Origin of the sequence: Kitasatospora sp. NPDC093806, assembly GCF_040683335.1 — a bacterium.
Classification (GTDB): Bacteria; Actinomycetota; Actinomycetes; order Streptomycetales; family Streptomycetaceae; genus Kitasatospora.
Genome location: NZ_JBFBDO010000057.1, coordinates 1 through 54,885 on the forward strand (window position 1 = coordinate 1; position 54,885 = coordinate 54,885).

At 73.0% G+C, this 54,885-nt stretch carries 46 protein-coding genes, 1 tRNA gene and 1 riboswitch; of the genes, 23 read left to right on the forward strand and 24 right to left on the reverse strand.

What is annotated here, in order from left to right:
- Positions 1–57: 57 nt before the first annotated feature.
- The 6 genes from AB0N76_RS24465 to AB0N76_RS24490 form a co-directional block, all read right to left on the reverse strand.
- A complete protein-coding gene (locus AB0N76_RS24465; protein WP_363560292.1) occupies positions 58–1,110 on the reverse strand; it encodes an SIS domain-containing protein in 1,053 nt (350 codons plus the stop codon).
- Between the two features lie 212 nt (positions 1,111–1,322).
- Positions 1,323–2,618 (reverse strand): sugar transporter, encoded by a 1,296-nt coding sequence (locus AB0N76_RS24470; protein ID WP_363560368.1) that lies wholly within the window; start codon positions 2,616–2,618, stop codon positions 1,323–1,325.
- A gap of 443 nt (positions 2,619–3,061) precedes the next feature.
- Positions 3,062–4,615: a glycoside hydrolase family 3 protein gene (locus tag AB0N76_RS24475; protein WP_363560294.1), complete on the reverse strand. Its 1,554-nt coding sequence runs from the start codon at positions 4,613–4,615 to the stop codon at positions 3,062–3,064.
- Between the two features lie 7 nt (positions 4,616–4,622).
- Positions 4,623–5,450: a carbohydrate ABC transporter permease gene (locus AB0N76_RS24480; protein WP_363560296.1), complete on the reverse strand. Its 828-nt coding sequence runs from the start codon at positions 5,448–5,450 to the stop codon at positions 4,623–4,625.
- Positions 5,447–6,475, reverse strand: coding sequence for a sugar ABC transporter permease (locus AB0N76_RS24485; RefSeq protein ID WP_363560298.1), 1,029 nt, complete (start codon positions 6,473–6,475; stop codon positions 5,447–5,449). Before AB0N76_RS24485 ends, AB0N76_RS24480 begins: the two co-directional genes overlap by 4 nt.
- Positions 6,476–6,565: 90 nt before the next feature.
- Complete coding sequence (locus AB0N76_RS24490; protein WP_363560300.1) at positions 6,566–7,864, reverse strand: extracellular solute-binding protein; 1,299 nt, start codon at positions 7,862–7,864, stop codon at positions 6,566–6,568.
- A 337-nt stretch (positions 7,865–8,201) separates the two neighbouring features.
- Here AB0N76_RS24490 and AB0N76_RS24495 point away from each other — a divergent pair, with 337 nt between their 5' ends.
- The 4 genes from AB0N76_RS24495 to AB0N76_RS24510 all read left to right on the forward strand — a co-directional run bounded on the left by AB0N76_RS24495 (position 8,202) and on the right by AB0N76_RS24510 (position 12,157).
- A complete protein-coding gene (locus tag AB0N76_RS24495; protein WP_363560302.1) occupies positions 8,202–9,002 on the forward strand; it encodes a GntR family transcriptional regulator in 801 nt (266 codons plus the stop codon).
- A 302-nt stretch (positions 9,003–9,304) separates the two neighbouring features.
- Positions 9,305–9,589, forward strand: coding sequence for a DUF3311 domain-containing protein (locus tag AB0N76_RS24500; RefSeq protein ID WP_363560304.1), 285 nt, complete (start codon positions 9,305–9,307; stop codon positions 9,587–9,589).
- Positions 9,586–11,199 (forward strand): monocarboxylate uptake permease MctP, encoded by a 1,614-nt coding sequence (mctP, locus tag AB0N76_RS24505; protein WP_363560306.1) that lies wholly within the window; start codon positions 9,586–9,588, stop codon positions 11,197–11,199. Before AB0N76_RS24500 ends, mctP begins: the two co-directional genes overlap by 4 nt.
- 166 nt (positions 11,200–11,365) lie before the next feature.
- Complete coding sequence (locus AB0N76_RS24510) at positions 11,366–12,157, forward strand: histidine phosphatase family protein (RefSeq protein ID WP_363560308.1); 792 nt, start codon at positions 11,366–11,368, stop codon at positions 12,155–12,157.
- A 42-nt stretch (positions 12,158–12,199) separates the two neighbouring features.
- Here the strand turns inward: AB0N76_RS24510 and AB0N76_RS24515 are convergent, their stop codons facing one another.
- Positions 12,200–13,168 (reverse strand): helix-turn-helix domain-containing protein, encoded by a 969-nt coding sequence (locus tag AB0N76_RS24515; RefSeq protein ID WP_363560309.1) that lies wholly within the window; start codon positions 13,166–13,168, stop codon positions 12,200–12,202.
- 94 nt (positions 13,169–13,262) lie between these two features.
- Between AB0N76_RS24515 and AB0N76_RS24520 the strand changes: the two genes are divergently transcribed.
- The 9 genes from AB0N76_RS24520 to AB0N76_RS24560 all read left to right on the forward strand — a co-directional run bounded on the left by AB0N76_RS24520 (position 13,263) and on the right by AB0N76_RS24560 (position 25,253).
- Positions 13,263–13,682 (forward strand): hypothetical protein, encoded by a 420-nt coding sequence (locus tag AB0N76_RS24520; RefSeq protein WP_363560311.1) that lies wholly within the window; start codon positions 13,263–13,265, stop codon positions 13,680–13,682.
- Entirely contained in the window at positions 13,607–14,104 is a 498-nt protein-coding gene (locus AB0N76_RS24525; RefSeq protein WP_363560313.1) for an N-acetyltransferase, read from the forward strand. Before AB0N76_RS24520 ends, AB0N76_RS24525 begins: the two co-directional genes overlap by 76 nt.
- Positions 14,105–14,205: 101 nt before the next feature.
- Positions 14,206–15,237, forward strand: coding sequence for a DUF2510 domain-containing protein (locus AB0N76_RS24530; protein WP_363560315.1), 1,032 nt, complete (start codon positions 14,206–14,208; stop codon positions 15,235–15,237).
- A 158-nt stretch (positions 15,238–15,395) separates the two neighbouring features.
- The gene (locus tag AB0N76_RS24535) at positions 15,396–17,411 is read left to right on the forward strand and encodes a glycosyltransferase family 2 protein (RefSeq protein ID WP_363560317.1); all 2,016 of its coding nucleotides are present in this window, start codon (positions 15,396–15,398) and stop codon (positions 17,409–17,411) included.
- Entirely contained in the window at positions 17,411–18,781 is a 1,371-nt protein-coding gene (locus tag AB0N76_RS24540; RefSeq protein WP_363560319.1) for a glycosyl hydrolase, read from the forward strand. Before AB0N76_RS24535 ends, AB0N76_RS24540 begins: the two co-directional genes overlap by 1 nt.
- Before the next feature lie 52 nt (positions 18,782–18,833).
- Entirely contained in the window at positions 18,834–20,087 is a 1,254-nt protein-coding gene (locus AB0N76_RS24545; RefSeq protein ID WP_363560321.1) for a ricin-type beta-trefoil lectin domain protein, read from the forward strand.
- A gap of 163 nt (positions 20,088–20,250) precedes the next feature.
- Positions 20,251–20,394: riboswitch (cobalamin riboswitch) on the forward strand.
- A gap of 184 nt (positions 20,395–20,578) precedes the next feature.
- The gene (locus tag AB0N76_RS24550; RefSeq protein WP_363560369.1) at positions 20,579–22,987 is read left to right on the forward strand and encodes a ribonucleoside-diphosphate reductase subunit alpha; all 2,409 of its coding nucleotides are present in this window, start codon (positions 20,579–20,581) and stop codon (positions 22,985–22,987) included.
- Entirely contained in the window at positions 22,987–24,003 is a 1,017-nt protein-coding gene (locus AB0N76_RS24555; RefSeq protein WP_363560323.1) for a ribonucleotide-diphosphate reductase subunit beta, read from the forward strand. Before AB0N76_RS24550 ends, AB0N76_RS24555 begins: the two co-directional genes overlap by 1 nt.
- A gap of 182 nt (positions 24,004–24,185) precedes the next feature.
- Positions 24,186–25,253, forward strand: a complete 1,068-nt coding sequence (locus tag AB0N76_RS24560) for a ferritin-like protein (protein ID WP_363560325.1) — start codon at positions 24,186–24,188, stop codon at positions 25,251–25,253.
- Positions 25,254–25,322: 69 nt separating this feature from the next.
- Here AB0N76_RS24560 and def read toward each other — a convergent pair whose 3' ends face one another.
- The 8 genes from def to AB0N76_RS24600 form a co-directional block, all read right to left on the reverse strand.
- Complete coding sequence (gene def / locus AB0N76_RS24565) at positions 25,323–25,970, reverse strand: peptide deformylase (protein ID WP_363560327.1); 648 nt, start codon at positions 25,968–25,970, stop codon at positions 25,323–25,325.
- Between the two features lie 42 nt (positions 25,971–26,012).
- Complete coding sequence (locus AB0N76_RS24570) at positions 26,013–27,002, reverse strand: hypothetical protein (RefSeq protein ID WP_363560329.1); 990 nt, start codon at positions 27,000–27,002, stop codon at positions 26,013–26,015.
- Between the two features lie 253 nt (positions 27,003–27,255).
- Positions 27,256–28,566 (reverse strand): HD domain-containing protein, encoded by a 1,311-nt coding sequence (locus AB0N76_RS24575; RefSeq protein WP_363560370.1) that lies wholly within the window; start codon positions 28,564–28,566, stop codon positions 27,256–27,258.
- 107 nt (positions 28,567–28,673) lie between these two features.
- Positions 28,674–30,287, reverse strand: coding sequence for an HD-GYP domain-containing protein (locus AB0N76_RS24580; RefSeq protein WP_363560331.1), 1,614 nt, complete (start codon positions 30,285–30,287; stop codon positions 28,674–28,676).
- Between the two features lie 180 nt (positions 30,288–30,467).
- Positions 30,468–30,809 carry a mycothiol system anti-sigma-R factor gene (gene rsrA / locus AB0N76_RS24585; RefSeq protein ID WP_363560333.1) on the reverse strand — a complete coding sequence of 114 codons (342 nt, stop codon included), beginning with the start codon at positions 30,807–30,809 and terminating at the stop codon, positions 30,468–30,470.
- On the reverse strand, positions 30,806–31,444 hold the full coding sequence (locus tag AB0N76_RS24590) for a sigma-70 family RNA polymerase sigma factor (RefSeq protein ID WP_030392891.1): 639 nt from the start codon (positions 31,442–31,444) through the stop codon (positions 30,806–30,808). The genes rsrA and AB0N76_RS24590 overlap by 4 nt, the downstream gene beginning before the upstream one ends.
- 367 nt (positions 31,445–31,811) lie before the next feature.
- A complete protein-coding gene (locus AB0N76_RS24595; RefSeq protein WP_363560335.1) occupies positions 31,812–32,447 on the reverse strand; it encodes an alpha/beta family hydrolase in 636 nt (211 codons plus the stop codon).
- A gap of 43 nt (positions 32,448–32,490) precedes the next feature.
- Complete coding sequence (locus tag AB0N76_RS24600) at positions 32,491–33,243, reverse strand: SOS response-associated peptidase (protein WP_363560337.1); 753 nt, start codon at positions 33,241–33,243, stop codon at positions 32,491–32,493.
- A gap of 138 nt (positions 33,244–33,381) precedes the next feature.
- Here AB0N76_RS24600 and AB0N76_RS24605 point away from each other — a divergent pair, with 138 nt between their 5' ends.
- The 5 genes from AB0N76_RS24605 to hisN all read left to right on the forward strand — a co-directional run bounded on the left by AB0N76_RS24605 (position 33,382) and on the right by hisN (position 37,879).
- Positions 33,382–34,098 (forward strand): M50 family metallopeptidase, encoded by a 717-nt coding sequence (locus tag AB0N76_RS24605; protein WP_363560339.1) that lies wholly within the window; start codon positions 33,382–33,384, stop codon positions 34,096–34,098.
- Positions 34,099–34,155: 57 nt separating this feature from the next.
- Positions 34,156–35,487: a 3-phosphoshikimate 1-carboxyvinyltransferase gene (gene aroA / locus AB0N76_RS24610; RefSeq protein ID WP_363560341.1), complete on the forward strand. Its 1,332-nt coding sequence runs from the start codon at positions 34,156–34,158 to the stop codon at positions 35,485–35,487.
- A 16-nt stretch (positions 35,488–35,503) separates the two neighbouring features.
- Positions 35,504–36,559 carry a ribosome small subunit-dependent GTPase A gene (rsgA, locus tag AB0N76_RS24615; RefSeq protein WP_363560343.1) on the forward strand — a complete coding sequence of 352 codons (1,056 nt, stop codon included), beginning with the start codon at positions 35,504–35,506 and terminating at the stop codon, positions 36,557–36,559.
- 154 nt (positions 36,560–36,713) lie between these two features.
- Positions 36,714–37,037 carry a multidrug efflux SMR transporter gene (locus tag AB0N76_RS24620; protein WP_363560345.1) on the forward strand — a complete coding sequence of 108 codons (324 nt, stop codon included), beginning with the start codon at positions 36,714–36,716 and terminating at the stop codon, positions 37,035–37,037.
- Between the two features lie 44 nt (positions 37,038–37,081).
- The gene (hisN, locus tag AB0N76_RS24625; protein ID WP_363560347.1) at positions 37,082–37,879 is read left to right on the forward strand and encodes a histidinol-phosphatase; all 798 of its coding nucleotides are present in this window, start codon (positions 37,082–37,084) and stop codon (positions 37,877–37,879) included.
- Positions 37,880–38,014: 135 nt separating this feature from the next.
- Here the strand turns inward: hisN and AB0N76_RS24630 are convergent, their stop codons facing one another.
- Positions 38,015–39,493, reverse strand: coding sequence for a catalase (locus AB0N76_RS24630; protein ID WP_363560349.1), 1,479 nt, complete (start codon positions 39,491–39,493; stop codon positions 38,015–38,017).
- A 106-nt stretch (positions 39,494–39,599) separates the two neighbouring features.
- Here AB0N76_RS24630 and AB0N76_RS24635 point away from each other — a divergent pair, with 106 nt between their 5' ends.
- The gene (locus tag AB0N76_RS24635; protein WP_363560351.1) at positions 39,600–40,019 is read left to right on the forward strand and encodes a Fur family transcriptional regulator; all 420 of its coding nucleotides are present in this window, start codon (positions 39,600–39,602) and stop codon (positions 40,017–40,019) included.
- 50 nt (positions 40,020–40,069) lie between these two features.
- On the opposite strand, the gene AB0N76_RS24640 is transcribed toward AB0N76_RS24635, so the two are convergent.
- The 3 genes from AB0N76_RS24640 to AB0N76_RS24650 form a co-directional block, all read right to left on the reverse strand.
- Positions 40,070–42,040 (reverse strand): tetratricopeptide repeat protein, encoded by a 1,971-nt coding sequence (locus AB0N76_RS24640; protein ID WP_363560353.1) that lies wholly within the window; start codon positions 42,038–42,040, stop codon positions 40,070–40,072.
- 386 nt (positions 42,041–42,426) lie between these two features.
- Positions 42,427–42,500: transfer RNA gene (locus AB0N76_RS24645), tRNA-Met, on the reverse strand.
- A 56-nt stretch (positions 42,501–42,556) separates the two neighbouring features.
- Entirely contained in the window at positions 42,557–45,547 is a 2,991-nt protein-coding gene (locus tag AB0N76_RS24650; RefSeq protein ID WP_363560371.1) for a UPF0182 family protein, read from the reverse strand.
- Positions 45,548–45,746: 199 nt separating this feature from the next.
- Here AB0N76_RS24650 and AB0N76_RS24655 point away from each other — a divergent pair, with 199 nt between their 5' ends.
- The gene (locus AB0N76_RS24655; protein WP_363560355.1) at positions 45,747–46,307 is read left to right on the forward strand and encodes a PPA1309 family protein; all 561 of its coding nucleotides are present in this window, start codon (positions 45,747–45,749) and stop codon (positions 46,305–46,307) included.
- A 38-nt stretch (positions 46,308–46,345) separates the two neighbouring features.
- Here the strand turns inward: AB0N76_RS24655 and AB0N76_RS24660 are convergent, their stop codons facing one another.
- From AB0N76_RS24660 to AB0N76_RS24675, 4 genes are all read right to left on the reverse strand, one after another.
- Positions 46,346–47,422 carry a PDZ domain-containing protein gene (locus AB0N76_RS24660; RefSeq protein WP_363560357.1) on the reverse strand — a complete coding sequence of 359 codons (1,077 nt, stop codon included), beginning with the start codon at positions 47,420–47,422 and terminating at the stop codon, positions 46,346–46,348.
- Positions 47,423–47,464: 42 nt separating this feature from the next.
- Complete coding sequence (locus AB0N76_RS24665; RefSeq protein WP_363560359.1) at positions 47,465–47,653, reverse strand: hypothetical protein; 189 nt, start codon at positions 47,651–47,653, stop codon at positions 47,465–47,467.
- Positions 47,654–47,837: 184 nt separating this feature from the next.
- Positions 47,838–48,278, reverse strand: a complete 441-nt coding sequence (locus AB0N76_RS24670; protein ID WP_363560361.1) for a molybdenum cofactor biosynthesis protein MoaE — start codon at positions 48,276–48,278, stop codon at positions 47,838–47,840.
- A gap of 134 nt (positions 48,279–48,412) precedes the next feature.
- Positions 48,413–49,507 (reverse strand): NAD-dependent epimerase/dehydratase family protein, encoded by a 1,095-nt coding sequence (locus tag AB0N76_RS24675; protein ID WP_363560373.1) that lies wholly within the window; start codon positions 49,505–49,507, stop codon positions 48,413–48,415.
- 264 nt (positions 49,508–49,771) lie between these two features.
- On the opposite strand from AB0N76_RS24675, the gene AB0N76_RS24680 reads away from it, so the two are divergent.
- The gene (locus AB0N76_RS24680) at positions 49,772–51,340 is read left to right on the forward strand and encodes a zinc-dependent metalloprotease (RefSeq protein ID WP_363560363.1); all 1,569 of its coding nucleotides are present in this window, start codon (positions 49,772–49,774) and stop codon (positions 51,338–51,340) included.
- A complete protein-coding gene (locus tag AB0N76_RS24685) occupies positions 51,337–51,951 on the forward strand; it encodes an NUDIX hydrolase (protein ID WP_363560365.1) in 615 nt (204 codons plus the stop codon). The genes AB0N76_RS24680 and AB0N76_RS24685 overlap by 4 nt, the downstream gene beginning before the upstream one ends.
- A 106-nt stretch (positions 51,952–52,057) precedes the next feature.
- Here AB0N76_RS24685 and AB0N76_RS24690 read toward each other — a convergent pair whose 3' ends face one another.
- A complete protein-coding gene (locus AB0N76_RS24690; RefSeq protein WP_363560374.1) occupies positions 52,058–52,621 on the reverse strand; it encodes a M48 family metallopeptidase in 564 nt (187 codons plus the stop codon).
- A 399-nt stretch (positions 52,622–53,020) separates the two neighbouring features.
- Between AB0N76_RS24690 and AB0N76_RS24695 the strand changes: the two genes are divergently transcribed.
- Entirely contained in the window at positions 53,021–54,109 is a 1,089-nt protein-coding gene (locus AB0N76_RS24695) for a ThiF family adenylyltransferase (protein ID WP_363560367.1), read from the forward strand.
- Positions 54,110–54,885 lie beyond the last annotated feature (776 nt).

The window sequence follows — 54,885 nt, forward strand, 5'->3', positions numbered from 1 at the left end:
CCCGTCCACAGCCTGTGGACGGGGGTCTCGGCGTTTCGCGCGGGTGCGCGCCGGGCGTCAGTGGGTCTCGGTGACCTTGGCGAGCGCGCGCGGGGCGTCCGGGTCCTGGCCGCGGGCGATGGTGACCTCGTAGGCCAGCAGCTGCAGCGGCAGGATCTCCAGGATCGGCTGCACCTCCTCGGGCACCCCGGCCGGCAGGGCGAAGCCCGCGGAGGCGGCCTCGACCTGCGCCTGCTGGCCGACCACGACCAGGTCCGCGCCGCGGCCGCGCAGGCGGTCCAGGACCGGCTGCAGGGCCTCGCCGCCCTTGCCGTCCGGGACGATCGCGATGACCGGGGAGACGTTGTCGACCATGGCCAGCGGGCCGTGCAGCAGGTCGGCGCCGGAGAACGGGGAGGCCGGGATGTAGGTGGTCTCCATCAGCTTCAGCGCCGCCTCGCGGGCGGTCGGGTAGCCGTACCCGCGCGAGGTGATGACCAGGCGCTGGGCGAAGCGGTAGCGCTCGGCCAGGGCCTTGACCTCGTCCTGGCGGGCCAGCACGCCGGCGGCCAGCGACGGCAGCTCCTTGGCGGCCGCGCCGTCGCCGCCGCGCAGGCCCTCGATCAGCAGGTAGAGGGCGAGCAGCTCGGCGGTGTAGGTCTTGGTGGCGGGCAGCGCCTTCTCCGGGCCGGCCAGCACGTCGATGTGGAACTCGGAGACCTCGGCCAGCGGCGAGCCGGCGTTGTTGGTGACCGCCAGGGTGATGGCGCCGGCCTCGCGGGCCGCCTTGGTGGAGGCGACCAGGTCCGGCGAACCGCCCGACTGGCTGACGGTGATCACCAGCACGTCGGTCAGGTCCGGCTTGGCGTCGTACGCGGTGGTGGTGGACATCGAGGTCAGGCCGGCCGGCTTGCCGAGCAGGATCTCGATCAGGTACTTGGCGTAGAGCGCCGCGTTGTCCGAGGTGCCGCGCGCGGTGAGCAGGACGAACCGCGGGTTGCGGGCGGCGATCTGCGCCGCGATCTCGAAGATCTTGGGGGCGCCCTCGTCGAGGATGCGCTGCAGGACGGCCGGCTGCTCGGCCATCTCCGCCGCCATGATCCGGCCAGGGACGGTCTGCGTGTCGGACATCGTGGGGTGCCTCCGATGAGATGGTTCCACCCCGCCCGGGCGGGAATGCCCGGCGGGGACCTCTACGGCGGCGAGTCCGCACACTCGCTGCGGTGATACTTGCGGCAATCCTACGGTGGGCGCCCGCGTGGGGCACATCCGAGGAGCGCTCGTGAGACGCCCGGGCCCCCTCCCGGCGGTGCGGGGAGGGGGCCCGGGGCCGCGGCGGGCGGTCAGCCGGCCTTGTTGATCAGCTGGTCGATCGCGGCGTCCGCGTCCTTGGTGGCCTGGTCGACCGACTTGCCCTTGAGGATCGCCGTCAGCATGTCGGGCAGGATCTTCTGCTTCTCCACCGCGCCCCAGCCGGGCGCCAGCGGGGTGAACCAGGCGTCCGGCACCGCGTTGGCGGCCGCGGCGGTGGCCGGCTTGTTCTTCAGCGGGTTCAGCTGGGTGAGGTTGTTCGGCAGGATGTCCTTGTCGGCCAGCGCCTGCTGGGCCTTGGCGCCGGTGAACAGCCGGACCCAGTCGGTCGCCAGCGCCGCCGCCGGCGACTTGGCGGTGACGGCGAGGGCCGAGCCGCCGATGAAGGTCGGCAGCGGCTTGCCGCCCGGGCCGGGCATGGTGGCCACCTTGACGGCGTCCTTGAGGTTCGCGTCGCCGGTGACCGGCGCGGTGACGCTGGACGCCTCCCAGCCGTTGCCGTAGAAGGCCGCCGCGTGGCCGCGGGCCATCGACTCGAACTGGTTCTGCTCGTTCACCGACAGGTCGCCCTTGTTGTACTTGCGCACCAGGTCGACGAAGTGGTTGATGCCCTGCTGGGACTTGGGGTCGTTCAGGGTGCCGTGCCAGTTGCCGGCGCTGTCGAAGCGGGCGATGGCGCCGCCGTACGCGGAGACGTAGCTCATCGCGGCGTACCAGTACGGGCCGGGCAGGTAGAGCGAGGAGTAGGTGCGGTCGGCCTTGTTCTTGTCGGCGATCTTGTCCAGCGCCGCGCGCAGCTCGTCCTCGGTCTTCGGGAACTCGCCGTTGCCGGTGGCCTGCTGGAAGGCCGCCGAGTTGTAGATGGCGACCCGGGCGCCCGCGTAGTAGGGCACGCACCAGAGCTTGTCCTGGTAGGTGCAGGTGTTGGCGAGCGCCTTGATCCAGGTGTCGGAGTTCTCGAAGGTGTTCCGCTCGACCGGGGCCAGCGCGCCGGAGAGCACGTACTTCATGGTCTCGGTGTTGCCGAGCTCGACCACGTCCGGGGCGGCGCCCTCGGCGAGCGCCTTGTCCAGCCGGGCGACCTTGTCGGCCCAGCCCTGGTAGGCGAGCTTGAGGGTGACGTTCGGGTACTTGGCGGCGAACTCGTCGTTGACCCGCTGGACGAGGTCCGGCCAGTTCTTCTGGGCGTCGTCCATCAGCCAGACCGTCACGGTGCCGGTGGCGGCCTTCGGGTCCGCCGCGGCGCCCTTGGCGTCGCCGGAGCCCTTGCCGCCCGAGGAACACGCCGTCAGTCCGGCGGCGAGCGCCACGATCCCGACGGTCGCCATGAGCCGACGCTTCTTCACGCCATCCTCCGAGGGTGTTAGTGCCTGTGCCCGCCGGCAGCGTGCTGTCGCCTGCCGGGACGGGGTCCGGGGAGGGGCTGCGAAGAGCTTAGGGGTGGGCCAATACCACATCCGGCGATATTGAAATTCGAACCGGATGGAGTGGAGCCTGGCCTAGACCACTGGCGGTGTCAACGCCAAATGGCCTGGCAGCCACGGCCGTTGCAGACCTGTTGTACCGCGTGGCGATCAGTCGCGCCGCCGTCACCCTAAGTAGAACTTAAGGGTGGCTTAAGGGGGATTTGAGGGAACACCGTCAGGTCGCGAACCCGCAGGTCAGCCTGCGGAAACGCCGACGGGCCCGCCATGCGGCATGCGCATGACGGGCCCGTCGGGCGAGCGCCTCCCGTACCCGTCGGTACGGGTCGGTGGAAGGCGACGGGGAATCAGCCGATCGCTCCCGGCTGCCCGGTGAGCACCTCGACGGCGGCCAGGCCGCAGACCCGGGCGGCGCCGTGGGTGGCGATGTGCAGCGCGCCGACCGGCTCGGACTGCGGCAGGCCCATCTCGACCACCGCGGCGTCCGGGCGGGCCGCCACCAGGCGGGCCAGCGCGGCCGACATCCAGGCGTGCCGGTGGGCGTCCCGGACCACCAGCACCAGGCGGCGGTCGGCGGCCTCGGCGAGCACCTCGGCCAGCACGGCCTCCAGCACCTCCGGCGCGGCCGCCTCCGGGCCGACCTCGCGGGTGCGGGTGCCCGGGAAGCGGTCGGCCAGCATGCCGGCCACGCCCCACGGGGTGACGTCGCCGACCGCGATGTTCGGCTCGTCGGAGAACGAGGCCACGAACGGGCGCTCGGTCACCGGCAGGACCTCCCGGCCCGGCGCCCGGACCACCCGCAGCGCCCGGCGGGCCGCCCGCAGGCCGACCGCCAGGTCCGCCTCCGGCCGCTCGCCCTGGGCCGCGATCCGGGCCCAGCTGCCGAGCGCGCGCACCCGGGCGGCCGCGTCGGCGAGCCGCTCCTCCGGGAGCCGGCCGGACTGCACGCCCGCCACGATGGCGTCGCGCAGCATCAGCACGGTCTCCTCGTCGGCCAGGCCGCCGCCCACGCAGATCGCGTCCGCGCCGGCCGCCAGGGCCAGCACGGTGCCCTCGCCCATCCCGAAGGTGTCGGCGATGGCGCCCATCTCGATCGCGTCGCTGACGATCAGGCCCTGGTAGCCCAGGCCGCCGTCGGCCGGCGCGGCGCGCAGCAGGTCGCGCAGCACGCTGGGGCTGAGCGTGGCGGGCAGCTTCGGGTCGAGCGCGGGGACCATGATGTGGGCCGTCATGACGGCCTTGGTCCCGGCGGCGATCGCGGCCTGGAACGGGATCAGGTCGCGGGCCCGCAGCACCTCCAGGTCGACGTCGATCACCGGCAGGCCGTGGTGCGAGTCGACGGCGGTGTCGCCGTGGCCCGGGAAGTGCTTGGAGCAGGCCGCGACGCCGGCCGACTGCAGGCCCTCCACCCAGGCGGCGGTGTGCCGGGCGCACAGCTCCGGGTCGGCGCCGAAGGAGCGGACGCCGATCACCGGGTTGCGCGGGTTGGAGTTGACGTCGGCGGTGGGCGCCCAGTTGTAGTTGACGCCGGCCGCGGCCAGCGCCCGGCCCAGCTCGCGGGCGACGTCGCGGGTCAGCGCCGGGTCGTCGATCGCGCCGAGGGCGAGGTTGCCGGGCCAGGACGAGCCGGAGCCCGCCTCCAGCCGGGTGACGTCCCCGGACTCCTCGTCGATGGCGATCAGCAGGTCGGGGTTCTCGGCCCGCAGCGCGCCGGTGAGCGCGGCGAGCTGGCCGAGGTCGGCCACGTTGCGGTCGAACAGCGCGACCGAGCCCAGGCCGGCGGCCAGGTGGCGGCGCACCCACTCCGGCGGCTCGGTGCCCTCGAAGCCGGGCTGGAGGACGGTCAGCGCGTCGCGGTGCAACTGGTCGGAGGCGGGGAGGGTCGGGACGAGGATGCTCATGACGGGATCAGCCCTTCACGGCGCCGTCGGTGAGGCCACCGACCGCCTTGCGCTGCAGGAAGACGAACAGGATCAGCACCGGGAGCGCGAACAGCGTCGACGCCGCCATGGTGGCGCCCCAGTCGTTGCCGAAGGCGGTCTGGAAGGAGGACAGCCACAGCGGCAGGGTCTGACCCTCGGTCTTGTTGAGGATCAGGACGAGCGGGAACTCGTTCCAGGCGGTGATGAACCCGAACAGCGAGGTGGACATCAGACCCGGCGCCAGCAGCGGGAAGATCACCTTCACGAAGGCCTGGGTGCGGGTGCAGCCGTCGACCATGGCCGACTCCTCCAGCTCCTTCGGCACCGCGGCGATGAAGCCGCGCAGCGTCCAGATGGTGAAGGGCAGCACCATCATCATGTAGAAGGCGGTGAGCGGGACGAGGCTGTTCAGCATCTCGCTGTCGCGGGAGATCAGGTAGACCGCGATGGTCATGACCTCCCAGGGCGCCATCTGCGCCGCCATGATGACCAGCACGAAGGCCTTGCGGCCGCGGAACTTCATCCGGGCGACGGCGAAGGACGCCATGGTCGCGATCACCAGCGAGATCACCACCGCGAGGACGGTGACGATGAAGCTGTTGGCCGTGTACTCCCAGAACTTCGGCACGGCGGTGGCGGTCTTGAAGTGCTCGAAGGTCGCGTCGAGTGGCAGGAAGACCGGCGTCTTGCTGACGATGTCCTTGGTCGGCTTGAACGCCGTGATGATCATCCAGTAGACGGGGAAGACGAAGAAGACGAAGAGGACGACCGCGATGACGTTCGGCCAGGTGCGTCCGATGAGCGAGCGCCTCACAGCTCGTCCTCCTGCTTGAGAATGATGCGGAAGTAGTACGCCATCAGCACGCCCAGGATCAGGATGGTGAGCACGGCGATGGCGGCACCGGTGCCGTAGTGCTGGCGGCCGGAGCCCTCCAGGAAGGCGTGGATCGGCAGGGTCCGGGTGAGCCCGTCGGGACCGCCGGCCTTGATCGCGTAGATCTGGGTGAAGGCCTTGAAGATCCAGATGACCTCGAGGAAGGTCGTGGCCAGGAAGAACGGCTTGAGGTTCGGGAACATCACCGCGGTGAAGATCTTGACCGGGCCGGCGCCGTCCATCCGGGCGGCCTCGTAGAGCTCCTTCGGGATGGTGGTCAGCGCCGCGTACATGTTGAACGCCACGAACGGGATCGAGCCCCAGACCAGCAGCAGGAGGATCACGAAGAAGGTCGAGTACTGGCTGCCGGTCCAGTTGTAGTCGGCCATCGAGTGCCAGCCGAGGGCGTCCAGGAACCAGTTGACGACCCCGAACCGGGAGTCGAACAGCCAGGTGTAGACGGTGGTCGAGGCGACCACCGGCATGGCCCAGGCGAACAGCAGGCCGATCGACAGCAGTAGCCGCATCTTCTTGCCGAGCCGGTTGAGCAGCAGGCCCACCAGCGCGCCGCCGACCATGATCAGGAAGACGTTGAGCGCGGTGAAGGCGACGCTCCGGCCGGTGACCGCCCAGAACTCCGGGTCGGACAGCTGCTCGGTGTAGTTCTCGAAGCCGTTCCACTCGGTCAGGTGCTGGACGAGCTGGCGCGCGTTCAGGTTCTGGAACGAGACCAGGACGGTCTTCAGCAGGGGCCAGCCCAGCAGGGCCAGCGTGGCCACGGTGGCGGGCAGGAGCAGCAGGTACGGCGCGATCCGGGAGCCGAAGCCCGGGCCGCCCGCCGGTCTGGCGCTCTTCTTCGGGGTGCCGGCGCCGCCACCGTGCGCGGCGCCCGTCTCAATAGTGGCCACAGCAGCCTTCCCTGACTCCGGGGACTGTGTCTGCACCCGCTCCGAATGCACAGCCATCGTTCTCTCTTCCTGACAAACCCGACCACGACGGACAGGCGCCGCCCACCGGCTCCCCGCCGGGAGCCGGTGAGCGACGCCGCTCGACTGTTACTGCTTGGCGTTGAGACGCTTGGCGATCTCGTCGTCCGCCTTCTTGGCCGCGGCGGCGTAGTCGCCGGTCAGGGCCGCGGTCAGGAACTCCTTGATCGGGTTCGGCTCGTTCTCGACGGACGCCCAGTTCGGGGTGGTCGGCGTGATGCCGCCGTCGACGGCCGCGGCCTTGGCGGCGGCCTGGGCGAAGTCACCGACGACCTTGTCGTTGAGCGACTTCTTGTTCGGGATGAGGCCGGCGCCGGCCATCAGGCCCTCGTTCTTGTCGTTGAGCGCGACCTTCAGGAAGTCCTTCGCCATGGCGGAGTTCTTGCTGGCCTGGGCGATGGCCAGGTTCGAGCCGCCGAGGAACACGCCGGAGGGCTTGTCGGCGGTCTTGCCCGGGAGCGGGAAGAAGCCGATCTTGTCCTTGGCCATGGCCTTCTCGTCCGGGAGCTCCCAGCCGAGGCCGATGATCGAGCCGACGTCACCCTTGCCGAAGACGTCCTTCTGCTGCGGCTTGGCCTCGTCCTTGTCCTTGGCGCCGGTGGCCGAGTAGCTCTGGATCTTCTTGTAGGTCTCGAAGGCCTTCTGCGCCTCGGGGGACGACAGGCCGCCGACCCACTTGTCGCCCTCCTTCTTCGCCAGCTTGCCGCCCTCGCTGTTGAGCAGACCGAAGTAGACGTACCACTCCTGGCCCGGCATGTAGATCGGGTCGGCGACGCCCTGGGTGGCCTTGAGCTTGTCGAACGCGGCGTAGAGCTCGTCCAGGGTCTTCGGCGGCGCGGTGATGCCGGCCTTCGTCCACAGGTCCTTGTTGTAGGAGACGACGCGGTTGGTGACGTACCACGGGGCGGCGTACTGCTTGCCGTCCAGGATCGCGGACTCGCTCTGGTTGGGGGCCCAGTCGGCACCACCGACGGCGGCCTTGTCCTTGGTGATGTCCAGCAGACCACCGGTGGCGGCGTAGCCGGCCGTCTGGGTGTTGCCGATCTCCAGGACGTCGACGGAGCCCTCGGAGAGCGCGGCGGTGACCTTGGGGCCGATGCCGTTCCACTCCTGGACCTGGAACTCGATCTTCGAGCCCGGGTAGGTGGTCTCGAACTCGGTCTTCACCGAGTCCTCCCAGCCCTTGGGGGCCGAGCCGGACATCAGCCACACCTTGAGGGTCTTGCCGTTGTAGTCCTTCTTGCCGTCGGCGGCGGTGGTCGAGCCGGAGCTCTTGTCGTCCCCGTCCTTCTTGCCGTCCGAGCTACAGGCCGCGAGACCAACGACCATGGCCGCAACGCCGACCGCCGCGATGAGCTGACGCTTCACGCCATCCTCCTGAGGGATGCCTGGGTTACCCCCGTCGGGTGGCAGCGGCAGACCCACACAATGCGGGAGGAATGGTGCCGCGGACCCCATCGAACGGGTGGGGGGATTCATAGTTACCGGCCTAGTGGTGTAGACCAGATGCCTGGAGCTTGGCCTAGACCAATGGGCCTGTCAACGGCTGTTCGACCGATCCGGACCACCCGTTATCAAGCCGACACCGCACATCGTTCATCGCGTGATGAGGTATTCGTTCCGTAGCCATACATGCAACGATGTGAGCCGTTAATGAAGTAGTGGGGCTCTCCAAGAGCCCCGCGAGAAGCGGGAGACAGGTCCGATGAGCAGCGACGGGGGCAGCACGGCCCAGGTCAACGACCCCCAGGTGAAGAACCTCTCCACGCAGGCCGGCGCGGACCCGACCGCCCGGGTCCCGAAGTACTACGGCCTCAAGCGCCACCTGCTGCAGCTCACCGAGACCCAGCCCGCCGGCACCCCGGTCCCGCCCGAGCGGGCACTGGCCGCCCAGTTCGACACCTCGCGCACCACCGTCCGCCAGGCCCTGCAGGAGCTCGTCGTCGAGGGCCGGCTGGAGCGCATCCAGGGCAAGGGCACCTTCGTCGCCAAGCCCAAGGTCGCCCAGGCGCTCCAGCTCACCTCCTACACCGAGGACATGCGCGCCCAGGGCCTGGAGCCCACCTCCCGGCTGATCGAGATCGGCTACATCTCGGCCGACGACCGGATCGCCCCGCTGCTGGACATCAAGCCCGGCGGCCGGGTGCTGCGGATCGAGCGGCTGCGACTGGCCAACGGCGACCCGATGGCGATCGAGGTCGCGCACCTGTCCGCCAAGCGCTTCCCGGCCCTGCGCCGCAACCTGGCCAAGCACGACTCGCTGTACACCGCGCTGCGCGAGGTCTACGGGGTGACCGTGGCCGAGGCCGAGGAGACCATCGAGACCACCCTGGCCAACCCGCGCGAGGCCGGCCTGCTCGGCTCCGACCTGGGCCTGCCGATGCTCCAGCTCTCCCGGCACTCCTTCGACGCCGAGGGTCACCCGGTCGAGTGGGTCCGGTCGATCTACCGCGGCGACCGGTACAAGTTCATCACCCGCCTCAAGCGGCCGGAGCAGCCGGAGTAAAGAGGACGGCCCACGCCCCTCCCCTGCTTCCGGGCACCGGCGCGCGCCCCGCGCACGCCGGTGCCCGTCGCGTTGTTCGGATGCGTTGGCGTCCGGATGGCGGGAAGTTGCGCCCGATCCGGTGACATGGATCACGCGATGCTCTAGATTCCGCATCCGTACTGACTGCCGATCACCAGTGGTGCTGCTCGGCGGGCTCACGGGGGTGTGCGGTTCCTCGGGGGTTTGCGGCACCGACACGGTGTGACCCTCCGAAGCGGAGCAGAACCATGTCGTCAGATCTCGATACCGATCAACCTGTCATGCCCGAGCCAGAGGGGCCCGCGGCCCGCGCCGCCCTGCCGGCGGTGACCCCCGAACGGGTGCTGGCCGCGCTCGCCCTGCTGGTGCCGATCGTCGCGATGCTCTGGGTGGGCTCGTACGACAAGGCCGACCCCGAGGTGGGCGGCGTCCCCTTCTTCTACTGGTACCAGCTGCTCTGGGTGCCGGCCTCGGCCCTCTTCACGGTCGCGGCCTACCTGCTGATCAACCGCGACGAGAAGGCCCGCAAGGCCGCCCGGACCCGGAAGGCGGGTGACGTCCGGTGAACGGGGTCAACGTGCCCGCGCTGACGGTCTTCGTCCTCTTCTTCGTCCTGGTCACCGTGATGGGCTTCCTCGCCTCCCGGTGGCGCCGCGCCGACGACGCGGCCCACCTGGACGAGTGGGGCCTGGGCGGCCGCAGCTTCGGGACCTGGGTCACCTGGTTCCTGCTCGGCGGCGACCTCTACACGGCGTACACCTTCGTCGCCGTCCCCGCCGCGGTCTACGCGACCGGCGCGGCCGGCTTCTTCGCCGTCCCGTACACGATCATCGCCTACCCGCTGGTCTTCCTCTTCCTCCCCCGGCTCTGGTCGGTCTCCCGGGTGCACGGCTACGTCACCCCGGCCGACTTCGTCCGCGGGCGGTACGGCTCCCGGCCGCTCTCCCTGATGGTGGCGCTGACCGGCATCCTGGCCACCATGCCGTACATCGCGCTCCAGCTGGTCGGCATCCAGGCGGTGCTGGACGTGTTGGGCGTCGGCGGCGGCGAGAACGCCAACTGGTTCGTCAAGGACCTGCCGCTGTTCATCGCCTTCGGCGTGCTGGCCGCCTACACCTACTCCTCCGGGCTGCGCGCCCCGGCGCTGATCGCCTTCGTCAAGGACACCCTGATCTACATCGTGATCATCGTCGCGGTGATCTACATCCCGATCCGGCTCGGCGGCTACGGGCACATCTTCGACGCGGTCGGCGAGAAGTTCAGCGCGCCCAAGTCGGCCGGCTCGCTCACCGTGCCGGAGAACAAGCAGTGGACGTACGCGACGCTGGCGCTCGGCTCGGCGATGGCGCTGTTCATGTACCCGCACTCGGTGACCGGCGTGCTGGCCTCCAAGTCCCGCAACACCGTCCGCCGGAACATGGCGATCATGCCCGCGTACTCGCTGATGCTGGGGCTGCTGGCACTGCTCGGGTTCATGGCGATCGCCGCCGGGGTCGGCAAGGGCGACAAGGGCTTCAACACCCAGCTCTCGGTGCCGCAGCTGTTCGAGAACATGTTCCCGGACTGGTTCACCGGCGTCGCCTTCGCGGCGATCGGGATCGGCGCGCTCGTCCCGGCCGCCATCATGTCGATCGCGGCGGCCAACCTGTTCACCCGCAACGTCTACAAGGAGTACCTGAAGCCGACCGCCACCCCCGCCGACGAGACCCGGGTCGCCAAGCTGGTCTCGCTGCTGGTCAAGGTCGGCGCGCTGGTCTTCGTGCTCGGCATGGACAAGCAGGCGGCGATCAACCTCCAGCTGCTCGGCGGCCTGTGGATCCTGCAGACCTTCGTCTCGATCGTCGGCGGCCTGTTCACCCGCTGGTTCCACCACTGGGCGCTGCTGGCCGGCTGGGCGGCCGGCATGGTCTACGGCACCTGGAAGGCCTACGGGATCGCCAGCCCCAAGACCAAGCACTTCGGCGGCAACGCGGCCGAGATCCCCGGCATCGGCGAGATCGGCTACATCGGCCTCACCGCCTTCGTCCTCAACCTGCTGGTCGCCGTGGTGCTCACCCTGGTGCTGAAGGCCGCCAAGGCGCCCGAGGGCCCGGACGAGACCCGGCCCGGCGACTACGGCGCCGAGAGCGGCGACGACGAGCTGAAGAACGCGCCGGAGCCCGTGGCGGCGCACTGATACGCCCCACGCGCGCCCTGTGATCGCGCCGTCTCCTCCGTCAACACTGGAGGGGCGGCGCGATCATATGTATGAACAGCCGTGCCGAACGGGCACCACACCAGGGCACCAACCAGACCGGACCGAGCACCGGCCGGCAACTGAACGACCCACGGGGAGCGCGGCAATGGCAGACACCGGCACCACACTCAACGGCCAGCACCAGACCGACGGACGGGCCCGGCCCGCCACCCCGCACCGGCCCGAGGGCCCGGTCGCGGCCGGGCCGCTGCCGTCCGTCCTGATCGCCACCCGGCACGGCGAGTCCACCGCCAACGTCGAGTTCCAGCTCGCCGAGGCGGCCGGCGCGCTCAGCGTGCCGATCGGCTGCCGGGACGCGGACATCCCGCTCTCCCTGCACGGCCGGCAGCAGGCCCACGCCCTCGGCCGCTGGTGGGCCGGGCTGCCGAGCGCCGACCGGCCGCGCAGCGTCTGGTGCTCGCCGTACCTGCGCACCACCGAGACCGCCCGGATCGCGCTCGCCCAGGCCGCCGGCCTCGGCGCCGTCCCGGTCTCGCTCGCCGTCCGGCTCGACGAGCGGCTGCGCGACCGCGAGCTCGGCGTCCTGGAGATGCTGCCCAAGGCCGCCATCGAGGCCAAGCACCCCGAGGAGGCGGCCCGGCGGCGCAAGATGGGCGAGCTGTACTACCGCCCGCCCGGCGGCGAGTCCTGGGCGGACGTGGCCCTGCGGGTGCGCAGCGTGCTGCGCGACATCTGCGCCGAGGAGGCCGGGCGGCCCGTCCTGCTGGTCGCCCACGACTGCACGGTGCTGATGCTGCGGTACGCGCTGGACCGGCTCACCGAGGCGCAGCTGACCGCGCTGGAGCCGGTGCGCAACTGCTCCACCAGCGTCTGGCGGGCCGAGGACGGCCGGCTGCGCCCGGCCCGGTGGAACGACACCCGGCACCTGGCGGACTGAGCCGGACCGCGGGGGGCGGGCCGCCGGGGCCCGGGGGGCGGCTCAGCAGCTCCGGCCGCGGAACTCGGGCTCGGCGAAGCAGCGGCGGTAGGCGAGCGGCGTGGTGCCCAGCCGGCGGCCGAAGTGGTGCCGCAGGGTGGCCGCGTTGCCGAAGCCGCAGCGGGAGGCGATGGTGTCCACCGGCTCGCTGGTCGACTCCAGCAGCCGCTGGGCGAGCAGCAGCCGCTGGCCGGTCAGCCAGCGGTGCGGGGTGGTGCCGGTCTCCTGGTGGAAGCGGCGGGCGAAGGTCCGCGGCGACATGTGGACCCGGGCGGCCAGCTGCTCGACGGTCGCCTCCTCGCCCAGGTGGTGGCGCATCCAGTCGAGCAGCGGGGCGAGCGACTCGCCGTCGGTCTCCGGCAGCGGCCGGTAGACGAACTGGGCCTGCCCGCCCTCCCGGTGCGGCGCCACCACCATCCGGCGGGCGATCCCCCGGGCCACCTCGGCGCCCTGCAGCTTGCGGACCAGGTGCAGGCAGGCGTCGATGCCGGCCGCCGTGCCGGCCGAGGTGACCACCGGGTCCTCGTCCACGTACAGGACGTCCGGTTCGACCTCGGTGAGCGGGTGGCGGGCGGCCAGTTCGGCGGTGTGGCGCCAGTGGGTGGTGGAGCGGCGGCCGTCCAGCAGGCCGGCGGCGCCGAGCACGAAGGCCCCGCTGCAGATCGAGAGCACCCGGGCGCCGCCGTCGACGGCCGCCCGCAGGGCGTCCAGCAGCGGCTCCGGGTAGGTCCGGTCGATGGTGGTCGCGGTGACCACCACCAGGTCGGCCGCGGCGATCCGCTCGGGGCCGTGCGGGACGTCCACGGTGAAGCCGGCGTGGGTGCGGTGCGGGCCGGGGTGGGCGCCGGCGATCGCGAAGTCGTAGGCGGGCAGCCCGTCCTCGCTCCGGTCCAGGCCGAAGACCTCGCAGGCCACACCGAGTTCGAAGGGGTGGAGTTCTTCCAGGACCACCGCGACCACGTTCTTGAGCATGCGGACAGGATAGGACGCCCGATGGCAGTTTTTCGATGCAATCGGGCATTCCTGCCACTCGTCCCCGGCGGCCGCCCCGAGGAGGGTGGGAGTCATGGATTCCGACACGCTCGCCAGCGCACTGGCCCTGCTCGGGGCCGTCGGCGGGTTCGCCCTGCTCGGTGCCCTGATCGGACGCGAGGTGGCCCGGCAGGACGCCACCGGACGCGACAACTGGCACCGTCCGGGCGGCTACCCCGTCGACCCCGCCCTCCCCGACCGGCTCTACGGCACCATGCCCGCCGCCTCGCTCCGCCCGTCCGCCGACCCCGCCGCCGCCACCCCCGTCACCGGCCCCGCCGCCGTCCCGGCCGCCGCCGACGCCCCCGCCCGCACCGTCATCTTCCTGCCCACCGCCCCGACGGCCCGGACCGGCGCGGACTCCGGCACACTGGCCGCATGGACATCGCCATCCGCCCGGCCCGGGCCGAGGACTACCAGGACGCCGGCCGGATCACCGTCGAGGCCTTCGTAGGCGACGGCTACACCTCGCCCGACAGCTCCTACGTCGAGCTGCTGAGCGACGCCGCCCGCCGGGCCCGCGAGGCCGAACTCCTGGTCGCGGTCGACACCGCCGACGGGGACCGGGTGCTCGGCTGCGTGACCTTCGCGGTCGGCGGCACCGAGTGGGCGGACATAGCGGTCCCCGGGGAGGGCGAGATCCGGATGCTCGCCACCACCGGGGCCGCCCGCGGGCGGGGCGTCGGCGAGTCCCTGGTGCGCGCCGCGCTCGCCCGCAGCCGTGAACTCGGCCTGGCCGGGATGGCGTTCTCCACCCGGCCGGAGATGACCACGGCCCACCGGCTCTACGAGCGGGTCGGCTTCCGCCGCACCCCCGAGCGGGACTGGTCGCCGCACCCGGGGATGAACCTGATGGTCTACAGCCTGGCCTTCTGAACCGACCTTCCGACCGGCCTCCCGACCGGGCGCCCGGGCCAAGGCTTCGGGCCCCGCCCGGATATGACGATCGGATTTGCGCTGCTGCTAGGATCCGCCGCATGACGACGGGGAACACGCCAGCCGGATGGTATGACGATCCTTCTGGGCAGCCCAATACGGAGCGCTGGTGGGACGGTTCGGCCTGGAGCGGCCGCACCCAGGCCAAGCCCGCGGACGCCGCCACCACCGCGACCGCCGGCCCGGTCCCGGGCCAGGCCGGACCGGCCGCCACGCCCGGTGCCTTCGGCCCGGCCGCCTCGGTCGCCGCGACGCCCACGGTGATCGGCACGCCGGCCGCGGCCGCGTCGCCGGCGGCCCCGCAGCCGTTCACCCCGACCTCCGTCGTCTTCGAGACCGTCGAGCCCAACACCACCAAGCGCAAGGTCCTGCTGGGCGTCGGCGCCGTCGTGCTCTCCGTGGTGATGGCCGGCGCCGGCTGGTTCGTCGGCCACCGCAGCGCGCCGGCCGACACCCCCAAGGTCGCCAACAGCACCGGCCCGAAGGCCGGCCCGGCCGACCCCAAGAGCCCGAACGGCTTTATGGGCACCACCCTGACCGGCGGTCAGCAGCTGGCCGGCGGCAAGCAGGTGACCGGCCAGGACTCCAAGATGAACTTCATGCTGCCCGCCGACTGGCAGGTCCAGACCGACGCCAAGAACCCCACCGACATCCGGTACGCGGTCAGCCCGTACGCCTGCGTCGGCCACGGCAGCGGCGCCTGCACCCGCGGCCTGGTGGTCCAGAACCTCCGGGTCTTCAACGGCGGCTGGTCCGACCCCAAGTCCATGGTCCTCGGCATGGGCCAGCTGCTCTACAACACCCGCTACGGCGCCGAGGCGCCCACCCCGCCGGAGCCGCTGAAGCAGTCCGCCGTCAAGATCCAGAACCTGGACGGCTACCTGGCCCTCTGGCACGTCCCGATGTCCAGCACCACCTCGACGCCCGACGCCTACTGCGGCGTCCTGGAGGTGACCCCGGCCGCCGGCGCGACCACGGTGGCGGTGCTGCAGATCTGCCTGGACCAGTCGGCCGAGGCCCCGGCGCTCGCCCTGATGGACCAGATCGCCAACTCGGTGAAGATCACTCCCTGACGCGGTCCCTCACCCCCGGTGACCCGTCACCGGGGGCTGCCCGTATGCTCACTACCGCTCACGGGGGGCGGACACCCAGGCACTCCGGGCGCGCGAGCAAGGACGAGGACGAGCACGGCCACCCCATCCCGGGGCGGCCCACAACGGGGGTTGGGCTGGTGGACTCCACCGATGAACGGACGACGCACGGCGGCGGCCGGCGCGGCCGCGGACGTCACAGCCGGCTCCTCCCGGAGGCCCCGCACGAACGCCGCGCCACCCGCAGCCAGTCCCGCAACGCCTCGGCCCGCCGCGCCTACCTGGCCTGCGCCGACACCACCGGACCGCTGCAGCCCGGCGAGGACGTGGACACCGTCCGCTACCGCAAGGTCTCCTCACCCGGCGTCAAGTTCGTCCTGACCCTGCTGGTCGCCCTCAACGCGGCGGCCGGCCTGGTCTTCGTCGGCTGGCTGCTGCTGCCCGCGCACATACCCGGGCCGGGCGTCGGATGGTCCGCCGACTGGCGGATCAACGTCGCCCGGATCTGCTTCTGCGCCGTCGTCACCGTCGAGGTGGTGCGCCTGATCCAGAACCTCGCGGTCTGGGTGTTCGCGTTCCGCGCCAAGGACCCGATACCCGTCACCGCGCCGGCCGGCCTGAAGGTCGCCGTCCTGACCACCATCGTCCCCGCCAAGGAGCCGATCGACATCGTCGAGCGGACCCTCGCCGCGATGCTGGAGATCGAGTACGACGGCGAGGTCGACGTCTGGATCCTCGACGAGGGCGACGACGACCGGGTCAAGGAGATGGCCGCCCGGCTCGGCGTCCACCACTTCAGCCGCAAGGGCCGCCCCGAGTACAACCAGGCCGAGGGCGAGTTCCGGGCCAAGACCAAGTCCGGCAACCACAACTCCTGGCGCGCCGAGCACGAGCACAAGTACGACGTGGTGGCCCAGATGGACCCGGACCACGTCCCGCTGGCGTGCTTCCTGGAACGCACCCTCGGCTACTTCCGCGACCCCGACACCGCCTTCGTGGTCGCCCCCCAGGTGTACGGCAACATGTACGACAACTGGGTCGCGCACGGCGCCTCCGTCCAGCAGTACCTCTTCTCCGGCCTGGTGGAACGCGGCGGCAACGGCATGGACGCCCCGCTGCTGATCGGCACCAACCACCTCTACCGGCCGGCCGCCTGGCAGCAGATCGGCGGCTACCAGGACTCGATCATCGAGGACCACCTCACCAGCATGCGGGTCCAGGCCACCGAGAACCCCGCCACCGGCCACCGCTGGAAGGGCGTCTACACCCCCGACGTGCTCGCCGTCGGCGAGGGCCCGACCTCCTGGACCGACTACTTCAACCAGCAGAAGCGCTGGGCCTACGGCATCTGGGAGATCCTGCTCAAGAGCCGCCTGCGGTCCGGCATCAAACTGCGGCTGCGCCAGCGGGTGCTGTACGGGCTGGTCCAGTTCTACTACCCGAGCGTCGCGGTCACCACCGTGCTCGGCAGCCTCGCCACCGCCGTCTACCTGGCCTGCGGGATCACCTCGATCAAGCTCGACACCGTGCTCTGGACCTCGCTGTGGGGCGCCAGCATGGGCAGCTGGTTCCTGCTCTGGCTCTGGCTGCGGCGGTTCAACCTGGCCGCCCACGAGCGGCGCGAGATCGGCATGGCCGGCATGGGCCTGGCCCTGTTCGCCGGGCCGGTGTACGTGGCCGCCGCCGTCGCCGCGCTGCTGCGCCGCCCGCTGGCCTACGCCGTGACCGCCAAGGGCGACCTGCGCAGCGCCGAGTCGCTGTCGACCTTCCGGCTGCACCTGCTCTGGGCCACCGTCGCGGCCGGGCTGCTCGGCGCGAGCTTCACCCTGCACCACGGCATCTGGCTGCTCCGGTTCTGGGCCGGCCTCAGCATGTTCACCGGCATCGCGCCGCCGGTCATCTCCTTCGTCAGCGCGCGCCGGGCCGCCCGGGCCGAGCGGCGGGCCGCCGCCGAACTGCCCGCCCCGCGCCGGCCGGAGGCCGCCGAGTACGACGAGGACGAGGACCAGGACGAGGCCCTGCCGGACCCGGCCGGGCCCGCCCCGGACGCGGCCGACGAGCGGGCCGACGAGCGGACCGAGGGCGCCGCCGAGCGGGAGCTGGCGGACCTGCTGGAGCCGGCCCCAGCCGGCGGCGGCCGGAAGGGCGGCCGCTGATGCTGAAGATCACCGTCCCCCGGGTCATCGGCCTGCTCGCGCTCGCCCTGATGGTCGCCTACACCTTCGTCCTGGCACCGAAGTACGTCGCCCGCACCGCCCCCGCGCCGTACGCCTTCGCCGGCGCCGCGCCGACCGCGATGCCGAGCTGGCTGGTCAGCGCGCTGGCCGAACAGACCCCGGCCGCGACCCCGGCCGCCACCGCCGAACCGTCCGCCGCGCCCGCCACCACCCCGGCGGCCGAGGCCCCGGCCACCGCCGCGCCGACCCCCGCCCCGGCCGCGCCCGCCCAGTTCCCGCCGCCCGGCGGCGCCTTCATGGGCGTGATGACCAAGGCCGGCCCCTACGACCTCACCCCGGTCGACGAGTTCACCACCGCGGTGAAGCAGCAGCCCGGCGTGCTGGAGTTCTCGGTCGGCTGGTGGGACCGCCGCTTCGACCGCCGGATCTTCGACACCGTGGCCGAACGCGGCATCATGCCGATGGTCGCCTGGGAGCCCTGGGACTTCCACAAGGAGTCCAAGGTCGACAAGCAGCGCGGCGAACAGCCCGACTACGCGCTGCGCCGCATCATCGGCGGCGAGTTCGACGGCTACATCAAGCAGTGGGCCGAGGGCGTCAAGAGCCTCGGCTACCCGGTCGCGCTCCGCTTCGCCCACGAGATGAACGGCTACTGGTACCCGTGGGCCGAGCAGGCCAACGGCAACCAGCGCGGCCAGTACGCGCAGGCCTGGCGGCACGTCCACGACCTGTTCAAGCAGGCCGGCGCCGACCAGGTGGTCTGGGTCTGGAGCCCCAACGTGGACTACGAGAACGCCACCCCGCTGGACTCGCTCTACCCCGGCGACGACTACGTCGACTGGATCGGCCTGTCCGGCTACTACGGCACCGTGGGCCTGGAGAAGTACGCCTCCTTCGACCAGATCTTCGAGCCGACCCTGAAGAAGCTGCGCGCCTTCAGCCAGAAGCCGGTCGTCATCACCGAGACCGCCGCCACCGACAGCTCCGGCCAGAAGGCCCGCTGGATCACCGAGATGTTCACCCAGCTCCCCGAGCACCCCGACATCATCGGCCTGATCTGGTACGAGGCGGTCAAGGAGGTGGACTGGCGGGTCACCGCCTCCGGCGCCGCCGCCGAGGCCTACGCCGCCGGGGTGGCCGCACCGCGCTACGGCGCGCGGTGGACCGTCCGCTCCCAGCCGGCCAGGACCGCCGCCGCGCCGCCGTCCCCACCGCCGCCCGGCCCCGCCCCCTCGCCGTCCGCCCCGCCCCCGGCCCCGCCGGCCTCCAAGCCGGCCACCTCACCCAGCCCGGTGAAGAAGCCGACCGCCACCAAGCCCCGGACCAGCCCGCCGGCCACCGCCGGATAGCCTCGACCGGCACCACCGAACCACCAGTACCGCCGTTGGGAGGCGAGACACCATGGCCCGCCCGCTCCTGCCCGGCCTCAGCCTCCCCCGGCTCCGTGCCTGGTGGTGGCTCGCGCCCACCGCCCTGCTGGTGCTCTCGCTGTGCGCCATGCTGATCCCGCGCGCGAGCGCGCCCTCGGCCGCCGAGGCCCCGCCGCCCCCGCCACCGCCCCCGCTCAGCTCCGCCGAACCCGGCGAGCTGTGCTCCACCGCCGCCAACCGCTACCCCTCGCAGCCGGTGGACTCCGGGCGCTACGTGATCAACCCCAACGAGTGGAACGCCACCGGCGGCCTGTGCGTCCACGGCACCGCGGAGAGCACCGCCTTCGCGGTGACCCGCAGCGCCGTCGCCCGCGGCAACCTGGTCGACCCGGCCCGCGGCCCCGGCGCCTACCCGCACATCAGCACCCCGGTCGGCGGCGACGGCGTCAGCCCGCTGCCGATCGCGGTGAACAACCTGCGCTACGCCACCAGCAGCTGGCACACCACCCAGGTCGACAGCGGCATCTGGAACGCCTCCTACGACCTCTGGTACAGCTCCACCCGGGGCAGCTGCTCGTTCACCGAGAGCGCCGAGGTGATGATCTGGCTGCGCGGCCACGGCACCGCGCCGTTCGGCAAGCAGGCCGGCGAGCTGCGCACCGGCGGTCTCCCCTACCGGGTGTACGAGGCGCCGAAGAAGAGCAGCCACACCCTGATCACCTACGAGATGGCGGACGGCGCCGGCGCCGTCACCGACCTCGACCTGCGGGCGTTCACCCGTGACGCGGTGCAGCGCGGCTACGTCCCGGCCGGCTCCTACCTGTGCGCCGTCCAGGCGGGCTTCGAGATCTGGGAGGGCGGCGCGGGCCTGAGCACCGACGCGTTCTCCTTCGAGGTCGCCGCGGGCCGGCCCAGCGGGGCGATCACCTCGGCGCTGCCCGGCTACTGCCTGGACAGCCGGGTGGCCGGCGACCCGGCCGCGGTCGGCACCGCGACCTGCGACGGCTCGGCCGCGCAGACCTGGACGATGGGCGAGGACGGCACGGTCGGCCAGGCCGACCGCTGTCTGGAGGACCCGGACATCGGCTTCCCGGTGCTGACCGGCTGCACCCGCCGGCCCGACCAGCGCTGGCGGATCACCGACGGCGGGCAGCTGCAGAACCAGGACAGCGGGAAGTGCGTGGAGAACCCCGCCACCGGCCCCACCGGGGCGGGTCCGAGCACCCAGGTGCGGATGCGGCTGTGCGCCGCCAAGCCGGCCCAGGAGTGGCACTCGCCGGTCTGATCCGGCTCTGATCCGGCCCTGATCCGGCCCTCCGCCGAACACTCGCGCGGCTCCCGTACGGCGTCTGCAGGGCGTCTGTACGGCGTCCCGAGAGCCCGGGCAGTTTATCGCACCCGACCCACGCTGCGTAGCCGCGCGACACTACATGTGGGGCTGCAAAGGATTCGCGCCACTAGATGTATGCTCACTCCTGCTGTCGAAGCAGGGGAAGCCGGTGCGAATCCGGGACTGCCCCGCAGCGGTGTGCGGCCGCCTCCCCCCGGGGAGCCCGCGAGTCCGATGACCTGCCGACGGTGTGCCAGCGCCTCCCCGCAGAGGCCACCAGCACCAGCACCACCTTCCGGGCCTCGCGGGCGGGCCGGGGACGCCACGCGCGCGACGCCTCCGGGCCCGCGCGCCGTACTCCCCTGCCCCGAACGGCCCGGCAACCCGATCCACGCCGCCGATCGCCGCCAGGAGAGAGCGCCTTGACCACCGCTGCCTCAGCCGCCCTGCCCACCCAGGGTTCCGGCTCCGCCGTCCCCGCCACCGCCACGGTCACCGACCCCGGCGGCGCGCTCCTGCGACTGCTGACCGATCGCAGCGCCGACCTCCCCCAGGTCGACCCCGGCCACGTCGCCGCCGCCGCGCTCCGCGGCCGCCACGCCGGCTCGGACTTCGCCGAGCTGCGCGGCCTGGCCGTCGACGCCGCCGCGTCGATGATCGCCGAGGACCCGCAGTACTCGAAGCTGGCGGCCCGGCTGCTCGCGCTGGAGATCGTCGACGAGGCGGCGACCCAGGGCGTGGTCTCGTTCTCCACCTCGATCGCGGTCGGCCACGAGGAAGGCCTGATCGGCGACACCACCGCCGACTTCGTCGCCAAGCACACCGCCGCCCTGGACGCCCTGATCGACCCGGCCGGCGACGACCGCTTCGAGTACTTCGGCCTGCGCACCGTCCAGTCCCGCTACCTGCTGCGCCACCCGATCACCCGCAAGGTCGTCGAGACCCCGCAGCACTTCCTGCTCCGCGTCGCCTGTGGCCTGGCGGTCGGCGACAACGAGCAGTCGGTGCGCGAGGTGGCCGAGCTGTACCGCCTGATGAGCCGGCTGGAGTACCTGACCTCCTCGCCGACCCTCTTCAACTCCGGCACCCGGCACCCGCAGATGTCCAGCTGCTACCTGCTGGACTCCCCGCTGGACAACCTGGACTCGATCTACTCGCGGTACGCGCAGATCGCCCGCCTCTCCAAGCACGCCGGCGGCATCGGCCTGTCCTACTCCCGGATCCGCTCCCGCGGCTCGCTGATCCGCGGCACCAACGGCAAGTCCAACGGCATCGTCCCGTTCCTGCGCACCCTCGACTCCTCGGTCGCCGCCGTCAACCAGGGCGGCCGCCGCAAGGGCGCGGCCTGCGTCTACCTGGAGACCTGGCACGCGGACATCGAGGAGTTCCTGGAGCTGCGCGACAACACCGGTGAGGAGGCGCGCCGCACGCACAACCTCAACCTGGCGCACTGGATCCCGGACGAGTTCATGCGCCGGGTCAACGCCAACGCGGACTGGTCGCTGTTCTCCCCCGCCGACGTCCCCGAGCTGGTCGACCTGTGGGGCGAGGAGTTCGACGAGGCCTACCGCAAGGCCGAGCTGGCCGGCAAGGCCGTCCGCACCATCCCCGCGCAGACCCTGTACGCCCGGATGATGCGCACCCTCGCGCAGACCGGCAACGGCTGGATGACCTTCAAGGACGCCTCCAACCGCGCCGCCAACCAGACCGCGCTGCCCGGCCGCACGGTGCACAGCTCCAACCTCTGCACCGAGATCCTCGAGGTCACCGACGACTCCGAGACCGCCGTCTGCAACCTCGGCTCGGTCAACCTCGGCGCCCACGTCGCCGCCGGCGCCACCGCCGCCGACCTGCTGACCGCGATGGACTGGGAGCGCCTGGACGCCACCGTCCGCACCGCCGTCACCTTCCTCGACCGCGTGGTGGACATCAACTTCTACCCGACCCCCGAGGCCGGCGCCTCCAACAACCGCTGGCGCCCCGTCGGCCTCGGTGTGATGGGCCTGCAGGACGTCTTCTTCAAGCTGCGGATCGACTTCGACTCCGCCGAGGCGAAGACCCTCTCCACCCTCATCGCCGAGCGCATCATGCTCACCGCCTACGAGCGCTCCGCCGACCTGGCCGAGCAGCTCGGCCGGCACGAGGCCTACGCCGAGACCCGGGCCGCCCGCGGCGAGCTGCACATCGACCACTTCCCGTCGGCCGCCCCCGCCTGGGCCGATCGCTGGACCGCGCTGCGCGCCCGGATCGCCACCACCGGCCTGCGCAACTCGCTGCTGCTCGCGATCGCCCCGACCGCGACGATCGCCTCGATCGCCGGCGTCTACGAGTGCATCGAGCCGCAGGTCTCCAACCTGTTCAAGCGCGAGACCCTCTCCGGCGAGTTCCTCCAGGTCAACCCGTACCTGGTGCGCGAGCTCAAGGAGCTGGGCGTCTGGGACCAGCAGACCCGGGACTCGCTGCGCGACGCCAACGGCTCGGTCCAGGAGCTGGGCTGGCTGCCCGCCGAGGTCCGCTCGCTGTACCGCACCGCGTGGGAGCTGCCGCAGCGCGCGCTGATCGACCTGGCCGCGGCCCGCATGCCGTACCTCGACCAGAGCCAGTCGCTGAACCTGTTCATGGCCGCGCCGACCATCGGCAAGCTCAGCTCGATGTACGCGTACGCCTGGAAGGTCGGTCTGAAGACCACCTACTACCTGCGTTCGCGTCCGGCCACCCGGATCGCCCAGGCCGCGTCCGGCACCGCCCGCGCCGCCGCCCCGGTGCCGGTGAACACCCCGACGCTCACCCCCGAGGAAGAGGCCGCGCTGGCCTGCTCCCTGGAGAACCCCGAGTCCTGCGAGGCCTGCCAGTAATGAGCACCGACGACCGCAAGATGCTGCTCGACCCCGGCTTCGAGCTGACCCTGCGCCCGATGCGCTACCCGTCGTTCTACGACCGGTACCGGGACGCCATCAAGAACACCTGGACCGTGGAGGAGGTGGACCTGCACTCCGACGTCGCCGACCTCGCCAAGCTGAGCGAGGGCGAGCGGCACATGATCGGCCGGCTGGTCGCCTTCTTCGCGACCGGTGACTCGATCGTCGCCAACAACGTGGTGCTGAGCCTCTACAAGCACATCAACTCCCCGGAGGCGCGGCTCTACCTGAGCCGGCAGCTGTTCGAGGAGGCCGTGCACGTCCAGTTCTACCTGACGCTGCTCGACACCTACCTGCCCGACCCCGAGGACCGCAACGCGGCCTTCGCCGCGGTGGAGAACATCCCCTCCATCCACCAGAAGGCCCAGTTCTGCTTCAAGTACATGAACGCGGTCGACCACATCGACTCGCTGCAGACCAAGGACGACCGCCGCGCGTTCCTCCTGAACCTGATCTGCTTCGCCGCGTGCGTCGAGGGCCTGTTCTTCTACGGCGCGTTCGCGTACGTGTACTGGTTCCGCAGCCGCGGCCTGCTGCACGGCCTCGCCACCGGCACCAACTGGGTGTTCCGCGACGAGTCCATGCACATGGACTTCGCGTTCTCCGTGGTGGACACCGTCCGCGAGGAGGAGCCCGACCTCTTCGACGACGAGATGGCCAAGCAGGTCACCGAGATGCTGGAGGAGGCCGTCGAGGCCGAGCTCCAGTTCGCCCAGGACCTGTGCGGTGACGGCCTGCCCGGCATGAACACCGCCTCGATGCGCGAGTACCTCCAGGCCGTGGCCGACCAGCGGCTGGCCCGCCTCGGCCTGCCGATCCGGTACGGCTCCGCCAACCCCTTCGGGTTCATGGAGCTGCAGAACGTCCAGGAGCTGACCAACTTCTTCGAGCGCCGGGTCTCCGCGTACCAGGTCGCCGTCGAGGGCTCGGTCTCCTTCGACGACGACTTCTAGGCCGGACCCCGCCGGTCGACGCACTCCCCGCGCACTCCCCGCCGCCCCGCACGGGAGTTCCGTGCGGGGCGGCGGCGTTCCCTCGTCCGGATGAACTCCCGGGCCGCGTCCCGACCAGTCGTGCACCCACCACCCTTGCCCCGAGTACGGTCCGGCCACGACCGACCGAAAGGGGACGCACCATGACCGGGGTACTGGACTTCGAGAGCGCCGAGATCGTCCGGCTGATGAACATCGCCGAGGACGACTGGACCGAACAGGAACTGAAGGACGCCCTCCAGCGCGCGATCATGCTGGAGCTGTCGACCATCCCGCCCTACGCCACCGCCCTGTGGTCGATCACCACCCGGGACGACAAGGAGCCGGTGTTCCACGGCATCAAGGAGATCATCTTCGATGAGATGTCCCACTTCGGCCTGGTCTGCAACATGCTCACCGCGATCGGCGGCGACGTCGTCCTCAACGACCCGCTCACCGTCCCCAAGTACCCCGGCGAGCTCCCCGGCGGCGTCAACCCCGGGCTGGAGGTCTTCCTCAGCGGGCTGAGCCGCGACTCGGCCGCCCTGTTCGCCGCCATCGAGAAGCCCGAGCACCCGCTCGCCTTCGCCCCCGACGGCAACACCATCGGCGCCTTCTACACCCGGATCGCCAAGGTCTTCCCCACGTTCGAAGGCCTGATCCACGACCGCAACCAGGTCACCTTCAACCTCTCCAGCCACGGCACCGGCAACGACATCGTCCCGATGACCAGCCTCGACGCGGTCCTGCACGCCATCGAGATCATCAAGGCCCAGGGCGAGGGCACCGAGGCCTCCCCCGAGAACCCCTTCCCCGGCCGGCCCGACGAACTCGCCCACTACTACGTCTTCATGGAGATCGCCAAGGGCAAGAAGCTGGTCCAGGACCCGGTGACGGGGAAGTTCGACTTCAACGGCGCCGAGGTGCCGCTGCCCCCCACCGCCCCGGTCGGCCGCGTCCCGCGCGGCGGCTGGGCCGGCGACCCCGGCAACGCGCCCGACCCGAACACGGCCAAGGACCTGCACGAGTTCAACGTGCACTACAGCACCATGCTGGACAAGCTGCAGCACGCCTGGAGCGTCCCCACCGGCCAGGGCGGCGCCTTCATCGGCCAGGCCATCGGCCAGATGGGCGCCATGCGGACCTCCGCCCGCAAGGTCAACGCGGTCAAGCTGCCCGCCGACCCGCGCTTCACCTACGGCCCGGAGTGGCTGCTCGTCCCGCTGCCCTAGGACGGCACGGCCCCCGGACGCGGCGAAGGCCGGTGCGGCGGTCGCCGCGCCGGCCTTCGCGCCGTCCTGCTACGCGTTCGGGACGGTCGCGTACCGCGGCGTGCCCTCGGCCATCTGCCGCAGCGCGTCCTTGCGGTCCCGCTTCGACAGCTTGTCGATGTACAGGAATCCGTACAGGTGGTCGGTCTCGTGCTGCAGGCAGCGCGCGAAGAAACCGGTGCCCTCGACCCGGATCGGCTTGCCGTCCTTGTCCTGGCCGGTCACCGCCGCGTAGTCCGGGCGGGGCAGCTCCGCGTAAGCGGTCGGCACCGACAGGCAGCCCTCGTTGCCGTCGTCCAGCACCCGCCGGCGGTCCGCCGGGTACTCCTCCAGCACCGGGTTGATCACGTGCCCGATGTGCCGCACGCCCTCGTCGTCCGGGCAGTCGTAGACGAAGACCTTCAGGTCCACGCCGATCTGGTTGGCGGCCAGGCCCACGCCCTCCGCCGCGTACATCGACTGGAACATGTCGTCGATCAGCGCGGACAGCTCGCCGTCGAAGGCGGTCACGTCCTTCACCTCGCGGTGCAGCACCGGGTTGCCGAAGACGGTGATCGGGCGGGCGGTGCCCTTCGACAGGTCCGGCTCCTCGCCGACCACCTTCACGGGGGCCTCGGGCGCCGCCCCCTCCAGGTCGTGCTCGTGCCCGTGGTCGTGCTGCTCGGCCTGCTCCGCCATGTCTTCCGCTTCCATAGGTCTACGCGTACCTCACCAGGGTACTCAGCACACCTCTTCGAGATCCCGGTAAGCCCGGGTCCCGGGGGCGGCCGCCGCCCAGCGGTCCAGCAGCACTCGCACCAGGTGGGCCGGCGCGGCGATCCCGCACTCCCGCTCGGCCAGCCAGGACATCCCGCCCGCGCCCTGGCTCAGGTGGCTCAGGTGGCCCGGGTGCGCGGCGTCCCCGTCGTCGTGCGGGTCGTGGTGGGCGGTGTGCCCGTCGTCCGAGGCCATCCGGCTCTCCGAACAGGCCCGGCAGAGCAGCCGCACCGAGGACGTCCAGTCCTCCGCCGCGTACCCGGCGTCCGCCACCAGCCGCTCCAGCGCGTCCCGGTCCGCCTCCGTCGCGGCCTGCAGCAGCACCACGTACGTCGGCACCGGGGACGGCGCCCACAGCTCGATCTCGTCGAACACCGGGTAGGCGACCCCGTCGGTGACCCGCTCGCCGTGCGGGGCGCCGTCGTGCAGCACCACCTCGCCCCAGCGCCGGCCCGAGGACGGCAGCGGGATGGACAGCACCTCGATCCGGGCCGGGTCCAGCCGGCGGCCCCACACCACCTCGGACTCGCCGTCCGGGGACAGCCGCACCGGCGTGGTGCCCAGGTCCAGGCTGACCGGCCCGTCCGGCTGCGCGCCCGCGCCGCCGGGCAGCCGCAGCCCGTACGCCTGCCAGGCCCGGCGGGCCAGCGGCCAGTCCTGCAGGGCGGTCGCGGTGATCCCCAGGTTCCACCAGTCCGGGGCGCCCTGCTCGCGGTCCAGCAGCGCCACCGCCCGCAGCCCGGCCGCCCGGGCCTGCTCCCAGTCCCGGCGGAACTTGTGCAGCAGCGCGAGGTTGAACCACGAGTCCGACAGCCACGGCTCCAGGTCGGCCGCCATCACCAGCAGGGCGCCGGCGTCCTCGTAACGGCCGTCGCCGATCAGCGTGAAGGCCCGGTCGGTCGTCTGCCGCCAGGTGGCGGACGGCCGGTGCCGTGCCCGGTGGAAGATCCTCACGTTCGTCCCTGCCGTCGTCGTCCGCTCAAGTCCCGCTTCCGCTCCCGCGGCACGGGTCCGGTGCTCCGGGTCGGTGCCCCGGGTCGGTGTTCCACGCTACGACCGCATCCAACCACGGCGGCCGCCGCCCGCGCTCCCCACCGCAGCGGTTGCCCGTTTCCGGTTCCCTCCCAGCCTGCCCGCCCCGCCCCGCCGGCTCAACCCCGGACGGAGCCCGGGCGGCGCCCCGCCGGCGCGGCCCGCCGCGGCCGGATCAGCCCCGCACCCGCACCAGCGCGTCCACCACCCGCGCGTCGTACACCCGCCCCCGCCCCAGCCGCAGCGACTCCAGCACCTCCAGCCGCCCCACCGCCTCCCCCACCCCGCGCCCGCGGGCCGCCGTCAACAGGTCGTCGTGCGCGTTCGCCACCCGGATGATCCGCGCCGCCAGCGGCACCGGCCGCCCGCCGCCGGCCGGCTCATGGCACGGGTCGGCCAGCCGGGCGACCTGCTCGGCCACCTTCCGGGGCACCCCGGTGCGCCGGATCACCTCGCTGCCCAGCCGGGCGATCCGCTGCTGCTCGGCGTCCGGCAGCAGCGCGGTCGCCCCGCCCGGCACCGGCTCCACCAGCGACAGCTGCCCGACGTCGTGCATCAGCGCCGCGTACTCCAGCAGGGCCAGCTCCCGGGTGCCCAGGCCCAGCTCCCGGCCCAGCGCGCAGGCGGTGTCGGCGACCCGGCGGGCGTGCCCGGGCGGCGTGTAGCCGGCCACCTCGGTGGCCTTGGCCAGGCTGGCGATGGTCTGCCCGGTGGTGGCCCGGACGGCCGCCGCCCGGCGGAACGACACCTGGGCGGGCAGCAGCGGCGCGCAGAACAGCGGCAGCGCCCACAGCCCGACCTCACCGGCGGCCAGGCTGACCAGCATGCCGGTCGCGGCGATCGCCGAACCGATCCCGAACAGCGACCGCAGCTCGTCCTCCAGCGCCGCCGGGAACCGCAGCCCGCTGCGGGCCCGCCGCAGCAGCGCCGCCAGCGTCGCGTCGCAGAGCGCGGCGAGGCCGGCCACCACGGTCAGGAACGCCCCGTACGCGGGACCGTCGGCGGAGAACCGGTCGACCACCCCGCTGTTGTAGAGCGGCTGGAACACGGCGGCCGCGAAGGCCGTCCCGAGCAGCCGCCGGGTCGCGCCGTCCCAGCGCGCCGCCGGCACCGCCCGGCCGAACCCGCTCCCCCAGCCCTTCCCCCGGCCCTTCCCCCGACCCTTTCCCCGCGCGGACCGGGCCGCCGGGACCGCGCGCAGCACGGCGGGCAGCAGGGCGAGCAGCAGTCCCGCGCCGGTCACCGCCACCACCTGGAGCACCCCGTGCGCGGTCGGCAGCCCGCGCAGCGGCCCGAGCAGCGCGTACGCCAGCGCCCCGGCCGCCCCGATCGGCGCCTGCTCGCGGTCGCCCGGAAGGGTGATCCGGACGCACTCGCCGAACGCGATCAGCCCGGTGAAGGCGAGCGCCACCCCCGGCTCGGCCACGCCCCGCACCGCAACCGCCCCGAACGCGGCGGCCAGCAGCGCGAACGCCCCGGCGTGCACCGCGCACACGCCCCCGGCGCACCGCTCCCGCGCGCCCGACCGCCACGCCTCCCGCCGCCGGGCGCCCGCCGTCCGCCCCGCGCCGCCCGGTGCGCCCCGCCGCGCGCTCACGGCTGCCCGGCCGTCGGCACGCCGCCGCCCTGCGCGGGCACCCCGCGCGGGGCCGCCCGGACCGGCTCGGGCACGCCGAGCGGGATGTCCGGCACCGCCCGGATGCAGTCCGGGGAGGTCGGCAGCACCGGCTGCCAGTCGTACCCGGCCAGCGCGTCGACCAGCGCCCGCACCATCACCGGGTCGAACTGGCTGCCCGAGCAGCGCTCCAGCTCCGCCACCGCCTCGGTGACCGGGCGGCCGCGCCGGTAGGAACGGGTGGACGTCATCGAGTCGAAGGCGTCCGCGACCGAGATGATCCGGGCGAACTCGGGGATCTGCTCGCCCGCCAGCCCGCTCGGGTAGCCGCGGCCGTCCATCCGCTCGTGGTGGTGCAGGATCCCGGAGTGCGCCTCGCCGAGGAAGGCGATCCCGCGCACCAGCTCGTACCCGTGCACCGGGTGCACCTCGACGGCCCGCCGCTCCGCCTCGGTGAGGGGACCGTTTCTGCGCAACAGCTCGGTGGCGACGCCGAGCTTGCCGACGTCGTGCAGGACGCCCGCGTACCGCAGGGTGCGCAGCCGCTCCGACTCCATGCCGAGCTGACCGGCGATCAGCACCGCCGCCTTGCCGACCCGCTCGCTGTGGCCCCGGGTGTAGGCGTCCTTGATCTCCACCGCCTGCACCAGCGCCTGGACGGTGGCCTGGTGGGCGTCGAGCTCCCGGTGCCCCTGGGCGAACACCCAGGCCGAGATGGACAGCGGCAGCAGCGCCAGCAGCGCCGCGAACGCGCCGTACGGGCCCTGCCACAGCACCGCGACCATCAGCCCGCCGGCCGCGTGCACCAGCACCGGCAGGCCGAGCACGGCGGCCGCCCCGCGCAGCAGCACGGTGGGCCGCCGGCCCTCCGCCAGCACCAGCATGCCGCCCACCAGGACGCCGTTGACCAGGCAGAACGCACCGAGCGCGGCGCAGCCGGGGAGCAGCGCGGCGGGGAAGCGGGAGCCGAGCAGCAGCTGCGGCCCGGCCAGCAGGTGGAAGACCGCGGAGGCGGCGAAGGCGGACAGCGCGAGCTGCGAGCCGTTCCACAACTGGCGGCGCCGGCAGGACGGTTCGGCCTGCCCGGCCAGCGCGGCCGGGACCGCGACCAGCGCGGCGGCGGCCGGCGGCAGCATCAGCACGCCGGCGAACAGCACCGGGAAGAAGGCGTTGACGCCGGGCCGGGCCGGCGCCCGGGCGGGCAGCGGCGGGCGGCGCAGCGCCAGCCGGACCAGCCGCATGCAGGGGGTGGGCAGGCCCTGGGCGAGCGACTCCCAGCAGCCGTGCAGGAAGGCCAGCAGCCCGACCTTCGGCCAGTCCACCGGGGCGCCCAGCCAGTGCGCCGGGGCCGGCCACAGCGGTGCGGGCAGCAGCGGCAGCAGGCAGCAGAGCGCCGCCACCGGGACGGCCACGAGGAAGCGCGCGGCGCCCCGCGGCAGGTCCGCGTCTGCACTGTCGCTAGCGATCTCGACCTCCCCGCCGTCCTGGCCCGCGCCGTCCCGGCCCGTCGGCCGTCCGCCGTCCGCCCGCCGGGTGAGCGGCGGTGAGCGTCCGTCAGGAGGATAGGACGCCGCTCCGGCGTGGGGACGCATGATCGCGCAATGCCGCAGCTGGCGCACCGCCAACTCACTCGAACGAGTGAGGGCGCATCCGAGCGGAAGGGGCGCGGACGCGGAACGGCCCCGGAAGCACACGCTCCCGGGGCCGTTCGGCGCACGCCGCTCGGCGCACACCCGGAACACGGGCCCGCCGGACCGCGGCGGGCCGCCCGCTCACTCCCTGGCCGGCTCCACGGCCAGCTCGGCGTGCACCTCGACCGTGGTCTCGACGGCGACCACCAGCGCCTCGCCCGACCGCTGCCCGGCCCGGATCGAGTCGATCCGGGCCAGCACCTTGCCGCGGAGGTCCGCCGGGGTGTCGTCACAGCCGCAGGAACGCTTGATCAGCGCCTTGATCGCCTGTTCCAGCCCGTACTGCTTCAGGCACGGCGAGCACTCCTCGAAGTGCACCCGCAGCTTGGCGCAGTCGCCCTCGGCCATCTCGTTGTCGAGGAATTCATAGAGGTGGTCGAGGACCTCGCCACACTCGGTGTCGTGCGGATCGCCGCAGCTCATGAGCCCGAGCCCTTCGCTTCCTGCCCTGCCCCGCTACCGGCCGGGACCAGCCCGCGCTCACGGGCGTAATCCTCCAGCATGCCGCGCAACTGACGGCGGCCGCGGTGCAGCCGGGACATCACCGTACCGATGGGAGTACCCATGATGTCCGCGATCTCCTTGTACGCAAAGCCCTCGACGTCCGCCAGGTACACGGCGATGCGGAACTCCTCCGGAATGGCCTGGAGGGCGTCCTTCACATCACTGTCCGGGAGGTGGTCCAGGGCCTGGGTCTCCGCCGAGCGCAGACCGGTCGACATGTGCGACTCGGCCCGGGCCAGCTGCCAGTCCTCGATCTCCTCGGCGGCGGTGCGCTGCGGCTCCCGCTGCTTCTTCCGGTACGAGTTGATGAACGTGTTGGTGAGGATGCGGTACAGCCACGCCTTGAGGTTGGTGCCCTCGCGGAACTGGTGGAAGGACGCGTACGCCTTGGCGAACGCCTCCTGCAGCAGGTCCTCCGCGTCGGCCGGGTTGCGGGTCATCCGCAGCGCCGCCGAGTACATCGGATCCAGGTAGCCCAGGGCGTCGCGCTCGAAGCGCTCCCGCCGGGCCTCCTCGGTCTCCTCCGCCGACACCCGGAAGGTGTCCTCACCGATCGCCTCGGCCAGCTCCTCACCGGTGAGCGCCTCGCCCGCGGGCAGCAGGCCCTCCTCCGGGCCCCGGCCCGGCTCGGCCTCGTGCTCGGTCCCGACGACCGGACCCACCTCCTCGGCATGACGGACGCGGCCCACGGCAGGCCGCCCCGACAGTGAGGATATCGGGCTGACTGGCTTCTCGCCCGCGACAAGCCAGTCCGACCAGGAGGGGGCGAACGCCGCGGCGGCCGCGCGCTCCTCCGGCCGCTCGGGGCACGCGATCGGACCCATCTGCACTGCCTTCCACCAGGACTCAAGCTGACGAGGGTGTCAACCACGGGAAGCGCCGCAACATTCCCGCCGGTCCCCGCCCCCTCACGACGCCCCCTCAGGACAGCCGCAGCACCCAGTCCCCCACCGCCGACACGATCAGCGCCAGCAGCTCGTCCTGCCCCAGCGGAGCCCGCTTCGGCACCTCGAAGCCGTGGTTGCCGTACTCCAGCGCCACCAGCTCGTGGGTGGCCGGCAGCTCCGGGAACTCCGCCGGCCCGCCGAACGGATCCGCCCCGCCCTGCACCACCAGCGTCGGCAGCCCCGACTCCAGCAGCTCCCCGGCCCGGCTCTTCTCCGGCCGCCCCGGCGGGTGCAGCGGGAACGCCAGCGCCAGCACCCCCGCCGCACCGGTCGCCGCGCCCGTCCGGCAGGCCACCCGGGCCCCGGCGCTGCGCCCGCCCACCACCAGCGGCACCCCGGTCCCGGCCAGCCGCTCCGCCACCGGCGTCCACCCGGCGTCCAGCGTCTTCGGCGCCGGCGCCAGCCGCTTGCCCGCCACCCGCCAGGGCTGCTCCACCAGCGCCACCGACACCCCGCGGGCGGGCAGCGCGGCGGCCAGCGCCACCAGGTCCCGCGCCTCGACGCCGCCGCCGGCGCCGTGCCCCAGCGCCAGCACCGCCCGCGGCTCGGCCGCCGGGTGCAGGGTGATCCGGGCGTCCCCGGCGGGGGTGGGGACGAGTTCGGCGGTCATGCTCGACGGCTCCAGGAGGACGGGAGAACAGGGGGCGAGAGGATCAGAACAGGGTGGTCTCGTACTCGGGCTCGGCCCACGGCTCGGTGAGCTCCGGCCGGTCGTTGCGGATGCTGCCGACGTCCGGCGACACCGGCGTGGCCCGCAGCGCGCCCGGCGGCGGGGGTATCAGCAGCCGGCGCAGCTCCTCCGGGTCGTCCCGCCGCGGGTCCAGCCAGGCGTCGAACGACCCCGGGTCCAGGAACAGCGGCATCCGCTCGTGGATCGGCGCCAGCAGCTCCTCCGCGTCGGTGGTCACGATGGTGAACGTGACCAGCCAGCCCTCCGGGTGGTCCGACGGCACCGCCCGGTTGCGCCAGAACTCGTACAGCCCCGCCAGCGCCAGCGGCGCCCCGTCCACCCGGGAGACGAAGAACGGCTTCTTCCGCGCCTTGCCCCGCTCGCCCGGCACGGTCTGCCACTCGTAGTAGCCGTCCACCGGCAGGACGCACCGGCGCGAGACGAAGGCCTGCCGGTACGAGGGCTTCTCGTGCACCGTGTCCGACCGGGCGTTGATCATCTTCACCGCCGTCTCCGGCGACTTCGCCCACTGCGGCACCAGCCCCCAGCGCAGCACCCGCAGCTGGCGCACCGGCTCCGCCGACCCCTTCGGCACCCGCTCCAGCACCGCGAAGGCGCTCTGCGTGGGCGCGACGTTCCAGCTCGGGGCCAGCGTCTCGGCCGGATCCCACTGCCGGACGCCGAACAGCTCGACGATGGACTCGGGGCTGCTGCTGGAGGCGAAGCGACCACACATGCCGTCAGCTTGCCACGACCCCGCCCGCGCCCGCCGCCCCCGTCCCGGCCCGTGGAGAACCACCCGCCCGCCGGCCGCCGTCCCCCGCATGGCAGGCTGCCACCCCGGGGGGCGGCCGGACCGCGACGGAGGAGACCCATGGACGCCAGGACCATCGCCGACCTGTGGAGCGCCGTCACCGGCACCCAGCCCGCCCCGCCCGGCTGGCTCGCCCTCGCCACCGGCGCCGCCGCCCTGCTCGCCGTCCTCCTCCGCCCGCTCTGGCGGATCGCCCGCACCGCCGTCACCATCGCCCACGAGGGCGGCCACGGCCTCGCCGCCCGCGCCACCAACCGCAAGCTGCTCGGCATCCGGCTGCACTCGGACACCTCCGGCCTCACCCTCTCCTACGGCCGCCCCACCGGCCCCGGCATGGTCCTCACCGCCGCCGCCGGCTACACCACCCCCGCCCTGCTCGGCCTCGGCTGCGCCGCCCTGCTCGCCGCCGACCGGATCACCCTGCTGCTCTGGCTCGCCATTGCCCTGCTGCTCGCCCTGCTGGTCCGGATCCGCAACGCCTTCGGCTTCCTCAGCGTGATCGTCACCGGCGCCGCGTTCTTCCTGGTCTCCTGGTTCGGCACCCCCGAGGTCCAGGCCGGCTTCGCCTACCTCGGCACCTGGTTCCTGCTGTTCGGCGCCGTCCGCCCGGTCCTCGAACTCCAGCGGCAGCGCCGCCGCGGCGAGGCCGACGACTCCGACGCCGACCAGCTCGCCCGGCTCACCGGCGTCCCGGGCCTGGCCTGGATCACCCTGTTCCTGGTCACCGCCCTCGCCGCCCTCGCCCTCGGCGCCACCTGGCTGCTCCGCCCGCTCTGAACCCCCGCGGTCCCCTGTCGCCGGGACAGTCCGGGTACGGCCCCTAAACTGACCCCTATGACCGAGACCCTGTGGCCCGCCCCCGTCGCGACCACCCCCGTGGACGCCACCGTCACCATCCCCGGCTCGAAGTCGGTCACCAACCGGGCCCTGGTGCTGGCGGCGCTCGCCGACGGCCCCGGCTGGGTGCGCCGCCCGCTGCGCAGCCGCGACTCCCAGCTGATGGCCGACGGCCTGCGCGCCCTCGGCGTCACCATCGAGGAGCAGGTCAACAACGACACCGGCGGCACCGGCGGCGGCGAGGCCTGGCGGGTCATCCCCGCCCCCGCCCTGCGCGGCCCCGCCTCGGTCGACGTCGGCAACGCCGGCACCGTCATGCGCTTCCTGCCCCCGCTCGCCGTCCTCGCCGACGGCCCGGTCCACTTCGACGGCGACCCGCGCAGCCACGAGCGCCCCCAGCACGGCGTGATCAACGCCCTGCGCGCGCTCGGCGCCCGGATCGACGACGGCGGCCGGGGCAGCTTCCCGCTCACCGTGCACGGCACCGGCGCCCTCGACGGCGGCAGCGTCGAGCTCGACGCCTCGTCCTCCTCCCAGTTCGTCTCCGCGCTGCTGCTCTCCGGCGCCCGCTACAACCAGGGCGTCGAGGTCCGGCACGTCGGCGGCCCGGTCCCGTCGCTGCCGCACATCCGGATGACCGTCGACATGCTGCGCCTGGCCGGCGTCCAGGTCGACGCCCCCGAGGACGGCGGCGAGAAGGACGTCTGGCGGGTCACCCCCGGCGCCCTGCTCGGCCGCGACCTGGTCGTCGAGCCCGACCTCTCCAACGCCGCGCCGTTCTTCGCCGCCGCCCTGGTCACCGGCGGTCAGGTCACCGTCCGCGACTGGCCCAAGCACACCACCCAGCCCGGCGACCAGCTGCGCGACCTCTACACCCGGATGGGCGGCAGCTGCGAGTTCACCGACGAGGGCCTGAGGTTCACCGGCACCGGCCGGATCCACGGCATCGAGGCCGACCTGCACGACGTCGGCGAGCTCACCCCGGTGATCGCCGCCGTCGCCGCCCTCGCCGACTCCGAGTCCCACCTCTACGGCATCGCCCACCTGCGGCTGCACGAGACCGACCGGCTGGCCGCCCTCGCCAAGGAGATCAACGACCTCGGCGGCGACGTCAGCGAGACCGAGGACGGCCTGCGGATCCGCCCGCGCGCGCTGCGCGGCGGCGTCTTCCACACCTACGAGGACCACCGCCTGGCCACCGCCGCCGCGGTGATCGGCCTCGCCGTGCCCGGCGTGCAGGTGGAGAACGTGGCCACCACCGCCAAGACCCTGCCGGACTTCCCCGCCATGTGGGACGAACTGCTCACCGGAGCGGTGGCGGGCGGCTGAGCGGGAGACTGGGCACATGCGCCGCTACGGCAAGGACGCCGACGAGGACGACATCCGCAACCGCCCCGGACGGAAGGGCTCCCGGCCGCGGACCCGGATCCGGCCCAAGCACGAGGACGCCGCCGAGGCGATGGTGCTCACCGTCGACCGCGGCCGGCTGACCTGCCTGATCGACCCGGGCACCAAGCAGGAGCACGAGGTCGTCGCCATGAAGGCCCGCGAGCTGGGCCGCAAGGGCGTCGTCGTGGGCGACACCGTCTCGCTGGTCGGCGACCTCTCCGGGGACGCCGACACCCTCGCCCGGATCGTCCGGGTCGCCGAGCGCACCTCGGTGCTGCGGCGCACCGCGGACGACGACGACCCGTACGAGCGGATCGTCGTCGCCAACGCCGAGCAGCTGGCCATCGTCACCGCGCTGGCCGACCCGGAGCCCCGGCCCCGGCTGATCGACCGCTGCCTGGTCGCCGCCTACGACGCGGGCATGGACCCGCTGCTCGTCCTCACCAAGGCCGACCTGGCCCCGGCCGAGCCGATGCTGGAGGCCTACGCGCCGCTCGGCATCCGGTACGTCGTCACCCGCCGGGACGAACTGGAGACCACCGGCGCCGAGGCGGTCCGCGAGCAGCTGCGCGGCCTGCGCACGGTGTTCATCGGCCACTCCGGCGTCGGCAAGACCACCCTGGTCAACGCGCTCGTCCCGGAGCGGCAGCGGACCACCGGACGGGTCAACGCAGTCACCGGCCGCGGCCGGCACACCACCGTCTCGGCCCTCGCGCTGCGGCTGCCGCCGCCGCCCGGCGCCAAGCCCGGCTCGAAGAAGGCGCTGGACGCCGGCTGGGTGATCGACACCCCCGGCTTCCGCTCCTTCGGGCTCTCGCACATCGACCCGTCCCGGGTCATCCACGCCTTCCCGGACCTGGAGCCCGGCACCGAGGACTGCCCGCGCGCGTGCAGCCACGACGAGCCGGACTGCGCCCTGGACGCCTGGGTCGCCGAGGGCCACGCGGAGCAGGCGCGGCTCTACTCGCTGCGCCGGCTGCTGGCCAGCAAGGAGGCCCGCGAGGGCGACTGACGGGCGCGGCTGACGGTCGGCGGCGGCGGCGGGCGTCCGGTGTTTTCCGGTGTTCGAGGTGTCGGAGCGCCCCCGCGTGGCGATCATAGGAAAGTCGGGCCGGTTCACGGTCCGGACGCCGACCGATCCCGCCGACCCACAGGGAGAGCACGCGATGGCATGGGCCCTGGTGATCCTGGCCGGCCTCCTGGAGACCGGTTTCGCGATCAACCTCAAGCTCAGCGACGGCTTCACCAAGCTGTGGCCCACCGTCAGCTTCTGCGTCTTCGCCCTCGGCAGCTTCGGCCTGCTCACCCTCTCGCTGAAGACCCTCCCGGTCGGCCCGGCCTACGCGGTCTGGACCGGCATCGGCGCCGCCGGCACCGCGATCTACGGCATGGTCTTCCTGGACGAGACCACCTCCGTCCTCAAGCTGGTCTCGATCTCCCTGGTCATCGCCGGAGTCATCGGCCTCCAGCTCAGCGGCTCCGCCCACTAGGACGATCCGCCCACCAGGACCGTCCGGGCGCTAGGGTTTCGGGCATGGCCGACTACCACGACGACCTCCGACTCGCCCATGTCCTCGCCGACTCGGCCGACTCGGTGACCCTGGACCGCTTCCGCTCGCTCGACCTGCGGGTCGAGACCAAGCCCGACCTGACCCCCGTCAGCGACGCCGACAAGGCCGCCGAGGAGCTGGTGCGCAGCATCCTGCAGCGGGCCCGCCCGCGCGACGCGGTGCTCGGCGAGGAGTTCGGTCTGCAGGGCTCGGGCCCGCGCCGCTGGGTGATCGACCCGATCGACGGCACCAAGAACTACATCCGCGGCGTCCCGGTCTGGGCCACCCTGATCGCCCTGCTGGAGGACGGCCCGGACGGCGTCGAGCGCCCGGTCGTCGGCATCGTCTCCGCGCCGGCGCTGAACCGCCGCTGGTGGGCCGCCAAGGACCTCGGCGCGTTCGCCGGCCGCAGCCTGGCCAAGGCGAGCCGGATCCACGTCTCCGGCGTCTCCCGGATCGAGGACGCGTCGTTCTCCTACTCCTCGCTCTCCGGCTGGGAGGAGCGCGGCCGCCTCGACCCGTTCCTCGACCTCACCCGGGCCTGCTGGCGCACCCGCGCCTACGGCGACTTCTGGTCGTACATGATGGTCGCCGAGGGCGCGGTGGACATCGCCGCCGAGCCGGAGCTGTCGCTCTGGGACATGGCGGCCAACTGCGTCATCGTCGAGGAGGCCGGCGGCCGCTTCACCGGCCTGGACGGCGTCCCGGGCCCCGGCGGCGCGGACGCGGTGGCCTCCAACGGCCTCCTCCACGAGGAAGCCCTGCGCCGCCTGAGCGTCTGAATCCCCCGCACGACATGATGGGGATTCCTCGAAGAGTCCCCATCTACGTGGGTGCGGGCCCCTGGTACCGGTTCTCCGGCGGTACCAGGGGCCCGCTGCTCCGGGGCCCCTCACCGGGCCCCGCGCCGGGGTGCGTCAGCGCTGCTTGCGCAGCTCCCGCACCTCGGCCTCCAGGCGCTGCCCGAAGTCCGCGTCCGCCTTGCGGAAGTTCTCGACCGCGCGCTCGACGATGTCCTCGCGGTCCGCCGAGACCTTGGCGATGAAGCCGGCCAGGTTGGCGATCAGCCGCTGCTTCTCACCGTCGTCGAACAGCCGGTAGAGGTTGCCGGCCTGCACGAAGTCGTCGTCCTCGGCGTGCAGCGGCGCCTCGTGGGTGCCGGTGAGCCCGGTGACGGCGGTCGGCGCCCACAGCGGGCGGCCGGTCTGCACCGGGCCGCCGAAGCTGTTCGGCTCGTAGTTCTTCTGCCGGCCGTGGCGGCCGTCGTACAGGTACCCGTCGCGGCTGTTGGTGCGCGCCTCGGTGGCGTGCGGGCGGTTGACCGGCAGGTGGTCGGCGTTGATGCCGACGCGGTAGCGGTGGGCGTCCGCGTAGGCGAACAGCCGGCCCTGCAGCATCTTGTCGGGGGACGGGCCGATGCCGGGCACGAAGTGCGCCGGGGAGAAGATCGACTGCTCGACCTCGGCGAAGATGTTGTCGGGGTTGCGGTTGAGCTCCAGCTTGCCGATCTCGATCGGCGGGTAGTCCGCGTGCGGCCAGACCTTGGTCAGGTCGAAGGGGTTGAAGCGGTACTCCGCCGCGTCCGCCGCCGGCATGATCTGGACCTGCACCGTCCAGGTCGGGAACTCGCCGCGCTCGATGGCCTCGCGCAGGTCGCGCTGGTGGCTGTCCGGGTCCTCGCCGGCCAGCTTGGCGGCCTCCTCGGCGGTGAGGTTCTTGATGCCCTGGTCGGTCTTGAAGTGGTACTTGACCCAGAAGTGCTCGCCGGCCTCGTTCTGCCACTGGTAGGTGTGCGAGCCGTAGCCGTTGAGGTGGCGGTAGCTGGCGGGGATGCCGCGGTCGCCGAACAGCCAGGTCACCTGGTGGGTGGCCTCGGGCGACAGGCCCCAGAAGTCCCAGACGTTGTCCGCCTCCTGCGAGCCGGTGTACGGGTCGCGCTTCTGGGTGTGGATGAAGTCCGGGAACTTGGTGGCGTCCTTGATGAAGAACACCGGGGTGTTGTTGCCGACGAGGTCGTAGTTGCCCTCCTCGGTGTAGAACTTCAGCGCGAAGCCGCGCGGGTCGCGCACCGCGTCCGCCGAGCCGAGGTTGCCCGCGACGGTGGAGAACCGCAGGAAGGTCTCGGTCTGCTTGCCGACCTCGGAGAGGAACGCCGCCCGGGTCCACTGCGAGACGTCGCGGGTGAGCGTGAAGGTGCCGTAGGCGGCGGCGCCGCGGGCGTGCACCACGCGCTCCGGGATGCGCTCCCGGTTGAAGTGCGCGAGCTTCTCGAACAGCTGCTGGTCCTGGATCAGCGCCGGGCCGCCGACGCCGGCGGTCTCGGTGTTCTGGTTGTCGGCGACGGGGGCACCCGCCTCCGTGGTGAGGGTGGGGCGCAGCTCGTCCTGGGTAGTCATAAGAGGGTGCCTCCGCGTGATCCGGTCCGTGACGACTCGATCCTAACTTGGACTTTGTCTAAGTCAACACTGGAACCAGACTCGGATCGTCACTTACCCTGTCCCCATGAGTGACCTGCTGGAACGGCTTCGCGGACGTGGATGGCGGCTGACCTCGCAGCGCCGGGTCGTGGCCGAGGTCCTCGACGGAGAACACGTGCACCTCACCGCCGACGAGGTGCACGCCCGCGCGGTGGAGCGCCTGCCCGAGATCAGCCGCGCCACCGTCTACAACACGCTCGGCGAACTCGTCTGCCTCGGCGAGGTGTTGGAGGTCGCCACCGACGGCCGCGCCAAGCGCTACGACCCCAACGCCCACCACGCCCACCAGCACCTGGTCTGCTCCGGCTGCGGCGCGATCCGCGACGTCCACCCGCAGGGCGACCCGCTGGCCGCCCTGCCGCCCGCCGAACGGTTCGGCTTCACGATCTCCGGCGCCGAGATCACCTACCGGGGCCTGTGTCCGGACTGCGCGCCCAGACCCTGACGCGCCCGGCGCCCGGCGCCCGGCGCACGCGCCGGGCTCACACACCGGGCCTACGCGCTCAGCTCCGCGTGCAGCGCGCCCAGCAGCCGGCCCGCCCGCTCCGCGACCTCCGCCGGACCGTAGTCCGCCGCCCGCCGGCACCAGCCCTCCGCCTGCACCGGCTCGCCCCGGCGCAGCGCCAGCAGCGCCAGCCGCAGCGCCGCCCGCCCGTGCCCGGCGTCCGCCGCCCGGGTGTACCAGAGCATCGCCTCGGCCTCGCTGTCCTGCCGGGCCAGCAGCAGCCCCAGGTTGAACGCGGCACTGCGGCTGCCCGCCTCGGCCGCCCGCCGGTACCAGCTCTCGGCGATCTCCAGCGCCCCCCGCTCGGCCGCCCGCACCCCCATCCGCACCTGCGCCCGCCGGTGGCCCGCGTCCGCCGCCACCGCGTACCAGTGCTCGGCCTCCGCGTCCGCGTCCCCGCGCCGGTCCAGCACCGACGCCAGCCGGAACGCGCCCTCCGCCGAACCGCCCGCCGCCGCCTGCCGGTAGCGCTCCAGCGCGCCCGCCAGGTTGCCGCGCTGCTCCTGCACCACCGCCAGCTGCAGCGCCGCCTCGCCGTGCCCCTCCGCGGCGGCGCGCGCGTACCACTCCTGCGCCTGCCGCTGCTCCCCGCGCCCGGCGTGCAGCACGCCCAGGTTGAAGGCGCCGTCCACGCTGCCCGCCTCGGCGGCCTTGGAGAACCACGGCTCGGCGCCCGACTCGTCGCCGCGCTGCAGCAGCACCACGGCCAGCGCGTTGCACGCCTCCCGGTGCCCGGCGTACGCGGCCCGGCGGTACCACTGCTCGGCCTGCTGGTCGCGGCCCGCGCCCGCGCACAGCAGGCCCAGGTTGAACGCGCCGTTCTGATCCCCGGCCTCCAGCGCGCCCCGGTACCAGCGCTCCGCCTCGCCGGCCTCGCCGCGCGAGGCGTACAGCGCGCCCAGCGCGTTGGCCGCGTTGCCGTCGCCCGCCTCGGCGGCCTCCTGCCACCACTCGGCGGCGGCCGCGAGGTCCCCGGAGTCGCGCAGCAGGAAGCCCAGCGCGCACGCGGCCCGCGGCTCGCCGTTCTGCGCCGACTGCCGGTACCAGCGGGCGGCCTCCTCCAGCAGCGCCTGCCCGCCCTCGGCCCGGTCCTCCAGCAGCACGCCCAGCCGCAGCGCGGCCCGGGCGTGGCTACGGGCGGCCGCGATCCGGTACCAGGCCTCGGCGGTCTCCTTGTCCCCCGCCGCCTCGCGCATCCGGGCCAGCCGGTAGGCGGCCTCCCGGTGCCCGGCGTCCGCGGACACCTTGAACCAGCGCTCGGCGCGCACGTCCCGCCGGTGCTCCATCAGGTCGCCCAGCGCGTACGCGCCCAGCGGGTGGCCGTGGTCGGCGGCGAAGTGCAGCCAGTACTCGGCGGCCTCCTCCTCGCCCTGGTCGCGCAGTTGCAGGCCGAGCGCGTGCGCGGCCGGCGCGCTGCCGGCCACCGCCGCCTGCCGCCACCACTGGGCGGCCTCGGCCCGGTGGCCCTGCTGGTGGAGCAGCACGCCCAGGTTGTTGGCGGCGGCGCGCAGCCCGGCGGCCGCCGCGGCGCGCAGGTACGGTTCGGCGTCCTCCAGGTCACCGCGGCGCAGCAGCAGGGTGCCGAGCCGGCCGGCCGCGTCCGGGTCGCCGTCGTCGGCGGCCTGCCGGTGCCGGGCCTCCAGCGCGGCCTGCTCGCGGGCGGCCAGCGCGCTCTCGAAGCTCGCCGAGTCGAAGCCGGCGCCGTCCTCGGCGTCCACGCCCGGTCCGGCCGGTTCGGCGGGCGCGCCGTGGCCGCCGAACGCGGCGGCCAGGCCGCCGGCGGGGACGTGCACCAGTGAGTCCGGGCCGTAGCCGCCGGACGGGCGGCGCTCCGTCAGACCGCTGGTGCGCTGGGCCGGCAGGGCGCCGGGGTGCCGTTCACGGCCCTCCGCCCAGGCCTCGGTGTCCGCCTCGGTGGTCGCCGGCCTCGCTCCTGCCCCGTTCTTGCCGATCAGCCTCATGCCGACTCCCGCTCCCCCAGAGTGTCGCGGCATCGAACTCCGGCCCACGGCCGGGGGGACCCGCCCGCGGCCCGCGGCCGGGAGGACCCCCACGGGGGCCCGTCAACCCGACGGCCGGTCAGCAGCCGTGCAACGTCCCCCATATGTCCCATCGTCGCATCACTCGCAACCCGCGTACACCTGCCCCGGTCGATTTCGGCGGGGCGGACCCGAAGCCGACGAGATTGCTTCGGCGCTTTGTCGATTTCCCGACACTCGGCCCCCACAAACCCCGCTGCCGTCGTCCTTGGCGACGCTCGATGGTACCGGAGCGCCTCTCGCGGGCCGCCGGGGAAAACGCCGAAGGGCCCGGAGGACGTATCCTCCGGGCCCTTCGTGCTACTGAGTAGCGGGGACAGGATTTGAACCTGCGACCTCTGGGTTATGAGCCCAGCGAGCTACCGAGCTGCTCCACCCCGCGTCGGTGAAGTAACCATAGCACGGGCGCGGGGTGGGGCCGAAATCGGTTGTCGCAGCTCAGGGGCCGGTACTCGGCGCCCCGGTCGGTGTCGCGCCCGGCGTCGCGCCCGGTGCGGCGGTCGGCGAGGCGCTCGGCGAGGCGGTCGGCGAGCCCGACGGGGTGAGGCCCGCCTTCTGCTCGGCCGCGGCCAGCGCCTTGGCCGCCTCGCTCTGCGCCTTCTGGGCCTGGCCGAGGGCCACCCAGTCGCCGGCCTTGGCCGCGTTGTCGGCGTCGTTCTGCGCCTTCAGCACGTCCGCGATCGCCTTGTGCAGCTCCGGCGTGACCCCGGCCCCCGGCGCGGTCGGCGTCGTGGGCGTGGTGGGCGTGGTCGGCGTCGTGGGCGTGGTCCCGGGCGCGGTGGGCGTGACCGGCGCACCGGGCGCCGCGCCGCCGAGCACCTTGGCCAGCGCCTTCTCCAGGTTGTCCTCCACGGCGACGACCGCGTTCTCGTTCCCGTACGTCGCCAGCACCTTCTTCAGCACCGGCACCTTGGCGCTGCGGCCGATCAGGTACACCGGCTCGACGTTCAGCAGGCCGCCGCCGACCGGCAGGGTCAGCAGGTTGCCGTACTCGATGTCGGAGTCGGTGCCGGTCTTCAGCAGGGTCAGCTCCTTGGCGACCAGCGGGTCCGAGTTGAACTTCGCCTGCACCTGCTTGGGGCCGAGCGCCCCGGAGCCGGTCGGCAGCTTGGCGACCCGGATCTTCCCGTAGTCCGGCCCCGGGTCGGCGCTGACCGACATGAACGCGGCCAGGTTGTCCCGGCCCTGCGGCGCGAAGCTCGTGGTCAGCGAGAAGGTCGCGGCCTGCGCGTCGGGCATCCGGACCGTCAGGTAGTACGGCGGCTGCACCTCGTTGCTGTTGGTCGTCGGGTCGGTCGGCACCTGCCAGATGTCCGTGCCGTTGAAGAAGCCGCCGGCGTCGGTCATGTGGTACTCGGCGAGCAGGTCGCGCTGCACCTTGAACATGTCCTGCGGGTAGCGCAGGTGCGGCAGCAGCGCCGGCGGGATGTCCTTGTTCGCCTTGACCGTGCCCGGGAACGCCTTCATCCAGGTCTTCAGCACCGGGTCGTTCTCGTCCCACTGGTAGAGGGTGACCTCACCGGTGTACGCGTCCACGGTGGCCTTGACCGAGTTGCGGATGTAGTTGACCTGGTTGGCGGCGGTCAGCAGCTCGCCGCGCTGACTGGTCAGCGAGTCCTTGGTGACGTCGCCCAGCGTCGTCTTCGACGAGAACGGGTAGCCGTCCGAGGTGGTGTAGCCGTCCAGCACCCAGACCACCCGGCCGTCCTCCACCACCGGGTACGGGTCGGCGTCGATCGACAGCCACGGCGCGACCTTCTCCACCCGCTCCTTGGGGGTGCGGTCGTAGATGATCTTCGCGCCGTCCCGGATCGCGCTGGAGTAGAGGATCTGCGGCTCGGCGAACTTCACCGCGTACGCGGCCCGGGTCAGCGGGTTGCCCAGCCCGACGCCGCTGTCACCGTCGTAGGAGAAGTGCACCGGGGTGCCGTCCTCCGCGGTGTAGTCGATGTCCTGGTAGCCGCCGCCGACGATCGAGTACGTCGACGTCTTCTCGCCGTAGTAGATCCGCTGCTCGTAGTTGCCGAACGCGCCCTTGGTCGGCAGCGCCGACTCGGTGTAGACCGGGTTGCCGTTGGAGTCGACCTGGTTGCCCTTGGCCGCGATCACGCCGTAGCCGTGGGTGTAGTTGAAGTGGTCGTTGATCCAGTTCCGCTGGATGCCGTTCAGGTCCAGCTCACGCACGCCCAGCACGGTGTCCTGCGCCCCGTACCGGTCCACGTCCAGCGACTTCGGGAACGCGTAGTACTTGCGCAGCGCCTCGTTCTGCTGGAACGTCGGGCCGACCACGTTCGGGTCCAGCAGCCGGATGTCCGTGATGGTCTGCGCGTCCGGCTTCAGCGCGTCCGCGTTCGTCGAGTTCGCCGGCTCGTACGAGGTGACCTGGCTGTCCGCGATCCCGTACGCCTGCCGCGTCGCGTCGATGTTCTTCTGGATGTACGGCGTCTCCTTGGCCTGCTCGTTCGGCTTGACCTGGAACTGCTGCACGATCGCCGGGTACACCCCGCCGATCAGCACCGCCGACAGCACCATCAGGCCCAGGCCGATCAGGGCCGGCGCCCAGGTGCGGCGCACCGGGGTCAGGAAGAACAGCACCGCGCAGATCACCGCGACGAAGAACAGGATCGTCTTCGCCGGCAGGAACGCGTTGGCGTCCACGTACCGCAGGCCCGTCCACCCGGACACGCCCTTGTACGAGCCGGTCTTCACCGCCAGCGCGTACCGGTCCAGCCAGTACGCCACCGCCTTCAGCAGCACGAAGATCCCCAGCAGCACCGCCAGGTGCCCCTGCGCGCCCGCGCTCGCCCGGCGGCCCGGCCCCTGCAGCCGCAGCCCCCCGTACAGGTAGTGCACCAGCACCGAGGTCAGCAGCGAGACGATCACCGCGCTGAACGCGAAGCCCAGCAGGAACTCGTAGAACGGCAGGTCGAAGGCGTAGAACGAGACGTCCATGCCGAACTGCGGGTCCTTGGTGCCGAACGGGGTCGCGTTCGTCCACAGCAGCCAGGTCCGCCACTGGCCCGAGGCCGCGGCACCCGCCACCAGCCCGATCACCAGCGACACCCCGATCAGCGCCCAGCGCTTGAACGGGGCCAGGCCCGAGCGGTACCGGTCCAGGCTCTGCTGCTCCACCGACATCGCCGACAGCGGCGGCCGCAGCCGGTGCGCCAGCCACAGGTTGAAGCCGACGATCACCGCCATCAGCACGCCGAAGACCGCGAACAGGCCGATCTTCGTCCACAGCTGGGTGGTGAAGACCGACGAGTAGTGGACCGACCTGAACCAGAGCCAGTCCGTCCAGAACCCGGCGAACATGACGAACAGCAGGAAGAGCACCGCGAGCACGCCCAGGGTCAGCAGGAGCACCCGCGCCCGCCGGGACGGCGGGCCTACTCTGCGCCGGAACCCCGGCCCTGAGCGTTCCGGCATCTGGAATACCACGGTGGCACCTCAGTCGTGTCGTCTGGAATCGGTCGGTCCTCAGTGCAACTTAACCAGGCTTTAGCCGAGTTCCCACCGTTAGCAGACGGTTACTAGTCCCCGGTCCCGCGGCGCGTTCCACCGGCCGAGCCGCTCCCGCCGCGCCCGCCCCACGCCCCGGGCCCGCCCGGCGTGTGAGGATTGAGGCATGTCCGATGGATCCAACCTCCCCGACGACGTCTCCACCCTCCCGGCCGGCACCCCGCTGACCCGGGCCGCCCTGGAGATCGACGAGTACGCCGCCACCCTCGGCTGGGACCTCCCGGCCCGCCTCTTCGCCCTGGTCGACAGCGCCGCCCTGCGCAAGGCCGACCCCCGCATCGCCAAGCAGCTCGGCCTCACCGACGAGGCCGCCGGCCTCACCCCGGTCGAGCAGGACGAGCTGCCCGCCGGCATGGAGCTCGACAAGTTCCTCGGCACCATCGCCTGGCCGGACGCGGTCGCCGGCTGCGCCCTGGTCGTCGAGCGCCTGATGCTGCCGCCGGGCTCCGAGCAGTCCCGCCCGCGCAACGCCTCCGACGCCCAGCTCGCCGAGTGGGTGGCCAACCACCCCAAGCGCGAGGAGGTGCGGATCACCGCCGCGGTGCTGCGCGACGGCAGCAAGGAGATCGCGCTGCGGCTGCGCTCCAAGGACGTCGCCCGCGAGGTGCTGACCGGTCCCGACCTGGTGCCCGGCCTGACCGAGGCGCTGCTGGCGACCTTCTCCTAGGACCCGTCGGCCGCCGGTGCCGCTGCTCGGCGGTGCCGCTACTTGGCGCAGGACGGCAGCGCGGAGGTCTGCCCGGAGCGGATCTGCTCCAGCGACTTCAGCGCGCCGTCCAGCGTCTCGGCCTTGACCAGGGTCAGCCCGGACGGGGTGTTCTTGGCGGCCTCGGCGCAGTTCGCGGCCGGGGTGAAGAAGTACTCGGCGCCGGCGTCCCGGGCCGCGATCAGCTTCATCGATATGCCGCCGATCGGACCGACCCCGCCGTCGTCGTCGATGGTGCCCGTCCCCGCGACGAACTTTCCGCCGGTGAGGTCGCCGGGCGTCAGCTTGTCGATGATGCCGAGCGAGAACATCAGGCCCGCGCTCGGCCCGCCGACGTCCTGCAGCCCGATGTCGATCCGGAACGGGTAGGTGTGCTTGAGGCCCGGGCGGATGCCGACCACCGCGGCACCGGTGTCCGGCGACTTCGCGGTCGGGACGGTGATGTCGGTGCGCACCCCCGGCTCGGCGGAGCCCTCCTTGACCCGCGGCACCACGCTGAAGACCACCGACTCGCCGGGCTGGTGCCGGGTGACCGCCTTGGCGACCCCCTCCGCGTCCGCGACCGGGGTGCCGTCCACCGCCACGATCTGGTCGCCGGCGTGCAGCCGGCCCTCGGCCGGGAGACCGGCGGTCACGGTCTGGACGATCAGCTCGCTGCCCATCGGGATGCCGAGCTGCTTGAGCGCCGCGGTGCGGGCGTGGTCCTCGGAGAGCGCGAACTCCTCGGCGTTCTGCCGCTTCGCGTCGGCGTCGCTCTGGCCCTTCGGGTAGACGTTGTCGTGCGGGACCACCAGCACGTCGTCGCGCAGCCACCCGATCACCGCGTTGACCAGGCTCGGCTCGTACTTGGCGCCGGTGACCTGCACGGTCGTCATGTTGAGGTGCCCGCTCGTCGGGTACGACTCGTGGCCGGTGATGGTGATCACCGGCGTCCCCGTCTTCTCCTGCACCCCGAGCGTGTCGTACGTCGGGCCCGGGCTCATCTCCGTGTACGGCACCTTCATCAGCACCGACGCGCAGAGCAGCGCTATGAGCAGCAGGGTGGCGGCGAGCATCGTCGCAGAGCGGCGTGGCATGCCTCGACAGTACGGGACGCGGCCGACCGCACGCCCGGCGGGCTACCGGCCGGAGCGCTCGCCCGGGGCGGAACCGGCGGTGGTGCGCTCCATCGCGGCCATGAACCGCTTGTGCTCGGCCAGTGAGGCCGGATCGCCGGTGGCCTTCGGGGCCCGCTGGGCCCAGCCCGCCCAGACGGTGGCGACCACCGCGGCGACGCAGAACGGAATCAACCAGGCGAGCACAGCCATCTCAGTACTCCCAGCTCGTCGTGTCTATGAGCAGATTAACCACTCCGGCGGACAACGTTGACGACGCCTTCCGGGTTACGGGACGGCCGATCGGCTCACTGCCAGGGAGTATCCGGCGCAGCGCCCCACACCCGTTCGAGTGAGACGGCGGCGCGCCTGCGCCGTGAGGACGCCTGAGCCTGGCTCAGCAGTTCCCGGCGCCGACCCACTCCTCCGCGCCGTCGGCGAAGACCTGGTGCTTCCAGATCGGCACCTCGTGCTTGAGGTCGTCGATCAGCCGGCGGGCCGCGGCGAACGCCTCCCCGCGGTGGGCGCAGGAGACCGCGACGATCACCGCCTTGTCGGTGATCTCCAGCCGGCCGATCCGGTGCACCGCGGCCAGCGCCCGCACCGGGAAGTCGGCGACGACCTTCTCGGCGACCCGGCGCAGCTCCTGCTCCGCCGACGGGTGACAGCTGTACTCCAGCGCGGAGACCTGCTTGCCGCCGTCGTGGTCGCGGACCGTCCCGACGAAGACGGTCGTCCCGCCGGCCGCGTCGTCGCCCACCGCCTCGTACACCTCGTCGAGCGAGAGCGGGGTGTCGCGGATGGCGAGCAGGCGGATCGGGTCGAGGTTCTCGGACATGCCCCCATGATTGCCCATCCCCGGCGGGCTTGGGCAGGGGGCTTCCGTATCACGACTGTGAAATTTCGCATCGTGAGAACAACGCCCCGGGGAGGGAGGCCCCCCGGGGCCCGACCGCGTCAGACCGGGCCGCGTCAGAACCGACGCCGCTTGCGCGCCCGCCGCACCAGCGCCGCCGTACCCACCAGCGCCACCGTCGCCCCCGCCGCGCCCAGACTCGTCGCGGCCTCCTTGCCGCCCAGCCGCCGTCCCGCCACCGCGTGCTTCCCGGACACCTGCGCCAGCAGCTCCGCCAGCACCTCCTCGTTGGTGTGCGCCGGCCGCCAGCCCGCCTCGTGCAGCCGGCTCCCCGACACCACCCACGGGTACATCGTGTACGCCAGGTCCCCGGCCGGCGCCGGCGTCAGCCCCAGCCGGTGCAGCCGCGCCGCCGTCCCCAGCGCCAGCGAGGCCGGCAGCTCCATCCGCCGGATCCCCGACAGCCGCTCCACGTCCTCCTGCTCCAGCCAGCCGTCGCAGCCGACCGTCACCTCGCCCTCGACCAGGCCCAGCGCCGCGTACTCCAGCGCCGCCGCCAGATCGTCCACGTGGCAGAACTGCCAGCACGGCCGCGACCCCGCCACCACCAGCAGCCGGGGCGCCTCGAAGTGCCGGGTCAGCACCGTGTCCACGCCCGGACCGACCACCACCGCCGGGCGCAGCACCGTCACCTGCAGGCCCGGGTGCGCCCGCGGCGCCCGCCGGGCCAGCCGCTCGATCTCCAGCAGGTCCCCGACCAGCGAGGCCTCCTCGGTCGCCCGCAGCTCCGAGTCCTCCGCCAGCGGCACCTCGTTGTCCGCCAGCGCGCCGTAGACCATCGCCGACGTGCACAGCACCACCCGGTGCACCCCGGCCGCCGCGGCCGCCGTCAGCACCGTCTGCGCGCCCCGCACGTTGTAGGCGCTGCGCGCCCGCGGGTCCGACTCCATGCCCAGGTCCATCGCCAGGTGGACCACCACGTCCACCCCGGCCAGCCGCTCGGCCACCGCCGGGTCCCGCACGTCCAGGACCCGCCACTGCACCCCCGGCACCTCACCGCGCCGGTCGTCGACGGCCAGGACCTTGCGCACCCCCGGCGAGGCGACCAGGCGGGCCGCGACCCGCTCGCCGAGCACCCCGGCGGCACCCGTGACCGCCACGGTCAGCGGTCTTCCGGCATAGGCTGGAGGCGGCGACGCCGTGGTGTCCAGGGCGTCCTCTCCTCCGGTCAGCCCAGAGCGAACGTCCGAGGGCGGGGAACTCACCGGCCATCCTCCACGGTTAGCTTATGTGCGTACGTACGTGTGTCACGTACGTCCATCCTGCCCGAGGCGAAGGCCCGGCGTTGCACCCGGCGCGGGCCAGCCGCCCGGGAGCCGCCCGCCGGCCGGGAGTCCCCCCACTCCACCGACCGCCCCGGGCACCAGATTTCACCGCCACCACCCCGTATGACGGCCGACCGGATCGAGGACCCCGTGAGCGACCTTCCCTTCGGATTCGGCGTTCCGCCCGAGGAGCCCGAGGACGGCAAGGCCAAGCCCGGCGACGAGCAGCAGGACCGGAAGAAGGAGCAGAGCGACGGCGGGCAGAGCGGCCCGCAGTCCTTCGGCTTCACCGGCGGCAACCCGCTCGGCGCCCTCTTCGGCATGGGCCTGCCCGGGATGCCCGGCATGCCCGGCGCCCCCGGGACGCCCGGTGCCCCCGGCGCCGGCTCCGCCGACAACCCGTTCGCCGCGATGTTCGGCGGCCTCAACCCCAACGACCTCGGCGCCGCCTTCCAGCAGCTCGGCCAGATGCTCTCCTTCGAGGGCGGCCCGGTGAACTGGGAGCTCGCCAAGGACATCGCCCGGCAGACCGTCGTCGCCGAGCCCGTCGAGGGCAAGAGCAAGGACCGCTCGGTCAGCGCCGCCGAGCGCTCCGCCGTCGCCGAGGCCGTCCGCCTCGCCGACCTCTGGCTCGACGGCGCCACCGAGTTCCCCTCCGGAGCCGGCACCGCCGTCGCCTGGAGCCGCGCCGAGTGGATCGAGGCCACCCTCCCGGTCTGGAAGGACCTCGTCGACCCGGTCGCCGAGCGCGTCGGCAACGCCATGGGCGGCGTCCTGCCCGAGGAGATGCAGGCCATGGCCGGCCCGCTGATGGGCATGATGCGCTCCATGGGCGGCGCCATGTTCGGCACCCAGATCGGCCAGGCCCTCGGCGCGCTCGCCGGCGAGGTCGTCGGCTCCACCGACGTCGGCCTGCCGCTCGCCCCGGCCGGCAAGGCCGCGCTGCTGCCCCAGAACGTCGCCGAGTTCGGCGAGGGCCTCAACGTCCCCGCCGACGAGGTCCGGCTCTACCTCGCCCTGCGCGAGGCCGCCCACCAGCGCCTCTTCGCCCACGTGCCGTGGCTGCGCGCCCACCTCCTCGGCGCCGTCGAGGCCTACGCCCGCGGCATCAAGGTCGACAGCTCCCGGATGGAGGAGCTGGTCGGCCAGCTCGACCCGAGCAACCCCGAGGCCCTCCAGGAGGCCCTGGCCGGCGGCCTGCTCCAGCCCGAGGACACCCCCGAGCAGAAGGCCGCCCTCGCCCGCCTCGAAACCGCGCTCGCCCTCGTCGAGGGCTGGGTCGACGCCGTCGTGCACGCCGCCGCCGAGCCCCACCTGCCGCAGGCCGGCGCGCTGCGCGAGACCGTCCGCCGCCGCCGCGCCGCCGGCGGGCCCGCCGAGCAGACCTTCGCCACCCTGGTCGGCCTCGAACTGCGCCCGCGCCGGCTGCGCGACGCCGCCCGGCTCTGGGCGCTGCTCGCCGACGCCCGCGGCATCGAGGGCCGCGACGACCTCTGGCAGCACCCGGACATGCTCCCCACCGCCGCCGACCTCGACGACCCGGACGCCTTCGTGCACCGGGGCGCCGCCGGCGACCTGGAGGGCGGCATCGACTTCGACGCCATCGACAAGCTGCTCGGCGAGGCCGCCGCGGGCGGAGCGGCGGGCGGAGCCGCGGGCAAGCCCGACCTGACGAAGAGCGACGACGACGAGGACGGAAAGGGCAAGCCCACCGCATGACGGCCACCGAGACCGGCACCCCCGAGACCGGCACTCCCGAGACCGCCGGCGCGCTGCACGCCGACGCGGTCCGCGCCCTGGGCGACTGGCGGCCCGCCGAACCCGAGCAGGAACGACTGCGCCTCGACTACCTGCGGCACCTCGCCGACCAGCCCGACGGCCTGTACCGCTCCTGCCTGCCCGCCCACATCACCGCCAGCGCCGCGGTCGTCGACCCCGTCGCCGGACGTGTCCTGCTCACCCTGCACCCCAAGGTCGGCCGCTGGCTGCAGATGGGCGGCCACTGCGAGCCCGGCGACCGCGACCTCGCCTCGGCCGCGCTGCGCGAGGCCACCGAGGAGTCCGGCATCCCCGACCTCGCCCTGCTCACCCGGGACGGCGTGCCAGTGCCGGTCAAGCTCGACCGGCACCAGGTCCGCTGCACCGGCAAGGACCGCCCGGAGAACACCCACCTCGACGTCCAGTACATCGCGGTGGCCCCGCCCGGCGCCCGGGAACTGATCAGCGAGGAGTCGCTCGACCTGCGCTGGTTCGACTTCGACGGGCTCCCCGAGCTGACCGACCAGTCGGTCCGCGACCTCGTCGCCCGGGCCCGCGCCCTCACCGGCTGACCGAAGCACTCAAGGGCGTCCGAACGACGAGAGGGGCGCGGGCCACCACGGCCCGCGCCCCTCTTCCGCTCGTGTCCCTCCCCCTCCGACCGCCCCGCCGGCCCCGTCAGCCGCAGGCGGCCTCCGGGCCGGACTCCGGCGGACCCGCGTGCCGGGCCCCCGGGATGTGCGGCAGCCGCGCCGCCGAGACCACACCCTCCAAATAGCCCCGCGCCCGCTCCGTCCGCGGATACGCCTCCAGCAGCGCCCAGAAGTCCGGACCGTGGTCCGGCACCAGCAGGTGCGCCAGCTCGTGCAGCAGCACGTAGTCGACCACGTACTCCGGCATGCCCTGCAGCCGGTGCGACAGCCGGATCGTCCGCTCGCTGGGAGTGCACGAGCCCCAGCGCGAGTTCTGATTGGTCACCCAGCGGACCTGCGCCGGCCGGGCCCGACCACCCAGGAACTCCGCCGAGAGCTCCCGGGCCCGCGCCACCAGCGCGTCGTCACCGAGCACCCGGCGGCTCTCCTGGGCGGCGAGCTTCTCCAGCATCTGCGCGACCCAGCGCTGCTCCTCCGCGTGCGACATCCGGGCCGGGATCAGCACGATCGTGCGGTCGCCCTCGCGGTAGGCGGACACCGTCCGGCTCCGGCGGGCGCTGCGCCGCACCTCCACCCGGGAACGGTCCAGCGGCTCCCGCGCGGCCCCCGGCTGCTGCTCCGGAGCTTGCTGCTCCGGACGCCCACGCGTACTCGGCGCCGCCACTTGCGACCCGGACGCTGCACGGGCACGCCGAGGCGACGCCGAGGGATGGGAGTCCCGTTCGGCTGCCATGGCACACGACGTTACCCGGTACCCCCGACAGAAGTCCGCTGCCATGGCCGAAATGTTTCGTGGAGCGATCGGGAACGAAAGGCCGACAACGGGTGTCCGGAATACGACCTCGGACCGGACGTCAAGTTATCCACAGGGCATGCGAACGGATCATCCGATCATGTGACCTTGCCTGTGGACAACCAACCGCACCCCGTCGCCTCGATCGGGCATGCTGCCGTCGACCGTCCGGAAACCGTCGGAAGGAAGACCACCGTGCGCCTCGCCCTCAAGCCCGCCCTCTCCCGCAGCTGGCGGGACTCGGACACCCTCCAGTTCGGCACCATCTCCCAGCACGCGGGCGTCCTCGCCCACGCCGCCGACAAGACCGTCCGCGAGTTCCTCGACCTCGTCGACGGCACCCGCGACCGCCCGACCCTCCTCGCCGAGGGCGAGCGGATCGGCTTCGGGCGCGACCCGGCCGACTCCCTGCTCGACCTGCTGGAGGAGGCCGGGGTGCTCGACGACGCCGAGGCGGCCGACGGCGCGCTGGCCCGCTTCCCGCAGCCGCACCGCGAGCTGCTCGGGCCCGACCTCGCCTCGCTCTCCCTGATCCACTCCACCCCGGGCACCGCGCCCGCCGTCCTGGCCCAGCGGACCGACCACGCGGTCGAGGTCCGCGGCGCGGGCCGGGTCGGGGCGGCCGTCGCCGCCGTCCTCGCGGCGGGCGGCATCGGCACCGTCACCGTGGTGGACTCCGGCCGGGTCGCGCCCGGGGACTGCGCCCCCGCCGGCCTGCCGCCGACGGACGTCGGCCGACTCCGGGCCACCGCCGCCCGCGAGGCCGTCGACCGGGCCTCGGCCCGGCGCCCGTCCCAGCGCGGCCACCGGCCCAGACCGGGGCTGCCCGACCTGGTGGTGCTGGCGCCCCGGGACGGCAGCGGGGCGTTCGCCGGCGGCACGCCCCAGGCCCGCGAACTGCTCCGGGCCGGGGTGCCCCACCTGTACGTCGGGGTGGTGGAGGAGTACGGGGTGGTCGGGCCGCTGGTCGTGCCGGGCAGGTCGGCCTGCGGCCACTGCCTGGTGCTGACCCGGGAGGACGAGGACGCCGCCTGGTCGCGGATCCTCACCCAGCTCTCCGAGAACGGCCCCGGGCGGGCGCCGACGCCCGCCTGCGACACCGCGCTCGCGACCTCGGTCGCCGGGCTGGCGGCGCTGCACGTCCAGGTCTTCCTGGACGGCGGCCACCCGCCCAGCATCGACGGCTGGTGCGAGCTCTCCGCCGTCGACGGCATGCCCCGACGCCTACGGCTCAAGGGCCACCCGCACTGCGGGTGCCTCTGGCAACCGATGCCGCCGCACTGAGCCCGGCGGCAGGAAGGAGGACGGACGAGGACAGGACAGGCCCCGGAGGGAAGGAGGTCATCAAGACGTCGGGCCGGGTCGAGCCGAGGACCGACCGGGTGGGTGCAGCGGCCGCCCCCACCCGGTCGCGCCCACACGACTCACCCACGGGCACAAGCCCCACGCCGGCGGGCGGGCACCCCCGTACGGGAGCGCCGGGCCGGGGGATGCCATCCCCTCACTGCCACCCCGAGGCTGCCGACGGGTGGTGGGGCACGAACGGGAGACGCCCATACGCCGGTGGCGGATGCCCCATGGTCGGGGCGGTCGCCCCAGAGGAGGTGACGGGAAGCGGGCGGCAAAGCGCGGGGCGGGTGCGCCCGCACGCGGGCGGGTGGCGGATGCCCCATGGTCGGAGCAGCCCCCCGAAGGGTGGCCGCCCCCCAAGGTGGCGGCGGGTGGTGGAGCGCGGGCAGGTGCGCCCGCAGGTGAGCGGTGGGTGCCCCGTGGGTGGGGCGGCCACCCCTCGAGGGTGGCCGGCTAAGGGTGCCGGCGGGTGGTGGGTGGTGGCGGGCGGAGGGGTGCGGCCGCAGGTGGGGTGATGGGTGCCCGGTAGTCGGGGCAGCCACCCCGCAAGGGTGGCCGCCCCGAGGGTGGCGGTGGGTAGCGGGTGGCGGGCGGGTGCGGCCGCGCGTGGGTGGTGGGTGCCCCGTGGGTGGGGCGGCCACCCCCCGAGGGTGGCCGCCCCAGGGTGGTGGCGGGGCGTCCCGGACCACCGGGTCGGACCAGCTGTCGGG

Bases quoted from the DNA above. Each gene is read 5' to 3' on its own strand.
- AB0N76_RS24465 (WP_363560292.1), bottom strand. From the start codon at position 1,110: ATGTCCGACACGCAGACCGTCCCTGGCCGGATCATGGCGGCGGAGATG.
- AB0N76_RS24470 (WP_363560368.1), bottom strand. From the start codon at position 2,618: ATGGCGACCGTCGGGATCGTGGCGCTCGCCGCCGGACTGACGGCGTGT.
- AB0N76_RS24475 (WP_363560294.1), bottom strand. From the start codon at position 4,615: ATGAGCATCCTCGTCCCGACCCTCCCCGCCTCCGACCAGTTGCACCGC.
- AB0N76_RS24485 (WP_363560298.1), bottom strand. From the start codon at position 6,475: ATGGCTGTGCATTCGGAGCGGGTGCAGACACAGTCCCCGGAGTCAGGG.
- AB0N76_RS24495 (WP_363560302.1), top strand. From the start codon at position 8,202: ATGAGCAGCGACGGGGGCAGCACGGCCCAGGTCAACGACCCCCAGGTG.
- AB0N76_RS24500 (WP_363560304.1), top strand. From the start codon at position 9,305: ATGCCCGAGCCAGAGGGGCCCGCGGCCCGCGCCGCCCTGCCGGCGGTG.
- AB0N76_RS24510 (WP_363560308.1), top strand. From the start codon at position 11,366: ATGGCAGACACCGGCACCACACTCAACGGCCAGCACCAGACCGACGGA.
- AB0N76_RS24515 (WP_363560309.1), bottom strand. From the start codon at position 13,168: ATGCTCAAGAACGTGGTCGCGGTGGTCCTGGAAGAACTCCACCCCTTC.
- AB0N76_RS24520 (WP_363560311.1), top strand. From the start codon at position 13,263: ATGGATTCCGACACGCTCGCCAGCGCACTGGCCCTGCTCGGGGCCGTC.
- AB0N76_RS24525 (WP_363560313.1), top strand. From the start codon at position 13,607: ATGGACATCGCCATCCGCCCGGCCCGGGCCGAGGACTACCAGGACGCC.
- AB0N76_RS24530 (WP_363560315.1), top strand. From the start codon at position 14,206: ATGACGACGGGGAACACGCCAGCCGGATGGTATGACGATCCTTCTGGG.
- AB0N76_RS24540 (WP_363560319.1), top strand. From the start codon at position 17,411: ATGCTGAAGATCACCGTCCCCCGGGTCATCGGCCTGCTCGCGCTCGCC.
- AB0N76_RS24545 (WP_363560321.1), top strand. From the start codon at position 18,834: ATGGCCCGCCCGCTCCTGCCCGGCCTCAGCCTCCCCCGGCTCCGTGCC.
- AB0N76_RS24555 (WP_363560323.1), top strand. From the start codon at position 22,987: ATGAGCACCGACGACCGCAAGATGCTGCTCGACCCCGGCTTCGAGCTG.
- AB0N76_RS24560 (WP_363560325.1), top strand. From the start codon at position 24,186: ATGACCGGGGTACTGGACTTCGAGAGCGCCGAGATCGTCCGGCTGATG.
- def (WP_363560327.1), bottom strand. From the start codon at position 25,970: ATGGCGGAGCAGGCCGAGCAGCACGACCACGGGCACGAGCACGACCTG.
- AB0N76_RS24580 (WP_363560331.1), bottom strand. From the start codon at position 30,287: ATGCGTCCCCACGCCGGAGCGGCGTCCTATCCTCCTGACGGACGCTCA.
- rsrA (WP_363560333.1), bottom strand. From the start codon at position 30,809: ATGAGCTGCGGCGATCCGCACGACACCGAGTGTGGCGAGGTCCTCGAC.
- AB0N76_RS24595 (WP_363560335.1), bottom strand. From the start codon at position 32,447: ATGACCGCCGAACTCGTCCCCACCCCCGCCGGGGACGCCCGGATCACC.
- AB0N76_RS24600 (WP_363560337.1), bottom strand. From the start codon at position 33,243: ATGTGTGGTCGCTTCGCCTCCAGCAGCAGCCCCGAGTCCATCGTCGAG.
- AB0N76_RS24605 (WP_363560339.1), top strand. From the start codon at position 33,382: ATGGACGCCAGGACCATCGCCGACCTGTGGAGCGCCGTCACCGGCACC.
- aroA (WP_363560341.1), top strand. From the start codon at position 34,156: ATGACCGAGACCCTGTGGCCCGCCCCCGTCGCGACCACCCCCGTGGAC.
- rsgA (WP_363560343.1), top strand. From the start codon at position 35,504: ATGCGCCGCTACGGCAAGGACGCCGACGAGGACGACATCCGCAACCGC.
- AB0N76_RS24620 (WP_363560345.1), top strand. From the start codon at position 36,714: ATGGCATGGGCCCTGGTGATCCTGGCCGGCCTCCTGGAGACCGGTTTC.
- hisN (WP_363560347.1), top strand. From the start codon at position 37,082: ATGGCCGACTACCACGACGACCTCCGACTCGCCCATGTCCTCGCCGAC.
- AB0N76_RS24630 (WP_363560349.1), bottom strand. From the start codon at position 39,493: ATGACTACCCAGGACGAGCTGCGCCCCACCCTCACCACGGAGGCGGGT.
- AB0N76_RS24635 (WP_363560351.1), top strand. From the start codon at position 39,600: ATGAGTGACCTGCTGGAACGGCTTCGCGGACGTGGATGGCGGCTGACC.
- AB0N76_RS24640 (WP_363560353.1), bottom strand. From the start codon at position 42,040: ATGAGGCTGATCGGCAAGAACGGGGCAGGAGCGAGGCCGGCGACCACC.
- AB0N76_RS24650 (WP_363560371.1), bottom strand. From the start codon at position 45,547: ATGCCGGAACGCTCAGGGCCGGGGTTCCGGCGCAGAGTAGGCCCGCCG.
- AB0N76_RS24655 (WP_363560355.1), top strand. From the start codon at position 45,747: ATGTCCGATGGATCCAACCTCCCCGACGACGTCTCCACCCTCCCGGCC.
- AB0N76_RS24660 (WP_363560357.1), bottom strand. From the start codon at position 47,422: ATGCCACGCCGCTCTGCGACGATGCTCGCCGCCACCCTGCTGCTCATA.
- AB0N76_RS24665 (WP_363560359.1), bottom strand. From the start codon at position 47,653: ATGGCTGTGCTCGCCTGGTTGATTCCGTTCTGCGTCGCCGCGGTGGTC.
- AB0N76_RS24670 (WP_363560361.1), bottom strand. From the start codon at position 48,278: ATGTCCGAGAACCTCGACCCGATCCGCCTGCTCGCCATCCGCGACACC.
- AB0N76_RS24685 (WP_363560365.1), top strand. From the start codon at position 51,337: ATGACGGCCACCGAGACCGGCACCCCCGAGACCGGCACTCCCGAGACC.